Source organism: Nocardia sp. SYP-A9097 (assembly GCF_009649815.1).
In the GTDB taxonomy this organism is placed as follows: Bacteria; Actinomycetota; Actinomycetes; order Mycobacteriales; family Mycobacteriaceae; genus Nocardia.
Map to the genome: position 1 here is coordinate 1 of NZ_WJIC01000019.1, position 57,671 is coordinate 57,671.

Genomic DNA, 57,671 nt, shown 5'->3' on the forward strand with positions numbered 1-57,671 from the left:
CCTACCAGCCTCGCTGGCAGGCCGTGGTCCCGATCTCGAGCAAAGACAAAACCCCAAAGACCAAAACCCCCAAACCGCCCACCCCCGAGGCCATCACACCCCGTGTCTAACGAGCACACCCCTTGTAGAGCCTGTTGCCGAATCAGGGCTGTGCCGTTGACTTTGGTGGCCGGTCTCGAGGAGGCTGGGGTGGTGGCGAAGTCGTATCGGCCGGTGGTGCGTGATCAGCAGTTCCTGTTGGCTCCGGATATGCGGGAGTGGCTGGAGGCCGATCATCTGGTGTGGCAGTTGCTCGATATCGTGGCGGAGTTGGATACTTCGGAGTTCCATCGTCGTTCTTCCCGGCGGCGGACAGTGAATTCTGTTGCGGGGCAGCGTGGTTATGACCCTGACATGCTGGTGACGTTGTTGTTGTATGCCTACTGTGTCGGGTTGCGGTCCTCGCGGGCGATCGAGAAGGCCTGCCGCACCGATATCGCCTATCGGGTCGTGTGCGCCAACGATATTCCTGATCACACGGTGATCGCCCGGTTCCGCGCCGAGTATGAGGAGGCCTTCACTGCATTGTTTTCCCGGGTGCTGGGGTTGTGTGCGCGGGCGGGGATGGTGAAGGTCGGCGTGGTCGCCCTCGATGGCACGAAGATCGCGGCGAACGCGAGCATGGCCGCCAACCGGACCGAGGCCACGTTGCGAAGGATGGCTGAGCAGGCGGCGGGTGACATCGTCGCCGAGGCCAAAGCCACCGATGAAGCCGAAGACCGCGCCGCTGACGGTGACGGTGATCGGACTCCGGAGTCGATGCGTGGTGCGCGGCGGCGGGAAACGATCCGTGAGGCGCTGGCCTCGATCGAGGCCGAACGCGCCGAGAGGCCGTCGAAGGAGATGCGGTATTCGCAGCGGCGTCTGGATGCCGCGCAACGCGCCTACGACCAGCTCCATGAGAAGCTCACCACGGGGTGGAAGGCCGAGCAGGCCCTGCTGGCCGAGGGCGGCAAGCTGTCGGGCCGCCCGCGGTCGGCGCCGCGGGACAACAAGCAAATTCAGGTCTTCGCTACCAGATTGGAAACAGCGAAGGCGGCGATGGCAGCCAAGCTCGCCAAGGAACCGGTGAAGAAACGCAATCTCACCGATGTCGAATCGCGAATCATGAAGACCCGCAAGGGATTCATCCAGGGATACAACGCTCAGCTCTTCGTCTCCGAAGACCATGTGATTATCGCCTGTGAACTCACCGACGAACCCGCCGACACCCACCAGTTCGCCCCGATGATCAACGCCTGCACTACCGAACTCGACACCCTCGCTGCCGCCGGTCATCCACGCACGACCGGGATCGCCACCGCCGACAACGGCTACTGCTCGGCCGCCAACATCGACCCGGAAACTACCCCGGGACCAGACCGGTTGATCGCGGTGGTCAAGGACCGTCACCAACGCAGCGACAACCCCGGCAACGGCCCATGCACCTACACCAAACCAGTATTCACGACCATGGCAGAACGACTGAAAACACCTGCCGGACAAGCGATTTACCGCCGGAGAGGCGCGATCGTCGAACCCGTCAACGGCCATATCAAGGACCGTCGCGGATTGTCCCGATTCTCCCGCCGCGGCCTGAAGGCCTGCGCCGCCGAGCTCAAACTCGCCGCCACCGCAACCAACATCTTGCGTTACCTCACCCACAACAGCACCCAGACCGTCCCCGCCACAGCCTGACCCGCCCTCCGGGCGGAACCGGCCAGCCCAACACACACCCGAGCCCGACCACTCGACCTGAGCCCCCGGCAATTCGGCAACAGGCTCTACAAGGGGTGTGCGGGTACGAGACGGGGTGTGATGGCTCGATGAGGGTGTGCGCCGTGTCCTCGAGACCCTTCCCGGTGTCCCGATTGTCGGCTTCGGGTGGGTGTTTCTGCGGCGGGACAGCGCGCATGTGGTTCGAACAGCTCTTGTCAGGGTTGTTCAATCCCCAGACGTGCTGTCCGATGCCAACCGGGACGTGCGGTTCTGTGTCTTTTGGGCCTTAGGCCCTTCTTGTCCAGGCGTTCTTGTCTTTTCGGGTTCTTGTCTTTTCGGGTTTTGTTTTTGAACGTAACCACAACCAGGCCCCCCGTCAGGGAGTGTCAGCTCCCCCGCAGGGGGAGCGAAAGCCGGTACGGCAGGCGGGGTTCCCACACCTCTTCTTTTTCGCGTGCACGCGGGGATGAATACTCTCCCGCGACCGATGAGCGCTAAACACCCCACGCTTCTACAACGAAGCCAGCTGAGGTTGTAGTACTGCCACCGATATTCAGAGTCGCGATCCGGCGCGCACCTTCCACCTGGTACGCACCAGCCTGATCGGTGACTTGCTTATAGGCATCCAGAAGCATGCGGGTCCCGGTGGCACCAACTGGATGACCGATACCGATCAGGCCGCCTCCCGGGTTGACCGGCAGGCTTCCTGATCGACTGATCTCACCGGATTCGATCGCTTTCCAGCTCTCCCCTGGCGCAGTGATACCCAGGTGATCGATGGCCATGTACTCCGACATGGAGAAACAGTCATGCACCTCCACCGCGTCAACCTCGGTGATATCGGTCAGCCCTGCCCGTTTCAGCGCATCCTGCATTGTCCACCGCACATGCGGGAACACATACGGCTCGGCGGCCGACGCGACGAGCTTCTGCGCGAGGGGAAGCCCTGCTGTCCGGTGCCCCCACCCGGTGATGACCGCATGTCGGATGGCACGAGAGTCCCTGTGCTGCTCCAGGAATCGATCCGAAACCATGACCACGGCCGCCGCTCCGTCGGTCATTTGGCTGCAGTCCTGGCGGCGCAGTGGTCCTGCTACATGCGGGTTGGCGGTGTCGTCGGCGGTGAAACTCGCTGGGGTGTAGGACCATTCGCGGGTCTGCGCGAGAGGGTTCAGGCGGGCGTTGGTGATGTTAAGTTCGCTGATGGCGTGCAGGTGGGCGGGGTCGAGGCCGTAGCGGCGGTCGTATTCGTCGGCGATGGCAGCGAACATGGTGGGCCACACCAGGTCTGTGTCCTGGGCTTCGTGGCCTGCCCAGGCGGCGGCTCCCATGTAGGCGGCTGCTTGGTTGCCCGGGACGGTCTTCTCCAGTTCGGCGCCGATCACCAGTGCGCAGTCGTAGCGCCCGGATTCCAGGTCGGCCATGGCGGCCAGGATTGCCATACTGCCGGAGGCGCAGGCGGCTTCGTGGCGGCCGGCGGGGATGCCGCATAGCTCGGGGAGGACGGTGGCGGGCATGCCACCGAGATGGCCCTGGCCGGTGAAGAGTTGCCCGAAGGCGTTGCCTACGTGGATTACTCCGATATCGGCGGGATCGATACCCGCCGCCGCCAGGGTCTGTTCGGTTACCGATTGGATGAGCGCGTCGAAACCGAGGCCGGCGCGATGCCAGTTGACGGCGAAATCGGTTTGGCTGCCGCCGAGAATATGGACGGACACTGGGACTCCTGATTACGTTGTGGCGGTTCAGAGTTGGGCGCGGAGTTCCCGGCGCAGGAGTTTACCTACCGGGTTGCGGGGCAGGGATTCCACGATCTCCAGGCGCTCGGGCAGTTTGAAGGAGGCGACTTCACGGGCCCTCAGATGTTCGACCAGGTCGCCCAGGGTTACCGTCGCTCCCGGCGTGGGAACTATGAAGGCGCAACACTTTTCGCCGAGTATCTCGTCCGGGTAGCCGACGACCGCCACGTCGGCGACGGCCGGAAGATCCGAGAGCAGGCCCTCGATCTCGGCGGGCGCGATATTCATGCCGCCGCGAATGATGATCTCCTTCACGCGATCCACGAAACGCAGGTAACGCCCGTCCTCGCCACAGAGTTCGAAAACGTCTCCGCTGCACAGGTATCCCTCCTCGTCGAAGGGTTCGGTGGTGGCGGTGCCCGGGAGGTACCCGCCGAATACCGCCGGACCACGCAGGCGCAGTTCGCCTCTGCCACCGAGTTCTGTCACGGTCTTCCCGGTGACGACATCGACGAGCTTCACCGCGGTACATGCCGCCAGGCGGGTGGACCATTCCACGCCGGGTGCACCGTAATGCGGTAAATGTTGTGCTCGCACAGTCGGATCGGGGATGTCGGCGGGGGCGCCGAGCAGGCTCACCCCCTCATTGGAGCCGAAGAAGTTGAGTACGTGAATGCCCAACTCCTCCTGCCAGCGGCGCACGACGGGCGGCGGCAGGGGTGCCCCACCGGAACCGACGGTGCGCAGGGAGGACAGGTCCGCTTGTGCGCGCAGGGATTCGTTCTGCAGCAGCATGGTCAATAGTGCTGGCGGCATACTGGTGTGCGTCACACGGTGTTCGGCGATCTGACGGAAGAACACCGGCAGATCCAGCGGATGATGCTGGATGAGATGGCCGCCCGCGAGCAGCCAGGGCAGGAACGCGGCCGCGAATCCGGCCATGTTCACCATGGGAAATGGGTTGAGCACCACCGACTCCGGGGTGATTCCCAAGCCGTCCTGAACACCACGCGCTACAGCCAGCCAATCGCCGTGGCAACGCGGAATGCCCTTCGGCGCGGCTTCGGTACCACTGGTCCAGCAGACGGTGATGCGATCGTTGACGGTCACTCGCAAGGCAAGTTCGTAATCGCGCACGTGGCCGCGAGCCTGGGAATCGGCCGGATCACCCAGTGCGACAGCTTTATCCGGGATATCCGGGCCGAACGCGAAGACGGTAATATGGCCGTCCGCCACAGACAGGGCTTCCTGCGCGAGCGCACGCTCAGCAAGCATGCCGACGGTAATGATCGCGTCCGCCTTGGTGGCGGCGATGATTCCGGAGATCTCGTGCCGCCGATAGGAGGCGGGCATGGGTGTCGCGACCGCCCCCAACCGCCACAGCGCCAGATAGGTCGCGGTGAGCGCGATCGTGTTCGGCAGCAGCACCGCCACCGTGTCGCCCTGACGAATGCCCTGCGCAAAAAGCACTGCGGCGATATCGATTACGTGATCGTCGAGACTCTGCCAGGTGAGGGTGCGGGGTTTCGCGCCGGTCAGCACCGCCAGGTTCGCGGGATCGCTGAGAGCGGGCGCGTCGGGCGCCTCCACGACGCGGCGGCGAAAAAGGGCAGGGATGGTCTCGTTCTCCCACCAGCCGCGGTCGAGGTACTCGCGCACGGTGTCCTCGGGATGGCAGGGGCGCACCGGATGCCGTGTCGTGATGTCCCGGCGGGCACTGGAAAGTGGTGCGGGAGCGGGTGATTCGGCCATAAATATCCCTAGGACTCGTAGTTCTTGCGCATGACAGCGTTCTTGCTCATGACAGGCGGCGCAGCACGAGAGCGGACCCCAGGCCGAGCGCCGCGGGAATGGTCACCAGCGCATGCTCACCGTCGAACCGGGCCAGTGCATCGAGGGCCTGGGCGATGAGGATGCCGCCGGTGGCTCCCAGCGGATGTCCCACGGCAACCGCGCCGCCCGAGGGGTTGACGCGCGCCGGGTCCAACCCGAGTTCGCGGATCAGCAATAGCGGTGTGACAGCGAAGGATTCGTTCACCTCGACCACATCGAGGTCGGCAGCGGTGATTCCGGCGCGACGCAGGGCGGTACGGGCAGCCGTCACCGGAGCAGTGAGCAGCGGCGAACGAACGGCGGCCTGGGCAGTACCCACTATGGCGGCCAATGGTTTTCGCCCCAACGTGCGCGCCGCGCCCGTACCACCGAGGAGTATCGCCGACGCACCATCGGCGAGCTGCGGCGCGGTGGCGAGTGTGTGTAGCCCCTCCGCTGGACGTGGGGCCTCCGGTAGCCGCCGTGCCACCCGCTCCCACGACAGGTCTGCCCCGAAGAGCGCCGGAAGCTCGGCAAACGCTTCGAGGGAAGCATCCGGCCGAGCCCCTTCATCGGCCGCGAGCAGTACCGTGCCACCCTTGCGGGCCGGAATCACCGACCCCGAAACCTTTGCGGCAGCGGCCCTCCGATGCGATTGCACGGCGTAGGCATCCAACTCGGGTCGTGCGATCCCATGAGCGGCTGCGGTGAGATCCGCCGATACACCGATGGTGACGAACCCGGTCCGCTCCCCCAGATCATTGTCCAGAGCGATAGCAGGCCGATCCGAAAGCATCGGCACCCGTGACATCGACTCCACCCCACCGGCGACAATAATGTCGGCATAACCTGCGGCAATCCGCGCCGCCCCGCTCTCCACGGCGTCCAACCCCGAACAGCACAACCGCGAAACCACTCCCCCCGGAACGGAATCCGGCCACCCCGCCCACAATGCGGCGGCCCGGGCAATATCCCCGCCCTGCTCCCCCACGGCGGTACTCACCCCGACCAGCACATCGTCCACGGCCTCCGCCGGACACCCCCGCCCCGACAGCGCCGAAAGCAACTGCCCGAAAAGCTCATACGACGGCAACTCCGCCAAAGTGCCACCACTGCGCCGCACCCGTCCCCGAGGCAACCGCACGGCGTCGTACACAAGCGCGTCATCCACGACAGACCCTCGCAATCACTCGCGCCGTGGGCGCTGCGCAGCCGCATGTCTGCACGGCGTCGTCGATATTCATCTCACTCACGGCCTATCCTCGCGATCGTTTCGAGGGTTTGGAGCCCCGCGGGGTCCGCGGCTGCGGTCACCGGGACGATGACCACTTCGTCAGCCCCTGCCACGCGATAAGCGGCGAGCCGATCCGCCAAGGTGGCGGCGTCACCGAACATGCCAACCGCTGCGGGCAATTCGTCGGAGACAGCGGCCAGCACATCGCGAGGATGGGCACCGCTGTACGCCAACCGCACCGCATCGCCGAAGCCCGCCTCGGCGAACATGGCGTCGTATCCGGGTGCACGCAAATATCCGACCATCCCGCGCCGCAGGGTGAGCAGCATTTCAGGGGTAGGGTCGGCCGCCGCGGTCACCCAGACCGATACGGCGGGCGCGGGACGGTTCGCCGCGGCCGCATATCGGCGCACTGCGGTGACACATCGAGCCACCTGGGCAGGCGTCACCAGATTCAGCACCACCCGATCGGCCGTGCGCGCGGCTGCCGCCAATGCCCGCTCCCCGAAGGCTGCCACGACCAATTCGAAACCTGCAGCGGCCGTGTCGAATTCAAGCTGATCAGGGACAGCACGCGTATAACTAGGCGCTGCGACCTGTGCGGCGCCGGAAGACACTGTGGCCGCGCGGGGTTCGACAGGCGGCTCGGAGGAACCACCCGCAGTCCGCAGCGGCGCCCGCACGAGTCCGGAATTCACCATTACTGTTTCGCAATCGGCGCGGGCCGCCATGCGGGCCGAGTCACGAGGTCTGAAGGCGGGCTTGATCATCCTGCCGCCCACATCCCCTGAAGACTCAGTGCGCATTGGATGTTCGGTGGCTTCGAGGGTTGATCGGCTGGGCACGATCCGCTCGGAACTGCGCCCCGGCGCGGGAAGTCGCAATCGGTAGCCGGTGATGCGTTCGACTGTGCCATCGAATTCGGCCTTCTCGCCATCGAGGAGTTGCCGAACGATCCGGGCGGACTCCTCCAGATGAATTGCGGTGCTGCGCCTTTCGCGGCCGTGCCAATTGTTCACGACCACAGTGCTGGAGGTACCGAGGGCAACGCTCACCGGCCGGCCGGTGAGCGCGGCGACGCTGGCCACACCCATGGCGATATTCGCCGGGGTGCGCACCGCCACCGCCAGCGGGCCGATGCAGAGCGGAATCGTGCCCGGCGCTTGGCCGACCGCTGTGGCCAGGGCGAAGGCGTCGAAGGTCGCCATTTCGCCGAGCCAGAGGCGGTCATAGCCGAGCTTGTCGGCCGCTTCGGCGACCAGAAGGGCATCGAGCGGATCGCGATCCTGCCAGTAGGGCAGGCTCACGCTCAGGCGGGGATTAGACACGCGCGCAATCCCTTTCAGGCGACCGGCTGGGAAGCCGCACGCATGCGGTCACCACTGACCCAGGTGGCGTGAAAGCCGAGCGGAACGCGCGTGGGCAGGCCGAGCCGGCAGATCGGCCCCTTGGTGAGGTCGGCGGCGTGATAGATCCACACTTCGGCGAGCCCGGTGTGATTATTGTGGGCGAACATGGTCAGATAGGCGTCATCTTCGCCGGTCCCACCGGGCCGCGGGACCACGGTGAGTTCACTGCCGAACATGCCGTCACCGAAAGGCGCGGTTTCCTTTGTGCCGGTGAGCAAGTCGTATTTGATGACGGCGTCGAAGATCATGGTGCGATCCACCGACAGCCGCATCTGGTAGGAGTAGCGGCCGCGCTGACCGGTAATGCCCTGGTCGATCGCCGGGAATTCGGTGTTCACATCGTCCATGGGCGTCTCCATGGTGACCCCGGTACGCAGGTTGAATCGATACTTGTGCAGTTTCGCCTCGGGGCGCAGATAAGCGAGCAACTGCGCGAGCGGGTGGGCGCGGTCGGACACCGGACTGGGTTCGGTGACGCGGCAGACGATCAGCACGATCTCATCGCCTTCCTCCCACGAGTTGACGGTGTGGTAGATGTACCCCGGATCGGCCTCGAACCACTTCGCTTCCGCCCCAACGCCATAACGCGGCAGCACCGCGAATCGACTGGGCAGAGTGCGGTCGAAGAAGATCTTGAATCGGCCCGCCGCGGCCGCGCGGGGATCGTTGTAGAGCGGCAGATCCATGAGAATGGAGTAGTTATCGGTAATCGCCATATCGTGCGGCAGCCGCGGGCCGGGCAGCTCCAGCCCGGTGAAATGGGTGACCTTGCCGCTCGTGTCGGCGACCCCGTAACGCAGATAGGGCGCGTTGATGCCGTAGTCGAAGAAGAGCAGTTCCTCGGTGCGCTCATCGACCTTGGCATGCGCCGAAACCTCGCCCGGCAGTGTGCCATTGAAGTCGTCGACGCCACGGGTCTCGAGGCTCACCGGGTCGATACCGTACGGCTTCCCCGCCCGATACCAGAGGGCGAGCAGATTGCCATGGTGGTAGATGACATCGGTATTGGCGGAGTTGCGTTCGCGGCGATCACCGGCGGGATTACCGTCCCAGGGCTCGATAACGCCGCGCCACAGGGCGGTTCCGGCGGACCGCTCGGCCTCGAACTCGGCGGTGCGAATGTACCGATTGCGGTAGGTGGCCCGGCCGTTCTCGAAGTGCACCGCGTGCAGCATGCCGTCACCGTCGAACCAGTGGTACCGGCCCATCGGCGCGAACTGCGGATTGGGTCCATTGCGGACGTACACCCCGTCGAGGTCCGCGGGCAGTTCGCCGTACAGGACCGTGAGGTCGGTGGCGGTGATCTCGTCGGCCTGCGGCGCGTACGGACCCTCCAGATACGGATTGGTCAGGGCCTCAGCAGCGGGTGCGATGAGTTCTTCATTGAGCGGCATGGCTACGCCTCCAGCGACCGGACCACGAAAGCCCGACTTCGTTCACTACAGTTAATGAAGTGATACGCGTCTCATCGATAGCTGTCAAGACTCGAACCGCACGTCCGTCCGGCCCAGTTCGACCTCGCAACCCCGGCAGCGCAGGGCCGGAATCAATACCGCCCCACACTCCCGATGCTGAATCCGCAGACCGGGCTCCGGCGACTGCGGATGCGCGTGATCGGCCCAGGCGAGCAGAAAGGCGAAGACCCCGAACAGGGCTCGCCCACGCGGGGTCAGCCGATAATCGCGCGCATCGGCTTCGGGGCGGTGCAGTATGCCCGCCTCGACCAGCCGGGTCAGGCGCTCCGTGAGCGTGGTGGGCGACATATGCAGTGCCGCACGGAATTCCGAGAACCGGCGGACGCCCGCCAGCGCCAGCCCGGTGACCGCGGCACTCCAGCGATCGCCGATGGCCTCCATGATTTCGTCGAAGCGCGCATCGACCTCAGCGAGTGTGGCGGTTCGCCCCGAGCGCCGGCGGCCGGAGGTGATGTGCCACAGCGCATCCCGGTCCAACTCCACATCGGTCGCATGCGGTGTCACGGTGCGCCCGCACCCCCGGCACATCAGCACCGGCGGCCCGCGGTGCCCGCACTCGGCGTGCACGAACTCGGGCAGCAGGCGCGATTCCGCTGTCCACTCCCGTTGCCAGGACCAGACACACACCAGAATCTCCCAGGTGCCCAATCCCAGTGCGGTGAGCCGGTATTCACCCCGATCACGCTCGAGCACCCCGGCATCGACGAGCGCCGCCAGCCGTGCGGTGAGCACGGCGGGCGGCGCCCCGGTCTTCTCACTCCACTGATTGAACCGCCGGGCGTGCTCGACGAAGGCCAGACGCAGGATGGTTAGCGTCAGGCGGTCGCCGAGCAGGTCGAAGGTGGCGGCCACGGAGTTCGAATGCACTTCACTAACTGTACTAGGACAGTGCCGCCAACTCGCGTTCCACGGCCAGATCGTGCTCGGCCGCGGCCTCCGCTGCCTTCTTCGGGCTCCAGAACCCCGACATGAAGAAGACGAACGGCACGAACGCGATCTGCGCGACCAGGCAGATCCACCACCAGGTCCGCCACTGCTTGGGCGAATCGAGGGCGGCCTGCTGCGCCTCGGTGGCGTGATCGGCCAGGAATTTCTGATCATCGGTCGGGATATTGCCGACCGCCTTGAGATCTTTACTGGCCGCGGTCAATTGCGGACCCACCTGCGAGGCGACGGCCAGCTCGTTGACCGGAACCTGCTGCGCCGCTTGAATCCTGGCGATGGCCTGATCCGGCGGAATGCCGAACTTCTGCGCGACCTGACCCACCGCGGTAGCCGCGGACGCCTGATCGGCCGGATTCAACACCAACTTGGTCAGCACCGCGGTATCGATCGCCTGCAGTGTCGCCAACTCCTGCGGATACTTCGCATTGAGGGCCAGCGTGGTCCGCACATCCGCGGGCGAGGCGCCCGTGAGTTTCACCAGCGCCGTCACCTGGGCGGCCGTATCGTTCGGATTGGCTCCCAGCGTGCCCATGGTATCCGCGCCGACCTTCTGAATGGTGGCCAGCTCATTATGGTATTTGGCCGAGATCTCTTGCAGCCGTGGACCGTAATTCACCAGGGTCCCCGCCGCCGTCACCACGAAGAGCAGCCCGAGCAGTACGAAGGTGACCACGGTGCGCAGAATTCCACCCCAGACCGCGAGCCCCTCGACGGTGGCCGCCGGATTCCGGTTCTCCACGGTCTCGGTGTAGCAGGCCATCCAGGTGGCGTAGCAGATACCGCTGCCGACCGCGATCAGGCTCAGCACCAGGGCGAAGGTGTAGTAGTCGGTACCGGGTTTATCGGTGTAACCGAGGAATACGAATACGCCGACGATGCTGATGATCGCGCCGAAAAGCATGAACGGTTTTCGGACCTTCAGGTAGTCCGAGACTATCCCGGTCAGCACCAGCGATAGCGCATTGGCGATCCAATACCAGTTGCCCATGGCATTGGCCTGCTGTGCGGTGAATCCGAAGTTGGTCGCCATGTACACCGGCAGAAACGACACAATGGTGTAGAAGAAGGCCAGGAAGATCGAGATCGCGAAGGCGGAACCGATAATGTTGAAGCGCAGCATATCTTTCCACTGATTGCGCTCCACTTCCTCCACATCCATACCGCGGGCACGCGCCTCGATGAGCGCCTTGTCACGTATGGACACCATGATCTGGTCGCGCAGCGCCGGGCTGAGCTCACGCAGCCCGACGACACCGAGGATCGAGATGACCACGCAGATCGCACCGCAGAGCCGGTAATGGAACTGCCAGTCCGGATGCGCCGACAGCGTCTGAGTGGAGATCTCCGTGGTCACCAGAGCGCCGAGCACCGGCCCGAGCGTCCAGAAGCCCATGGCCGAGGCGCGCCCCAACTGCGGTGAGAAGTCGCGCACCAGTGCCGGGGTGGCCACCAGGACCGCGCCCTCCACGATGCCGATCACGCAGTAGACGATCAGGTACGCCTCTTTGGTGGTGGTGGCGGGTACCGCGACCAGGGTGAGCACCGAGCAGATGACGGTGCCATAGGCGACGATATTGGCTCGCCCCCAACGGTCCAACAGGCCGGCGACCACCGAGGCGGCCGCACCGAATGCCGCGCCCGCGATGAAGATTCCGACGAAATACCGGAACGACAGATGGAAGTAGGCGATGAGCTCATTGCCCACCGCTCCGGAGATGAACAGCTGGTAGTAGAGGGCGACCGAAACGATCACCACCAGGAAGAGATACCAGGCCCGCGACCGGTTGTCCGGATAGTGCGGAATCTTGCGTTGCCACAACCCGGTGAGCAGCGTCGGCGCTACCGGACCGGGTGCGGGCGGGATGGCGGTCGGAGTGGAACTCATGATCGAGATGCCTTTCTGACCACGGCATTTCGTGTGACCGGAGGACCCTTTGTGATGCGCCACGAGCTGCCGCAGTGATCACAGGGTAACGGTCGGAAGTGATCGGCATCACTGTTACCGATATAAGTTCTAATCGGCTCCGGCACCGAAGTAGAGAATGTTCGAACCGTGCTCGGCCAGTGGCCCCGCCTCGGCCGCCTGGCGGATACCACTACCGGGCAAACTCGTTAGTTTGGTGAACATTGTGGTGTTTCCGAAAGCCGACCGCACCTGCGTTTCCGAGGCATAGTCCGCGCCATATTCGGCGAGCGCTTTGAAATCCAATGGCGCGAGGGGTTTTTCGAGCGGGATTTGTCCCGCCGGGAGTCCGAGCGCGGCGTACTGGATGGCGGAACCGCCTTCATACCAGCACAATTCGTAGGACATGTTCTCGGTAGTGGCGACGCTGACCACCGGCCATTCCTGCGAAAGCCGCAGGGCGAGTGGATGTTTGCCGACCGGGGCGATTTCCCAGTTCAGGCTCTTCACCGAAACCCAATGCTCGGAGACCTTTTCGATGAGGACGACATCCTCGCCGAGGCGTTCGACCCGATTGGCCTCGGGCTCCGGTGTGCTCCAATGCTTTTCGGCGACGCCCTGGTAGGCGGTGCTGGGTACGACCTCCGCACCGTCGGCCACATAGGCGGCCATCAGGGCGGCCCGAACCAGGGTGACGGCATTGCGCGAAGAGCAGCGCACCCCGAGCGCACCGAAGGAGGTGCTGATCTCCATGGGCTTGGAAGGCTGATCCGGCATGGCTCCGGCGGCGAGCGGCTTCAAGCCGATCAGCGCGAGCTGCCAGTTCACTTCTTCGATGGTCGCCAAGTCACCGGAGGTCTGGTACAGGATCTGCTGCTGGGTCAGGTATCCGATGCGCTCGAGGGTGGCACATTCGAGTTTGCGCAGCGCGGTGACGGTCTTGCTGGTGAAGCCGATGTCCTCGACCTTGATCCCACGCAGTCGCTGCGCCATGGCCGGTGTGGTGACCGCGGCATAGCGTTCGCGGTACATGGCGATCGCCGGTTTGCGCTGCCGGCCGACCATGAGCGTGCGCAGCAGCGTATTCAGGCTGGAGAGATAGCGCGCGGCCTGATCCGGATCGGCGGCGAAGAGCCGGGCGCGAATGGTGACCGCGTCCAGGCTGGCCGCGACCGCGGCATTCGGGTCCAGGCGCAGCAGCCACACACCGCATTTGGCGAGCGCGTCCGCGCAGACGGCGGCGGCATTCGGATAGTTGTGCGCCACCTGGCGATAGGCGTTGCAAGCATTGCGAATGGTCGAGGTGGCCAGTTCGCGATGGCCGATGGTGCGCGCGGCCTCTTCGAACAGCCGCAGTGCGTCCTGCACCTCGCCCGCGAAGATCGCGTTCACATGCCCGGCGGTGAGCCAGCGCAGCCGCAGCAGTACCGCTTCCTGCGCGGGCTCGAGGGCCGAGGCCGACCGATCACGCTCTGCGGGATCGTTTTTGGTGGCGATCAGACCGCGGGCGAATTCACACAGGGTGGTGGCGAGGGCCAACTCGGCTTCGGGCGAACGGTCCCGGGCGGCCGCTCTATCCGTAGCCACCTGGCGCTCAATGGCGCTGAGATCCATTGCGACCTTCAAACTCCCGCATCACCGTGGCGCGCGCGATCTCCTTGCCGACCGCCCTGCGCGTTTGCGCCGAGTCTGCCATAGATTGCCCGCGCGGGTCACCCGAGTCCCGGTATGCCCGGATTCCCCGAGTGCGCTCCGCGCGGGTCGCGATCAATCCGCACGGGTGTAGCGGAGTTGTCGCGGTTTCTCCTGGTCGTAGCCGGTGCGACCCGAGAGGTGTTGTGGCACACCCACTTCCCACCAGGCACCGGATTCGGTCCAGGAGCAGGGCTGAGTGTGCACCACGATCACGGCTGGGCGCTGTTCGGCGACCGCGGTGGCGCGGGCGCGCGCATAGGTGTCACGGAATTCCGCGGGTTCGCCGGCGGTGAACACCGCACAGCCGAGCGAGCGGGCATGCGCGGCGAAATCGACGCGCGGCGGCATATCGTGATTGCTGCGACAATCGGCGTACAAGTTGTTGAAGGGCTGCGCACCCTGACCTTCCTGCAGACGCGCGATGACCGCGTAGCCGTCGTTATCGCAGACCACCGCGACCAGGGGGTGGCCCGCGAAGGCGGCGGAGAAGAGCTCGGAGTTGAGCATCAGATAGGAGCCGTCGCCGAGCAGGGTGGTGACCAAGCCACGGTGGGCAATGGCCGCGCCCCAGGCGCCGGAGAGCTCGTATCCCATACAGGAGAAGCCGTATTCGACATCCATGGTGGGTGCACCGCCGGTGGCGCGCCACCCGCCGATGAGTTCGCCGGGCAGGCCGCCGGAAGCGGTCATGACGTAGTCGTTCGGACCGCTGAGGTCATTGACCATGCCGACGATCTGGGCATAGGTGGGTACGCCGAGGCTCGGTGCGCGGAGTTTGTCGATGTGGGCGTCCCAGTCGCCACGGACCGTTGTCGCGCGACGGGTCCAGGCCGAATCCGCCTGCCACTCCCCTATTTCCGGGGCGAGGTCGGTCAGGGCCGCATCGGCGTCCCCGACCACCGCGAGCGCACCGTGTTTGACGGCATCGAAGCGGGCCGCATTGATGTGGATCAGGCGGACATCGTCGGCGAAGACGGTCCAAGAAGCGGTGGTGAAGTCCTGCAGGCGGGTGCCGACGGCGAGGACGACATCGGCCGCGGCGGCAAGGGTATTGGCGGAGGCCGCACCGGTGATGCCCAGGGGCCCGGCGTAGAGCGGGTGGTCGTGCGGGGCGAGGGTGCGTCCGGCGGTGGTCTCCGTCACCGGAATACCATGCCGCTCAGCGAATTTCAGAGCCGTCGCACCCGCTCCGGAGTAGCGGACGCCGCCGCCGAGAATCAGCAGTGGTCGTTGTGCGGTGCGCAGTCTGGCCGCTGCCTCGGCGACGCTGCGCCGATCCGGGCGCGGACGCGAAATACGGTGCACGACGGGCGCGAAGAGCGCGGCCGGAAAATCGTAGGTCTCGACCTGAATGTCCTGTGGCAGAGCGAGTGTCACCGGACCCACATCGGCTGGATCGGTGAGCACGCGAGCCACCTGCGGCAGCGTGGCGATCAACTGTTCGGGCCGGGTGATGCGGTCGAAGTAGCGGCTCACCGGGCGGAAGGCATCGTTCACGGTAATGGTCGGATCGCCGTAGTGTTCGACCTGCTGCAGTACCGGATCGGGTGCGCGACTGGTGAAAGTGTCACCGGGGAGTAGCAGCAGCGGCAGCCGATTGGCATGCGCCACACCGGCCGCGGTGACCATATTGAGTGCGCCGGGACCGATGGACGAGGTGGCGATACCGACCTGCCGCCGCTGCGTCGCCTTGGCCAGTCCTACGGCCGCCAGGGCCATGCCCTGTTCGGTATGCCCGCGCCAGACCGGGATCTCCTCGCGGCGCTCCTGAAGTGCGGTGCCCAGGCCCAGCACATTGCCGTGCCCGAAGATGGCGAAAACGCTTGGGAACAATGGCACTTCGGTGCCGTCGAGCAGTTCGGAGCGCTGGGCGACCAGCCAGGCCACCAGGGCTTGCGCGGTCGTGAGTCTCATGCGAGCCGTCCTTCGTGCGAGGTGACCGGGCAACGCGGGTCCAAAGGCTCATCGGCCCAATGCGATCGGACCCAGGCGTGGGCGGGGTCGTCACAGAAGGACATGGACCGTTCGGAGGCTGGACCGGCCAGGACATTGAGGTAGTACATGGGATAGCCCGGCGCGGCCATGCACGGACCGTGGTACCCGTGCGGTACCAGGAAGACGTCACCGTCGCGGACCGCGACATTCTCGTCGAGTGAGCCGTCTGCGGTGTAGGTGCGGTGCAGGCCGAAACCCGTTGAAGACGGGGTGATTCCGTCGCGGTCGGCAATGCGGAAGTAGTAGATCTCCTCGTTGATGACTTCGCAGTCGGTCGCCTCGTCGTGCTTGTGCGGCGGGTAGGAGGACCAATTGCCGTCGGGGGTGATGAGTTCGCAGGCATTGAGTTTGTCGGCGTGATCCCAGATACCGGGTACACCGAAGCTGTTCACCTGGCGGGTCGCCGGGCCCGCGCCGCGCACTTCCACCGGGACCTGTTCGGCCGGACCGTATTTCGGGGCGAGGCGGCGGGTGCAGCGGGCCATGGGGAGTGCGACTTCCAGGCCGTCGACCGTGGACAGCTCCACGACGGCATCGCGCGGGACGTAGGCGAAATCGGTGACGCGGGTGAAAACCGTTTCGCGGCCGGTGAGTTCGAAGGTGAGGCCGTCGACTCGGACGGTGCAGGAGCCGGACAGGGGTAGGACGAAGGCTTCGAAATCGCCGGTATGCACCGTACGGGATGCGCCTGCGGCCAGCCGGAGCACCCGCAGGCCAGTGTAGGTCCAGCCCGCGTCGTCGGGGGTGAGTAGCACCGGATCGTTTCCGGCACTGAGGGTTCCGGCCAGCCGGTGCAGTTTGCTCATGAGGCGGCCGCCAGCACTCGGGCGGCGGCGTCGACCGCGCCCGCGACATCACCATCGGGCGGATAGAGCAGGCTGCGGCCGACGACCAGGCCGCGCACCACATCGTGAGTCAGGGCCGCACCCCAGGAAGCGAGATCCGCCGCCGGGTCGCCCGAGGGTGCGCCACCCAGGACCAGCACGGGCAGTGTGGTGGCATCGAGAGCCGAGATCTCTTGCGGGGCAGGGATCTTCAACCAGGTGTAGGCCGAGGTGACGCCCAGACCGGAGGCGATCGTTATCGCCCGCTGCAGTGCGGCGGCATCACGATGCATGACCAGCGCACCGGAGTGATCGCGCCCGTACGGCAGCGGCTCCACCATGGCCATCAACCCGTGCTCGGCGAGTTCGGAGACCGCACGCGCGCACGCCTCCAGGGTAGGAATCGTGCCCGCATCCGAATCCACCATGCGCAGCAACATCTTTCCGCCGTCGAGGCGGTACTTCACCAGCGATTCGGCGTCGTATCCGGTGAAGCGGTCGTCGATCTCCCAATCGGCACCGGCGAGCCCACCGCGGTTCATGGAACCGATGACGATCTTGCCGTGCACGGCATCCAGGAGCAGAAGTTCCTCGACTATGTCCGGTGAGCCGAGCACACCGTCCACCGCGGGATTGTCCAGCGCAATGAGGAGCCGCTCCAGCAGGGTCCGCCGGTCTGCCATGGCGGTACTGTCCCTACCCACGCCCAGCGCACCGCGCGCCGGATGATCCGCGGCCACCAGGAACAGGGTTCCCTTGTCCGACAGCAGGTTCGGTCGCCGCACGCGGTCGGCGTACGCACGCTGGATGGCCTCGGGCTCAGTGGCTCGCGCCCGCAGCAGGCGGTACCAGCGGTCATCGGTCAGGTGCACAGTAGCTCCTCGATCTCGGCCTCGGTCGGCATGGCGTCGGCGCAGGCCAGGCGGGAGGCGACCAGCGCCCCGGCGGCATTGGCGAAGGTGCCCAGGCGGTGTGGACCCCAGCCCGAGAGCAGGCCGTGGATGAGCGCGCCGCCGAAGCCGTCACCCGCGCCGAGACCGCACACCACCTCGACGCGACAGGGTGGGACGGTCCAGCGTTCGGATTCGGTGGCCACGAGTACGCCCTCCGCGCCGCGTTTGATCACCGCGAGGCGCACGCCACGGGCGAGTAGACGGTCCGCGGCCCGGTCCGGATCGGCGGTGCCGACGGCCACTTCGACCTCGGTTCTATTGCCCACCACCACATTCACGTGATCGACCATCCAGCCGATCTCAGTACGGGCGGTCTCGACATCGGGCCAGAACATGGGGCGGTAGTCCAGATCCAGGACGGTGTGACCGCGCCGGTCGCGACGCTCCAGCAGGGTGCGCTGGGTGGTGCGGCCGGGTTCGGCGCTCACCCCGGTGCCGGTCACCCATAGCAGAGGGACGGAATCGACGACATCCCACGGGATTTCATCGTCGGTGAGGGTGAGATCCGGGGCGATCGGCGCGCGATAGAACAGCAGTGGTGGATCAGCGGGTGGATTGAGTTCGCAGAACACCACGGGTGTCTGCAGATTCGGCGCGGTGGCGACATAGCGGTTCTCGACCCCGAAGTCCGACAGCGCGTTTCGTACGAAGTCGCCGAAGCCGTCCGGTCCGACCTTGGTGAGCAGTGCCGTGCGGCGGCCCAGCCGGGCCGCCGCGACCGCGACATTGGTGGCGGTGCCGCCGAGGAACTTGGCGAAGGTCGACACCTGCGCCAGCGGCACCCCGCTCTGCTCCGGGTACAGGTCCACCCCGACCCGGCCGATGGTCAGCACCTCCAAGTCGGTCATGGCGTCACCACTCGCTGCAATTCATGTTGCAGGGCTTCGAGTTCCGCGCCGCCGGACATCTGCCTGGTGAGTTCGGCGAGGTCGATCTCGGACTTCTCGTAGGAGCCGAGCTGGCCGCCACGCTGGAGCAGCAGGAAGCGGTCGCCGACGGGGTACGCGTGATGCGGGTTGTGGGTGATGAGCACGACGCCCAGACCACGGTCACGCGCCTGGACGACATAGCGGAGCACAATGCCCGCCTGCTTCACACCCAGTGCGGCCGTGGGCTCGTCGAGAATCAGCACCTTCGCGCCGTAGTGCACGGCGCGGGCAATGGCCACGCATTGGCGCTGACCGCCCGAGAGCGTGCCGACCGGCTGTTCCAGGTCGCGGATCTCGATTCCCATGTCCTCCAAAGCTTTCCGGGTGACGTCCCACGCTTGGCGGCGGTCCAGCATTTCGAACGGGCCGAGTCGTTTCACCGGCTCGGAGCCGAGGACGAAATTGCGCCAGACGCTCATGAGCGGGACCACTGCAAGATCCTGGTAGACGGTGGCGATGCCGAGGTCCAAAGCCGCACGCGGAGAGGATAATCGGGTGTCATCGCCATCGACACGGAGTTCACCGGTGTCATGCTGATGCACGCCCGCCAGGATCTTGATGAGCGTGGATTTGCCCGCGCCATTGTCACCGAGCACGCAGGTGACCTCGCCGGGATTGACCACCATGGACACATCGTGCAGCGCCACCACGCCGCCGTAACTCTTTCCGATATCGACGGTTTCGATGAGGGGTGCCTGGGAAGTCATCGGCGTACCCTTTCCGCTCGCTTCTTGAACTCGTTATTGACCAGTACGGCCGAGAGCAGCAGGATGCCGAGGAAGAGCATGAACCAGTCGCTGTTCCAGCCGGCGAAGACAATGCCCTGACGAGCCATACCGAAGGTGAGTGCGCCCAGGGCCGCGCCGACCACCGAACCGAAGCCACCGGTGAGCAGGCAGCCACCGACCACCGCGGCGATGATGTACTGAAACTCCAGTCCCACACCCTGATTCGCCTGCACGCTGGAGAAGCGCAGCAGATTGCACGCGCCCACTACCCAACCGGCGAATGCAGTGGTCATGAAGAGGATGATCTTGGTGCGGGCGGCCGGCACACCGACCGCGCGGGCGCTGGGCAGGGACCCGCCCACCGCGAAGATCCAATTGCCGAACCTGGTGCGCATCAACACTATTGCGGCAATGGCGGTGAGAACGATCCACCAGACCACCGAGGCTTGAATGTGCGCATCGCCGATATCGGTGGTGGAGGCGAAGACCCAGCCGGCGGACTGATAGCCGTCCGCACCGCGAATCCCGGAAACCTGCACGGTACCGGTAACCCACCGTGTCACACCGAGATTCAAGCCCTGCAATGCCAGGAAAGTACCGAGGGTAACAATGAAGCTCGGCAGACCGGTACGCATGACGACCCAGCCATTGAGAAATCCGACGGCCAGGGCGAAAACCAGCGAAACCGCAAGCGCGAGCCACACATTCCAGCCCGCATTGACCGCGAGCAAGGCGGTGACCAGCGCCGTGGACGCGGTCATCACACCGGCGGACAGGTCGAATTCACCGCCGATCATCAGCAGTGCGACCGCCACCGCCATAATGCCCAGCGTCGAGGCGTCGTCCAGCCAGTTGGAGACGCCCAGCGCGCTGAAGAACTTGTCGGTAATGATCGAGAAGAACAGGAACACCACCAGCGCACCGATGAGCGCACCCAATTCGGGTCGCACCACCAGCCGCTGCAGGATGGAGCCGCGCAGCCCCTCGGATCGTGTGGTCGGCCCGGAAGCCGTTGTGGCAACACTCATGTCATTCACTCCCGACCGGTTACCGCGTGCCCTGGGCGACGAGCCCGGCGACGACATCGACATTGGCCTTGTCCACGAACGCCGGTCCGGTCTGCACCGGATGACCGCCGCCGACACTATTGAGATTGGACCGGTACAGCTTCAACATGACCACGGGCAGATAGCCCTGCTCGTACTGCTGCTGATCGACCGCGAAGAGCAGCGAACCGGCGCGAATCGCGGTCACCACATCATCATTGAGGTCGAAGGTGGCAATGGCGGCCTTGGACTTGGACTCGCGGACCGCGTCCACCGCGCGGGCGGCGATCTGCGAGTTCAGGGTCAGGACCGCGTCGATGGACGAATCCGCCTCCAGCGCACCACGAATGCGGGCCTGGGCGTCCGTCGGGTTGTTGATATCGACCTGCAGGGTGACGGCGGTGCCGAAGCCCTGGGTGGCACCGGCGCAGCGCTCATTCGCGCCGATATTGCCCGCCTCGTGAATCACACAGAGCATCTTGCGCTTTCCGGCATCGGAGAGGCGTTTACCGGCGGCCTCACCGGCCTGCCGCTCGCTCTGACCGACATGTCCGATGGCACCGAACGCGGCGCTCTTGTCCTCGCCGGAGTTGATGGTGACCACCGGAATGCCCGCTGACACAGCCTTTTCGATGGAGGTACGCAGTGCATCAGGGTTTGCCATCGAGACCACCAGACCATCCACGCCCTGTGCGACCGCATTGTCGATTAGCTTGGCCTGCTGCCCCGGATCGCCCGAGGAGTTGTACTCCACGCGTACGCCGAGCTGATCGCCCGCCGCCTCCGCGCCGTTCTTGACCACATTCCAGAAGGCGTCACCCGGTGAGCCGTGCGTGACCACCGCGACGCTGTTCAGCTTGCCGACGGCGGCGGGAGCCTGGGCCGGCGTGGTCTGATCGGTACCGGGGCCGCTGCATGCGGCGACTACGGCGGCAACCGCTATCCAGGGCGTCAGTCGACGCCAGCGTTTCCAGCCTGTTCGTGCCGCTGCGGCTCGAGGCGCTGCCGGAGTCTTCCCCGGGTGTGCCAGTCGGGACTTCATTGTCATCACTTACCAACTAAATCCGGGTGGAGGCCGGTTCGGCCCCGATTTCGGTCAGGTGTCGCAGACTTACTTCGGTATCTCGGTTCGGGCCGGCGGCGGTGTCGCCGGGATTCAGGGCGGTGTCCTGTTCGAGGACGTACCAGCCGGTGTATCCGGCGGCACGGACGGCGTGCACGAGGGCGGCGATATCAACATCGCCCTCCCCCAGTGGCACATAGAGTCCTCGGCGCACGGCTTGGCTGTATTCCATTCGGCCGCTTCGTACTTCGTCGGCCACGCTCAGGCGGACATCCTTGAGATGGATGTGCCCGATGCGAGTCGGGTACTGCCGAGCCAGCTCCACCGGGTCGGTGCCGCCGATGGCCAGGTGGCCGGTATCCAGGCATAAATCCAGGTTCGAGTCGGCCAAGAACCGGTGCACCTCGGCTTCGGTTTCGATATGCGTGCCCACGTGCGGGTGCACGGTCGCGCGCAGGCCGTGTTCGGCGGCGATATCGGCAATGCTCGCGGTGGTGTCGATGAGGGTGCGCCACTCGTAATCGGTGAGCGGGGTTCGGGTGTCGTAGCCGTCTTCGCCGGTGGCGGCGGCCAGGATGAGAACTTCCGCACCTGCCGCTGCGAAGAGGGCGGCGGTTTCGCGGGCTGTGGCCAGCGCGGCGCCCGATTCTCGATGCAGTGCGAGGGCGAGGAATCCACCGACCGGGGCCAGGCCGTGCGTCTCGAGTTCGGCGCGCAACTCGCCTGGGGCGCTGGGCAGATAGCCGGGCGGGCCGAATTCGGTGGCGGTGATTCCGAGGCCCACCATGGCGGACAACACGGTTTCCGCATCCAGGACATGGCCCCAGCCGGGGACTTCGCAGACGCCCCAGGAGATGGGCGCGGCGGCAATACGCAGTTCGGTCATCGGCACTTCCCAGAGCTGTCGTAGCCAACGTGTGAAACGCTCCCGCTATTGGAGCGCTCCAACAATGTAACCCCGATCACAAGCGTGTCAAGAGTTTGGCGGCCGTCGAAAAGTGGTGTGTGACCTTGCAATACAGCTTTCACCTGGGCCGTTGTGCATGAGTCCAAATGTCCGAATCTCGTCGTTAGAGCGCTCTATTGCCGATGACGAATCCGGCCGGTACCGTCAGGCACCATGACCCGACCGACCATGGAAGACGTCGCCGCGAGGGCGGGCGTTTCCCGCGCACTGGTCTCACTGGTCATGCGCAATTCCCCCAAAGTCAGCGACCATCGCCGGCGTGCGGTGCTGCAGGCCGCGGAGGATCTGGGGTATCAACCGCATCTCATGGCCCGCTCACTGGCCAGCCGGACTTCGAACATTGTCGGGGTCATGGTGTCCGACCTGCGCAATGCGTTCTTCGCCGATGTGGTGGAGGGTATGGACGAGGCGGCGCAGGAGGCGGGCCTCGAACTCATCCTGAATACCGGGCGGCGCAGCGCTGCTCGGGAACAATCGGCCCTGGCGAGCCTGCTCGCCTTCCGGCCCGGCGGAATCATCCTGCTCTCACCGGTGCTGCCCGCCGCCTCGATTCGTGATGCGGCAGACCGTTGTCCGGTGGTGCTGGTCTCGCGTGGCTCCACCATGCCGGAGGTCGACACCGTCAATGACGATGGCGAGCTCGGCGCCGGTCTTGCCGTGGATCATCTTGTCGCACTTGGACATCGGCGGATCGTGCACCTGGATGGCGGGGCGGCCTTCGCTGCCGGTCCCCGTCGCAAGGGTTACACCGCGGCCATGGTCCGCCACGGCCTCGAACCCATGGTGATCGCGAGCGAACACACCGACGAAGCCGGTGCCGCGGCGGTCCGCAGTCTGCTGAACCTGTTCTCCCCCAGCAACTTCCCCACCGCCTTGGTCTGCGGCAACGACTTCAACGCCGTCGGCGCGATGTCCGCACTGATCGAAGCGGGACTGCGTGTCCCCGAAGACGTTTCGGTAGTCGGCTACGACAACACCTCCCTGGCGGCCCTGCGCCACCTGGCCCTCACCACCATCGATCAACCGCGCACCAATATCGGCCGCCTGGCCGTCCAGGCCCTCACCGAACGCCTGCAGGACGGCCGCACCGACCCGGTCCGTAAACGCCTCGAACCCTCCCTGGTAGTCCGCTCCACCACCGCTGTCCCTCGCGATTGACCAGTCCCCCAACCATTTCCGAAGGAGCAACCATGTCCACGATCAGACTGGGCCTCGCAGGCACCGGCCGCATCGGCAGCTCCCACGCCGAAACCCTCACCACCCTCCCCGGCGTAGATTCGGTCATCGTCGCCGACGCCGACGCGCAGCGAGCCCGGACCACCGCCAACAAACTCGACATAGATTTCGCCCCCGATATCGACGCTCTACTCGCCGCCGACCTCACCGGCCTGATCATCACCACCGCCACCGATTCCCACCCCGAACTGATCACCGCCGCAGTAGACCGAGGCATCCCCGTCTTCTGCGAAAAGCCCATAGCCGCAGACATTCTCGGCACTCTCGCGGTGGTCGAACGCGTAGCGACCTCGACCGTTCCAGTTCAAATCGGCTTCCAACGCCGCTTCGACGCCGGCTACCGAGCGGCCCGCAAAGCGGTGACGTCCGGCGAACTCGGCTGGATCCACACCCTCCGAGCCACCACCCTCGACCCCGCACCCCCACCCGCGGACTACATCCCCCGCTCCGGCGGCATCTTCCGAGACTGCGGCGTCCACGACTTCGACATAATCCGCTGGGTAACCGGCCGCGAGGTCACCGAGGTCTACGCCACCGGAGCCAACCGTGGCGAACAATTCTTCGCCGATTCCGGAGACGTAGACACCGCCGCAGTAGTCCTGCACCTCGATGACGGCTCCCTCGCAACGGTTTCCCTGAGCCGCTACAACGGCGCAGGCTACGACGTCCGCCTCGAAGTCCTCGGCTCCCAAGCCAATGCCATTGTGGGCCTGGACGACCGAGCCCCCTTGCACTCGGTGGAACCCGGTTACCCCGCCTCCCACCTCCCCGCTTACCCCGGCTTCATGGACCGCTTCCACGCCGCCTACGTCGAAGAACTGGCCACCTTCATAGAGGTCGCCACCGGCACCCGCCCCAGCCCTTGCACCCCCGCCGAAGCCCTGGAAGCGTTCTACATCGCCGAAGCATGCGAACAATCCCGCCACGCAGCCCGCCCCGTCCGCATGTCCGAGGTACACCGCTAACCCAGCCGAGAGGTGATCCCGATGCAGTGGAACCTAGAGGTAGTCCCAGTCCCAGTCTCCGACCTGGACAACTCAAAAGCCTTCTACACCAACCAGATCGGCTTCACCCTGGACCTGGACATCCAAATCTCCCCAACCACCAGGATCGTCCAACTAACCCCACCCGGCTCAGCCTGCTCCATCCACCTCTCCACCGCCCCTATGACCCCCGGCTCCCTCCACGGCCTCCAACTGGTAGTCCCCGACATCAACACCGCCCACAAAGAACTAACCACCCGAGGCGTAACCGTAAGCCCCATAACCCATTTCGAAAACGGCGAACAAGTAGCAGGCCCCGGCGAGGATTGGAACTCTTTCATCTTCTTCGAAGACCCCGACGGCAACTCCTGGGTAATCCAAGAACGCCCCGCAACCTGATCCTCAAAACCTCCACCGCCCAAATAGATTCCATCGCACAGTCCGCAAGACGTAGATACGCCTGAGCCACATCGGCATACTGCGGAGTGGAATGAATGACAAGGCATCATCCACGGCAATCTCCGCAGCAGAATCCTTCCTGTGCCACCGAAGAATCTCCTCCGTCTCCGGTGTCATCCGCCCGAACAGCCGCACCGTATGCGCCAACGCCAGAAACCCCAACCGCCTGGTCTCAGTATCCCCCGACCCAACCGCACGAGGAATCAACCCCGAAATAGGCTCAATCTCTTCGAAACTCAGCGCCAACCCCACCAACGCAATCCCCGCATACTTCTCCCCCCGATCAAACCCCTCCGCCACGATCGCCGGATCATCAACCCCCATCAACCCCTCCCCGGTGCTCCAGGAATAGTCCTCGTACCGCACCGTCAAATCACCCCCATCCCGGCTCCTCGAAGATGATCCTCTTGCTGTTGGCCATCCTCGCGCCGAGCGACCTTTCCCCAGGTCGTTCTCCTGATTCTCGAGGATGAGTACTCATCCGCCATATCGACTCCCAACGAACGAGCCATCCGTTGGCCCCCAACTCATTTGAAGCAAGGCAGCTTCAGCCCGGGCAGACATTATGCGCTCATACGAATCCGGCATGCTGCGGAGATGATCCTCGCACATCGGGGCGCGATGGTCAGCTGATGACCAAACCGATTGCGAGGGAGGTCATTACGAGGGCAATGACCGAATCCAGAACCTGCCAGGCACGGGGTTTGGCGAAGACGGGGGCCAGTAGGCGCGCTCCGAAACCCAGGGAGATGAACCAGATGATGCTGCCGGTTATTGCGCCTGCGGTGAGGAACCAGCGGTCGGGGGCCGCGTAGGTGCTGGCGAAGGAGCCGAGCAGGACCACGGTGTCGAGGTAGGCGTGGGGGTTGAGCCAGGTGACCGCCAGGCAGGTGGCTATGGCCGCGCCCAGGGCGATCGGTGCGCCGCCGCCCGCGGTCAGTCCGGTGGCGGAGAAGGCCCGCTTCGCGGCCAGGAATGCGTAGCCGAGCAGGAATGCCACGCCTGCGTATTTGGCGATGGTCATGATTTCGGGGGCTTTGTTCATGACCGTGCCGAAGCCGGTTACGCCCGCGGTCATCATGACTACGTCGGAGAGCGCGCAGACGGCTACCACCGGCAGGACGTGTTCGCGTCGGATGCCCTGGCGCAGCACGAAGGCGTTTTGCGCGCCGATTGCCACGATGAGGGAGAGTCCGAAGCCGAGTCCTGAAAAGGCCGCCAGGGCCGCCGATGATGCGTTCACCCTATTTAAGCTAGGCGGGCGTCCAGGAGCAGGCCAGCTAATGTTTCTGATGGACGATTAGGATCTCTTAATATGGACCTGCAGCTCGATCAGCTTCGCGCACTGGATGCGGTGATTACCGAGGGGACGTTCGAGGCGGCCGCGCGGCGGCTCAGTGTCACGCCTTCGGCTATCAGCCAGCGCATCAAGGCCCTGGAGGACTCGGCGGGGCGGATTCTGGTGCAGCGCACAAAACCGGTTCAGCCCACCGAATCCGGGCTCACGGTGTGGCGGCTGGCCAAGCAGGTTCAGCTGCTCACCAGCGATACCGCACGCGAGCTCGGGGATGAGGATCAGCCGACCGCGAAGCCGGTGAATATCCCCATCGCGGTCAATGCCGATTCGCTGCAGAGCTGGGTCATGCCCGCGCTGGGCCGGGCCGCGCAGGGTGTGAATTTCGAGATCCATCGCGAGGATGAGGAGCACACCACGCGACTACTGCGCGATGGCACGGTCATGGCTGCCATCACCTCGACGGCCGCGCCGGTGCAGGGTTGCATTGTGCGGCGACTCGGAGCCATGCGCTATCGGCCGATGGCCAATCCTGACTTTGTAGGAACCTGGTTCCCGGACGGCCCCACCGCCAAGGCGTTCGCGGTCGCCCCGGTGATCCTGTTCGACCGTAAGGACGATTTACAGTTCCGGCTCATGCGGCGCTACACCCGCAAACCCGTGGATTCCCCGCGCCATTACATCCCCTCCTCGGCCGGTTTCGCCGACGCGCTGCGACTCGGCCTCGGCTGGGGCATGATGCCCGACCTGCAAACTCGCCAGGACGATAACCTGATCCCGCTGGACAGCACGGTGTTCATCGATGTCCCGCTGTACTGGCAGCAGTGGCGGCTCGACTCCCCCGCGCTCGGCATGGTCGCAGCTACCATTGCCGAAACCGCTGCCGCGGTACTGCTTTGATGACGTTGTGCGCCGATCCGGCTCGGATGCCATAGTCGGAAGAGATTGTGATCGATATAGAAAGGCATTACGTGTCCCAAGTTGTGCGCGGCGTGATCGCACGCTCGAAGAATGCTCCCGTCGAGGTCACCGAGATCGTCATCCCGGATCCCGGTCCGGGTGAAGCGGTCGTCAAGGTGCAAGCGTGCGGGGTGTGCCACACCGATCTGCACTATCGCCAGGGCGGCATCAATGACGAATTCCCATTCCTGCTCGGCCATGAGGCCGCGGGCATTGTGGAATCGGTGGGCGAGGGCGTCACCGATGTGGAGCCGGGCGATTTCGTCATCCTGAACTGGCGTGCGGTGTGCGGTAATTGCCGCGCCTGTCGTAAGGGCAAGCCATGGTACTGCTTCTCGACACATAATGCGGCGCAGCCGATGACGCTCACCGACGGCACTCCGCTGACCCCCGCACTGGGTATCGGCGCGTTCGCCGAGAAGACCCTCGTGCATGCCGGGCAGTGCACCAAGGTCGATCCGACCGCCTCGCCGGTCGCGGCGGGCCTGCTGGGCTGCGGTGTGATGGCCGGGCTGGGCGCTGCCATCAATACCGGCAATGTCAGCCGTGGCGACTCAGTGGCCGTAATCGGTTGCGGCGGTGTGGGTAATGCCGCCATCGCGGGTGCGAAGCTGGCGGGTGCGACCACCGTTATCGCCGTCGATATCGATGAGCGGAAGCTGGAGTGGGCCACCGGTTTCGGTGCCACGCACACCGTGAACGCGTCCAAAGAGGATGCGGTGGAACGGGTTCAGGAACTCACCGACGGTTTCGGCGCGGATGTGGTGATCGATGCGGTCGGCCGCCCGGAGACCTGGAAGCAGGCGTTCTACGCCCGCGATCTGGCCGGCACCGTGGTGCTGGTCGGTGTGCCGACCCCGGATATGAAGCTGGAGATGCCGCTCATCGACTTCTTCTCCCGCGGTGGGTCTTTGAAGTCGTCCTGGTACGGCGACTGCCTGCCCTCGCGCGACTTCCCGTACCTGATCGAGCTCTACAAGCAGGGCCGTTTCGATCTGGATGCCTTTGTCACCGAGACGATTTCGCTGACCGATATCGAGGCCGCCTTCACCAAGATGCACGACGGTGAGGTCCTGCGCTCGGTGGTGGTGTTCTGATGGCACATATCGATCACGCCACCACCTCGGGCACCTTCACCCTGGACGGCGAGACCTTCGAGGTCGAGAACAATGTCTGGGTCGTCGGCGACGACCTGGAGTGCGTCATTATCGATGCGCCACACAGTGTTCCAGCCATTCTGGATGTGGTGGGCACCCGTAAGGTGCGGGCGATTCTGGCCACCCACGCGCACGACGATCACATTCGCGTCGCACCGGAGCTGGCCAAGGCCACCGGCGCGCCGGTCCTGCTGCACCCCGCGGATCTGGTGCTGTGGCGGCTCACCCATCCCGATATCGATCCCGATGGCGAGCTGGCCGATGAGCAGATCATCGAGATCGGCGGCACGCAGCTGCATGTGCTGCACACCCCGGGACACGCGCCGGGTGCGGTCTGCTTCTACTCGTCCGATATGGGTGCGGTCTTCACCGGCGACACGCTCTTCCAGGGCGGTCCGGGCGCGACCGGCCGCTCGTATTCGGATTACGACACCATCGTGGCGTCGATCGCCGACCGGCTGCTGAGCCTGCCGCCCGAGACGCTGGTGCACACCGGGCACGGTGGGTCCACCACCATCGGCGCGGAGGCCCCGCAGCTCGAGGAGTGGCGTCAGCACGCCAGCTGACATCGGATACTTCAGACAAATGTGACGCGGCCCGAGATCGACTCGCCGAGCTTCGGGCCGCGATTTGCATTTTCAGACGCGAAACCGCCCTTAACGCCCATCGCGCGGTCGGATAATCCCGCCATGCGAAAATTAGCTGCGGTTATAGCCGTCGTCTCTGTCCCGATCCTGCTGGCCGGCTGCTCCTCGGGTCCCGGGTCGGTGAGCAAGAGCGATGTCGAGACCAAGATGAGCGGCCTGTTCCACGACCGCTCCCATGAGGACGCGAAATCGGTTGTCTGCGACGGCGATTTGAAGGCCGAGGTGGACGCCACGCAGAAGTGCACGGTCACCTCCGCGGACGGTCAGACCTGGATGACCACCGCCAAGGTCACCAAGGTCGACGGCGATACCGCCAGCTACGACATCGAGTTCAGCGACAAGTTCGTCAGCCCGGACGATATCGCCGGCAATGTCGCCAAGTTCTACACCGAGAAGGTCGGCACCGCACCCAAATCCACCAGCTGCAACGGCCTGCTGCGCGGCGCGACGGGGGCCACCGTACGCTGTGTGATCACCGAATCCGATTCCACCCGTTGGGGTGTCACGGTCACCACCACCAATGTCGAGGGCGATACGGTGAACTACGACATTCTCGTGGACGACCAGCCGATGGGGTAACGCGCGAGCACGGGCATGGTGTGTTTGAATACGGCGGTTTCCAGCTGCTCTCGGGGAGATCGCCACGCGTGTCCATGTCCGGCAACCACTTCGACAATCATGACCTGAGCACCGCGAATGGGGTCTACTGCCAGTACTGCGGCTCTACGCCGGCGGTACGGGTGGATTTCCGCGCGCATCGCGGACTTGTCTTCGCCATGCAATTCCGCAAACTACCCGGGCCCTTCTGCCGCTGCTGCGGGCTGGCGGTCTTCCGTCATATGACCGGAGATTCGCTGGTACAGGGCTGGTGGGGGCCGGTATCGCTGATCATCAATCCGATCACCGTGCTCCTCAATGTGGCGGTGCGCAGTCAGGTGGCCGCGCTGCCGCCGCCGCTGCCCGGGGGGCGCACCCGTCCCATGCCACCGGGCAGGCCGCTCACCCGGCGCTGGCAGATGGCGGGATTGGTTGTGCCGCTGGCGATTGCGAGCATGGTCGCGGCGGCGGCCGCGAATGGCGACTGGTCCACCGCGCACAAGAATCACACCACCTACACGCTCTATCCGTAGGCGTTCAGCGGCAGTTGAAGAGCGTGGCCTCCGCCAATTCGTCTATCACGTCCGTCAATTCGCCACGGGCGCGGAAGGCCTCGAGTTGCCGATGCGCGCCATTGCCGCGGGCCAGTAGCTCGGTGAACGTATCGGTGACGAAGGCGAGATCGCCGAGCTCGATCAGAGCGGGTTCGATCAGAGCGATGAATTCGGCCAGCAGATCCCGCACCGGAATGATGCGACCGTCCGCCGGATTTACGGCCGGACCGTCCATACCCCCGTGCGCGGCCCGCCAATAGGCCGCGTGCAGAGTGCCTTCCGCGACCTCCGGCGCCCCACCGCCGCGCTGGGCGATCATCACCGCCGCCCGCACCAGGGTGGCCAGCAGCGCGGCCTCGTCCGCGGTGGCGGGCACATCGCTGACGCGCACCTCGACGGTGGGGAACGTAACCGATGGCCGCACATCCCAATACACCATTTTGCGGTCCAGGATCACCCCCAGCGAGAGCATGGACTCGACCGCGGTGTCGAACTCGCAGACCGAGTCGAAGTGCGGTGGTGGGCCGGCGCTGGGCCAGCGCCGCCACAGGATGTTTCGCCAACTGGCATAACCGGTTTCGTCGCCGTGATAGATGGCGGAGTTGGCGGTGAGCGCCAAAAGCGAAGGGAGCCAAGGGCGCAGGAAGTTGCCCACCCGCAGCGCCGTGGCCCGGTCCGGAACCGCGACATGCACGTGGCAGCCGCAGAGCCCCTGCTCCTGTGCGAGCCTGCCGAAGTCCTCGGCGATCCGGCGATAGCGCGGGGTGCTGGTCACCGGGAGCAGCTCATCGGAGTGGGTGGGCGGAACGGCGACCGCGAGCAGGACCGCGTCGTTCTTCTCCGCGCAGGCCGCGGCCCCGCGCCGCAGTTCCCGCAATTCGCGCAGCAGATCGGTCGAATTCGTGTGTATGCGGGTGCTGGTCTCCACCTGGCACCGCATGATTTCCAATTGCATATCCATGCCGAGATCCGCCGCGGTCCGGGCGACGTCGACATTTTTGCCGACCGGCGCACCGGTGCGCGGATCCACGAGGAGAAACTCCTCTTCGACACCGACGGTCGGCAGGGTGTCCATCTACCCTGTGTACCTCATTGTCCGGAACATGACACGCACCGGAATGGTCTCTTTGTCCGGTTTTCCGCGCGGAATATGTCGGCGGCCTGCGCCACAATGCAGATATGGCATACGACGAGGAATTGGCCGATCGGATTCGGGACGCGCTGGGACCGCAGCTGCCGGAGATGGTCGAGAAGAAGATGTTCGGTGGCCTGGCATTTCTGATCGGCGGCAATATGGCGGTCGCCGCCAGCGGTCGGGGCGGGCTACTGGTGCGGGTCTCCCCGGACGATTACACCCAGCTGCTGGCGCCCGGCTCGGTGGAGGCCATGGTCATGGGCGGGCGCGAGACGCGCGGCTGGATTCGGGTCACCGCCGAGACGGTCGAGGATGACGATGTGCTCACCGAATGGGTGGAGCGCGGGGTCGGATACGCCGGATCGCTACCGGTGAAGACCGGCAAATAGTGTGCCCTGTGGCACATCGCACGAAACGGTGTGCCCGCGCTCACTGAATTCGCCGGTGCCACAACACTTTCGACGCTCGCTGTCACGACCTCTTTACACCGGGGCACAGTGCGGAAACCTCCGCACCGCACGCTGGTGAATATGAGGCAATCCGAGGTCCATGCGCTGGCATGCGAAGTATGCGGTCGTCTGCCCCATCCCCGTCGCACCCGGCTCACGCTCGCCAAACTGGCCGCGGTGTTTCCCGTCGAATTGGCGCTGCACGCACTCGTGCTGCATCTGGAGATCCCTTATTTGGCCGCCGTCGCGGTATTGACGCTCACCACCACCATTCTCGTCATCTGGGTGGTGGAGCCCGGGGCCATGCGTTATCTCGCCAGGTGGCTGCACGGACCCGAGCTCAGCCATCGCCAGCGCCTGGACAGCGCCGAGCTGCTGTGGCGAATCCGGGTGCGGCTGGACAACACGCCGGGTCGCCTGGAATTGCTGGCCAAGCAGCTCGCGGACCGGCACGCGAATATTCTCACCGTGCACGTGCACCACCTCGAGGACGGAGTACTCGATGAACTCGTGGTCTCGACCCCGGCCGATGTAGGTCCGCCACGACTGACCACTGCCATCCATCGCGCGGGTGGCATCGCCGTCGGCATCTGGCCCGCCTCCGCGCTCACCCTCGTGGACGGGCAGACCCGCGCCCTGGGTCTGGCCGCGCGGGTGGCCAGCGATCCTCAGGAACTTCCCCTGGTCATTGCCGAATTGCTGGGCGCGCAATATGTTTCGGAGGTGGAACCCGAATACTCCGCGGCCGGAACGGTTCTGGAGATCGATCCGATGACCTTCGTGCGCGCCGGAGACCCCTTCACCCCCGCCGAGATCGCCCGCGCCCACCGCCTCACAGATCTGGCGCGCCTGACCGCCCGACAGAGTTGAGGACCCAGCCGCGCACGTCTCAGTATTCGAGATCGAGGCAGACTATCCCGGCAATCCGGACCGCTCGGTTTCACACCGTGGCACACTGCTCCTGGCGCACGGAACGGTAGGCGCGAGGGGTTGATTTGATGAATGTTCGGCGCAGCGGGGGCGCGGACAAGGGCGGAAATCCGCCGGGGCGCAGGGCGGTTCGCAATGCCAAACTGGCGGCGCTGCCCATTGCCTTCGCAGGTCGACGGGCCGCGGGTGTCGGCAAGCGCGCACTGGGGCGACCCGCCGACGAGGTGAATCAGGAGATCCAGCGACGCACCGCACAGCATTTCTTCGAGGTGCTCGGTGAGTTGAAGGGGTTCGCCGCCAAGCTCGGGCAGATTCTGGCCCTGTACGAGATGGGACTGGCTCCCGAGCTGGCCGAGCCGTATCGAATCGCATTGAGCCGCTTGCAGGATGCCACGCCGCCGATGCTGCCGCGCACCGTACACGCGGTGCTCGCGGAGTCGCTCGGGCCGCGGTGGCGCGCGGAGTTCCGGTCTTTCGAGGATCGGCGAGCCGCCTCGGCCACCATCGGGCAGGTGCATCGCGCGGTATGGCACGACGGCCGGACCGTGGCGGTCAAGGTCATGTATCCGGGTGCGCGCGAGGCGATTCGCAGCGATATCGATCAACTTCGCCGAATGTCCGGCCTGGCGTCGATCTTCGCCCCGAATGCCGATATCGGGGCGATGACCGAACGGCTCGCCGAATGTGTCACCGCCGAACTGGATTTCGCGGCCGAGTCCCAGCAGCAGCGCGTCTTCGCCGACGCCTTCGCGGACGATCCGGATTTCCGGGTGCCCGCCGTGGTGGCGCAGCGCGGTGATGTGATTGTGAGCGAGTGGCTGGACGGTGTCCCACTCACCCGGCTCATTGCCGATGGCGCCCAATCCGAACGGGATCGGGTGGGCCTGCTGGCGCTGCGCTTCGTGCTGTCGGCCCCCGAACGCTCCGGGCTGCTGTACTGCGATCCACATCCGGGCAATTTCCGGGTATTGCCGGACGGCCGGCTGGGCGTGGTCGACTTCGGGGCGTGCGTGCCCTGGCCCCCGCCGGAGTTCCCGATGCTGGTGCGCGATGTCGCCGATGCCCTGTTCAACGGCAGTCCCGACGATCTCGAAACAGCCGTGCGGCGGCACGGATTCGCCGAATCGGACACGGATTTCGACGTGCCGGCGCTGACCGAACAGCTACTCCCCTATACGGATATGCTGCGGCACGACACCTTTCGGGTGGACCGCGCCTGGCTGCGGCGGCGGGTGCAGACGGGGTTGAGTCCGCTGCTGAGCAATGTGAACCGCCAGCTCACCATGCCCGCGTTCTACACCCCGTTCGCACGGTCGATTCTGTGCCTGATGGGCCTGATCTGCCAGCTCGGCACCACCGGGCCGCTGCGGGCCGAAATGCTGCGCTGGTCACCGGAGTTGGCGGAGGTGGTGGCGCGTCACCGCGACCGCACCGGCGGCTCGGTGGATCTCACAGCGGCCCGAATGCGCCGGTCGGCGAATCGAGATGTCGCGGGCGGGTAATCGGCTGTGCCCCAGCGCTTTCCGCGCATAGATCGTGCGACCCCAAGCGGCAGTCCTTGATCACTGTCCCAGACAGCTCTAGGCTGGAGTGGCAACGCACCGCTTTCGGAGGGCATGACATCGTGGTCACAGCATCGAACGGAAAGCCACCACCGCGGAATTCTATTCCGGACCATGAGGTCGCCGTCATCGGCGCGGGCCCGGGCGGTATTGCCGCCGGGGTCAAGCTGAAGCAGGCGGGCATAGCGGATTTCGTCATTCTGGAGCGGGCCGATGAGGTCGGCGGCAGCTGGCACGAAAACCACTATCCGGGACTGGAAGTCGATATTCCGTCGATCGCCTACCAGTACTCGTTCGCGCGAAATCCCAACTGGAGCAGGCTCTTCGCCCCCGGCGCGGAGGTCGAGCGATACCACATCGAGGTGGCGCGGCGCTTCGGGCTGTACCCACACGTCCGATTCGGCGTCAATGTGCTGAGCGAGGAGTGGGACGAGCGAAACCACCGGTGGAATCTGCACATCGAGGGCGGCAAGATCATTACCGCGCGCTTCGTGGTGAGTGCGGTGGGTGCGTTCATCACCCCTAAGCAGAACCCGGGCATTCCGGGTCTGGCCGAGTATCGGGGCAAGCTGCAGCGGCCCTCGGCGTGGGATCACGTCTACGACCTGACCGGTAAGCGGGTCGCGATAATCGGCACCGGGGCGAGTTCGGTGCAGATCACGCCGTCCATCGCGGGCGAGGTGGGCAGTCTGTCGGTGTTCCAGCGCACGCCGGTGTGGTGCGTTCCCAAGCCCAATCCCAGGATTCCCGAGGCGGTGCGGCTGGTGCTGCGTACGCCCGGGCTGCAGGCCGCCACGCACGGGGCGGTGCTGGTGGTTATCGATGTCCTGCTGCGGGCCATGTCGAACGCGCCCATGGCGGTGGTCGAGCCGACCATGCGCACGGTCGATGCCGCCGCCATCGCGGGCTATCGCGGCCTGTTGCGCATGATGGTGCGTGATCCGCAGACCCGCGCCGCGCTCACACCCGATTACGGGCCGATTGCCAAGCGGCCCACCGCCAATACCGGTTATCTGCTGAGCTTCAATCGCGAGAATGTGGAGCTGGTGACCACCGCCATCGAGCGGTTCACCGAGAACGGGATTCGCACCACCGACGGCACCGAACGCGAATTCGACATGATCGTGCTGGCCACTGGATATCACGTGTTCTCCGATCCGGAGACCTATACGCCCGGCATGGTGGTGGGCAGCGACGGTATGGATCTGGGCGAGTTCTATGCCGAGCACGGGCTGCAGGCGTACGAGAGCGTTTCGCTGCCGAGTCTGCCGAATCGGTGGACGCTGGTCGGCCCGTATTCCTGGTCGGGTAGCGGTTGGCACGCCTTCGTGGAGATGACGGCCGATCATGCGGTGCGGGCGATTTCGGAGGCGCGCAGGCGCGGGGCGACCTTCGTGGCCATCCGGCAGGACGCGCACGACGCCTATCACCGGGACATCTATCGGCACGGTGCGGCCATGCGCTTCTACCTGAACGAGCTCAATGCGCATGTGCCGACGTACTACCGGAATTCGCAGGGTGACAGCACCTATATCCGGCCGTCCGGCTTTTTTCGCGCGCGGCGCGGGCATCGGCGATTCCCGTTCTCGGACTATCGATTCGATGTGCTGCGGGAGCTGCCGGAGATTCTTGCGCAGCAGGAACTGAGGTACCAATCATGAACTCCACCAACGGTGGTCCGGGAGCCCCCGCCCATGAGGTCGTCGTCATCGGCGCGGGGCTGGGCGGGATCGGCGCGGGTGTCGCCCTGCGCAAGGCCGGGATCGAGAATTTCGTGATGGTCGACAAGTGGCCCCGGGTGGGTGGGACTTGGCTGGCCAATACCTATCCCGGTGTGGCCGTGGATGTTCCGTCGCCGGTGTACAACTTCTCCTTTCAGCAGCGCTCGACCTGGTCGCGATTCTTCGCGCCGGGCAAGGAATTACAGCGTTACGCCGAGGAGGTGGTGGACAAGCAGGGGCTGCGGGACAAACTGCGGCTCGGATCCGGCGCGGTCAACGGCGTTTTCGATGAGGCCGACGATCTGTGGCGGCTGACCCTGGAGGATGGCTCGGTATTGACCGCGCGCTTCGTCATCGGTGCGGTGGGTGGGCTGGAGCAGCCGCACAATCCCGAGATTCCCGGGCTGGAGACGTACACCGGCAAGATCATGCACAGCTCTCGCTGGGATCACGAGTACGACTACAGCGGTAAGCGGGTCGCTGTCATCGGCACCGGAGCCAGTGGGCTGCAGTTGATTCCCGAACTGGCCAAGGATATTTCGCGGCTGACTGTTTTCCAGCGGCGCGCCATCTGGATCGGTCCCAAACCTGACTTCGCCATGGGGACGGTACTCAATTCGGTGCTCAATTTCGCGCCGTTACAGCAGACGGTGCGCTTCGTCGGCAATGTCGGCGTGAATGCCGGCCTCGGTGCGGGTTTGGCGATATCGAACTATCCGAAGGTGACCTCTATCGGTTTGACCCTCGGTGAAACCGCGCTCAAGAGTTACCTTTTCACGCAGGTGCGCGACCCGGAGTTGCGGCGCAAGCTCACCCCGGATTATCGACTGGGCTGTAAGCGGCCGTCGGTGTCCAACAACTATTTCCGCACCTTCACCGAGCCGCATGTGGATCTGGTGACCGAGGGCATCGAAAGGTTCACTGCCACCGGCATAATCAGCACGGACGGGACCGAACGCGATTTCGACATGGTGGTGCTGGCGACCGGATTCAAGGTGATGGAGAAGGGCTACACCCCGCCGTATCCGATGTACGGTCGCGGCGGCCTGGAGCTGAGCGAGTTCTGGGATGCCAATAGATTCCAGGCGTACCAGGGTGTTTCGGTCCCGCGCTTCCCGAACGCCTTCCTGATCGTCGGCCCCTACGCCTACGCACCCGGCTCGTACATCCCACTCATCGAGGCCACCTCCGCCCACGCCGCCCGGGTGATCGGCGAGGCTCGCCGCCGCAATGCCACCCGCGTCGAAGTACGCCAGGAGCCGCACGACCGCTACTTCGCGCGAATGGACAAGCGCGCCAAGCGAACCCACCTGTTCTCGCAGGGCTGCGTCACCTCCAACACCTACTACATCAACTATCAAGGCGACGGCGCGGCATTTCGCCCCTCGACGCAACTGGAGATGTACTGGGAGAACCGCCACTTCCCACTGGAGGACTACCACTTCAGCACCCGACCGACCACCGCCGACCGCGCACAGGCGGCCCGCACCACCGCCGGGTTGTGACCCGAAAGGTTACCGATCCGCCGACTGTGGTCGGAATCGGCGACGCCACCCCCGACATCGCTTCGCCGAGTGTGCAGCTATGGCGGCGATCCGGACATAACACCGCCGTAGCTGCACACTCGGCGTGGGATGTCGGTGGGGAGTGGCACAGTCGCCGGCATGGGGGAGATTACGCGGGCATTCTGTGGGAGTCGGGCTCTCGAGGCGGGCAGTGTGAGCCGGTGGCGGTTGCGGAGCGACTACCGGCCGATCTATCCCGATACGTATCTGCCGCGCGGGAGTGATACCGATGCGCGGTCCAAGGCGCTGGCGGCGGGGTGCTGGGCCAAGGGGGCCGGGGTGCTGGTGGGGTATTCGGCCGCAGCGCTGCACAATACGCTCTGGCTCGCGGATCATCTGCCCGCCGAGATCGCCGGTATCGCCGCGACGCACGCACCGCCCGGGCTGATCATTCGCCGAGATGTGCTGGCGCAGGACGAGATTCAACTCGTCGAGGGCGTCTGCGTTGCTACCCCGGCACGCACCGGCCTCGATCTCGGGCGGCGGCTGCCCTTCCAGCGTGCGGTGGCGGTGCTGGACGCGCTCTGCCGAGCCACCGATATCACTCCGGACGATATCGCCACGCTCGCGGATCGACATCCCGGCCTCAGAGGCATTGTGTCCCTGCGCTCGGTGCTGCGGGTGGTGGACGGCGGGGCCGCGTCACCGCAGGAGACCCGCACCCGCCTGCTCCTGCTCCAGAGCGGCTTGCCGCGCCCGCAGACGCGGATCGAAGTCAGCACTCCTGATCAGGCGACGTACTACCTCGATATGGGCTGGCGGCAACACAAGGTCGCGGTCGAATACGACGGAGTCCAGCGCTGGGTGGATCGACAGCAACGCCATCACGATATCGACCGGCTGGAGGCATTGGACCGGCTGGGATGGAAGGTGATTCGGGTGAGCTCGGCCCACCTCGACGCCCCACGCGAATTGGTGGCGCGAGTGCGCGGCGCGCTGCGCCGAGCGTGCACCAATGGCGGCGATATGCCCGGATTCCCATGACCCCCAACGACGAGCGTGCACTCAGGGCGGTGAATACAACATTCTGCCGCCGTGGGTGCATACTCGCGCGCTGGATGTGCGAGTCGGCACTGTCGGATGCGCTCACCGCCTTCAGGATCAGTGGCCGGAGGCGGGGTCGTCGATGAGGCGGCGGTGCAATTCGGTGGTCATCTGGTGGATCGCCCGGGTCAGTTCGGTATTGGTTTTGAGTTCGAGCTCCTGCTGATTGAAATCGTGATCGGCCTTGAGCTGCTGGAACTCCGCCTGCCGGTTCTGGCCGATCATGACGAAGGTGGACAGGAAGATCGCCTCCAGCGACACCACCAGGGTGAGGGTGGGCCAGGGGCTGGTCTCGAAGAAGAGCATCCAGATGGCGAAGCCGGCGGCGTGGATGTAGACGAAGCGCATGGACCCGGCGAATTTGGTGATCCAGTCGGCCACGCGCAGTTGCATACTCGCCGCGCGCCGCTCGCGCAGGCTGACGACGGCGGGGTGCTGCACGGGGTTCGGCGGCTTGGTCACGGGCTGCGCTCCTGAAGGGTGTCGAGGATCATCGTGTAGGTGCGATAGTGCCCGACAGCCGCGGAGGGCGCTAAACCACTTCCGGTACCCGTGATTTCGAGCGCTGCGAGCGCGCCCGATACTCCTGCGGCGGGCAGCCCTTCCACCGCCGGAAAGCCCGGATGAACGAGGCCGCCTCCGCGTAGCCGAGTCGCCCGGCCACCTGTTCGGTGGTCATATCGGTGTGGTCGAGCAACTCCTCGGACAGTAGTTGGCGCACCTCGTCCAGCAGCGCCCGGAAGGAGGTGCCCTCCTCATTGAGCCGCCGTGACAGCGTGCGCGGGCTCATGAACAATTCGGCGGCCACCGCGGCCTGATCGGGTACCGCACCGGGATCGCGCACCAGCAGATCCCGAACCGTCCCGGCCACCCCGGTGCGGGTCTGGCGGCGGGCGAGCAGATCACGGCACAGCTGCTCACAGGTGATGCGCGCCCACTCATTCGCCTGTGGCAGTGGCGTATCCAGGTAGGCGCTGTCGAAGGCGACCACATTGGCCGGCGCGTCGAAGGTCGGCTCGATGCCGAAGACCTCGCGATACCGGCCGGTATCGGCGGGTCCGGAGTGCCGGAAGGCGATTCGATGCAGCGGCATCCCGGTCGAGAACAGTTCCCGGCCGATCATCTGGATACCGGTGACCACCCGCTCGGTGAGGAAGCCGCGCACATCCTCGGGCACCTCATGATCATCGAAGAGCAGTCGCGCCTCACCCCTCGACTCCTCGAAGGACAGTTGCCCGAATGCGCAGGCCGACTCCACATAGCGCAGCGCCACCTCCACGGCATCGCGCGGCGTGCGACTGCTCAGCAGCGCCAGCCCCCACGGCCCGTACAGCGAGAGGCGATGGCGGCGGCCCGCCTCCACGCCGAGCCCGGCCTCGGTTCCGAAGCGGGACAACAGATTCCGCACCACCACGACCTCCTGGCGCGCGGTCGCCACGGAGTTCGGGTCGCTCACCGCCTCGGCCGTCAGGCCCGTCCCAGCCAGACAGGCCGCCGGCGGCATTCCCCGCTCCGCCGCGAGCTGCGTCATAGTGTGCAGGCTGGAGGTATTACGCAAAAGATCCCAGTCGAACATGTACCCAAGTCCTCATCGACTCCACCGACAACTCCCCCGGGGGTGACCCGGACAGCCACACGATATGCCGAATCCGCCGTGTCTGAGTCAGTTTCCCGCAAGACCTGGACTTCTCCCTGCTGAGGGCACCCGTGCGCCCCGACCGGCGGCCGTATCGCTCGCCTGATTTCTCGAATGCAATTGCAGCGCAATACCTTACCGACGGTTCTGTTTCTCACGTAACAGAACAACCGCAGCCACGATGCAATACGCATCCAGTTTGCCGGATCGGTGACGACACAAGGAATCCGCATCATGAATTCACACACTCTCCTGGTTTTGCCTGTTCTGGCCGGTTCGGCCTTCGGAATCGGAGTGTGGCTCGGTGTTCGCTCCCGTGCCGGGGACGCGGATCGGCGCCGACGCCCGGGCGGCGCAGGCGCTAACGTTCTGATTCATGAGCACGCATTCGACGCGCACCGTGGTGGTCACCGGCGCATCCTCCGGTATCGGTAAGGCGACCGCCGCGGCGTTCGCAGCCCAGGGCGACAAGGTGATCGGCACCAGCCGCAATCCGGATTCGATCGCCGAACGCGTTCCCGGGGTCGACTATCGCGCACTCGATCTCACCGATGCCGACTCCATCGCGCACTTCGCCGCCGAACTCGGCGCCGTCGATGTGCTGATCAACAATGCCGGCGAGAGCCAGGCCGGTCCGCTGGCCGAGCTGCCCGGCGCTGCGATCGAGCGATTGTTCCAGCTCAATGTGTTCGGTGCGGTCGCACTGACCCAGGCAGTGCTGCCCGGCATGCGCGAGCGCGGCTACGGGCGGATCGTCATGGTGGGATCCATGCTGGGCAGCTTCCCCATGCCGTACCGCTCGTCGTATGTGGCAACCAAGGCGGCGCTGCGCGGCTTCGCGACGGCGGCGCGCTTCGAGGAGTCGCCATTCGGGGTGTGGATCACCACCGTCGAGCCGGGGCAGATCGATACCGGGTTACGCGAGCGGCGCACCAAGTACTTGAACGAAGGCTCCTCGCACACAGCGGATTTCACCAAGTTCATGGCGAAGCTGGATGAGCAGCAGGGTAAAGGCATTGCGCCGGAACGGGTTGCGCGCACCATTGTGGCGGCGGCTGCGGCCGATCGCCCGAAACCCCTTTACGCCGTGGGCAGTAACGCCCCGGTCATGTTCGCGGTGCGGCGCCTGGTTCCACGCGCGGTCATGGAACGACTCATCGCCGCTTCCTACGGCCTGAAGCGGTAATCCGGTCGTTCGCCTTACTATCGAAATTTTGGTTAGTATCTGGCGCATAACCCCCGTTCGGTCTCCCGCGACTCCCGACCCACTCGGGAGCGCACTTCACCATGGCCGGTTCGAATCACTCGAACGACCCGTAACGGTAGGGGCGACACCCGCGTTCGGCTCGTCGTGTGACGACAGCGTTCACGGCGCGGATTGTCGTCCGGCGACAATCCCGTCAGGAGAAGCCTTGGTGCTGAAGAAGATCGCGTACAAGTACATGCTCATGCCCTCCATCCGCATGCGGATATCACAGTTCGAGCGACTGCCCACACCCGCCGGCGGGGTCGTCTTCCTCGGCGACAGCCTCACCGAGGGCGGGCTGTGGCATGAATGGTTCCCCGAGGTCGGCACGGTCAATCGCGGTATCAACGGCGATACGATCGGCAATCTGCGCGCCCGCCTGGACAGCGCGATCGTCGATCCCACCGCGGTTTTCGTACTCATCGGAACGAATGACCTCGGTATGGGCGCGACAGCGGACGAGATCGGCGCGGAGATGCGCCTGCTGGTCCGAGCCATCCGCGACCGTGCGCCCGGAGTACCCCTGTACCTCCAAAGCGTGCCGCCCCGCCAGCCCAAGTTCGCCGACCGCGTCCGCGCCCTGAACCGCGCCTACCGCACCATCGCCGAGGAATCCGACGCCGTCTACATCGACCTGTGGCCCGCGCTGGCGGACGAAAACGGTGGCCTCCGTGCCGAATTCACCGGCGACGGCCTGCACCTCGGCGGCGCGGGCTACTCCGCCTGGGCCGAAGTTCTGCGCCCCCACCTCCGCCGGCGCTGACATCCCCGGTGAAACCCGGCCGCGCACCTACCCGTCCGCGGCCGGGCCCTGGGATCGGACCCGCTGAGCGGAGATTCGCGGCCATACCGGCGAGATCCGTTGCGGCCGTGGTGTTGCGCTCCCGGTTGCCAGAGCGATGATCTTGGTGAACAATCGGCGATCAATTCTGGGCCGCTCGGGGCGGGCGCAGCGATAAAGGTGAGAGCGGGAACCAATGGCGGCGCGTGTCAGTCTGTGTTTTCTGGTGGAGGAGCAGTACCGCCGGGACGGCATGCCACGCAGCGTGATTCACCAATTACGGGCCTGGGGACACCGGGTCGATGTGGTGCGGCCCGGCGGGGAACTGCTGGATCTGAATACGCTGGTCGAGCGCGGACACCATGATGCCTGGGTGCTCAAAACCGTCTCGGGCGGACCGGGATTGGGATTGCTGGAGGCCGCCGCGGCCGCCGGGATCACCACCGTCAATAACGCGCGGTCGATTCGCGGGGTACGCGATAAGGCCCGTGCCGCGGCGCTTGCGGCGGCACACGGCCTGCCCGTGCCGACCACCTGGGCGGCCGCCCGCCCGCGTGATCTGGCTCGCATTCCCGCGGGGCGATTCCCATTGGTGGTCAAACCCGCCGACGGCAGCTCCGGCCGCGATGTGCGGGTGGTCGAGCGACCCGAACACCTGGCCGCCATCGACCGCGCCGACCAGGGACTGCTCATTGCCCAGCCGTTCGTGCCGAATTCCGGTGTGGACCTGAAGGTTTACTGCGTGGGTGGGCGGATCTACGGTACCGAGCGCACCTCGCCACTGCACACGGGCGGCCGCAAGGCCCCCGATCGTCCGGTGCGGTTGGATCCCGAAATCACCGATATCGCAGCGCGTGTCGGCGAGGTCTTCGGCCTGGACCTCTACGGCCTCGATATCGTGCGCGGCCCGGACGGGCCCATCGTGGTGGACGTCAATGACTTTCCGAGTTTCGGACAGGTCCCGCAGGCGGTGCCCACGGTGGCCCGCGCCATAGTCGACCTGGCACGCGGCGGCTCGGCCTGGCCCCTGGTTCCGGAATCGCGACTACGCGACTCCCGCTTCCCCGAACCCCTCGCGGTGGGAACCCTGTGATGCGCATCGGATTGCTCACCGCCAACCCGGGCCATCCGCTGCTCGCGGCGACCACTTCCCTGCTCACAGCGGACGGTCACCGAATAGAGCATCTCGCACCGAACGCGGTTGCCCCGCCGTCGGATCCGGCCGATATCTATCTGCTCAAGGCGCGCACGCCCGCCGCATTGGCACTGGCGCGGGCCTTGGAGGACACCGGTGTGCCGGTGCTGAACTCGGCCGCCGCCACCGAGTTCTGCCAGGATCGCGCCTATATGGCGCAGCGCGCCGAGGAAGCCGGATTCCCCTTCGCCCGCACGACGGTGCTCCCGAATCCGGGGCAGCTCGATGATTTCGAGCGTCCGCTGGTCGTGAAGAGCCGGCACAGCCGCCGCGGCGATCTCGTCACCCGGATCGCCGATGCCGCCGAACTCGAGGTGGTGCGGCGGCGCTGGTTCGACGAGCCGATCGTGGTGCAGGATTTCACGCCCGGCACAGGTTGGGATCATAAACTCTGGGTGATCGGCGATCGGGTCTTCGCGGCATTGCGGCAATCGGAGTTCGCACCGGAACCCCGGCTGCCCGATCGGCATTCGTCCATTCCGCATCCCTGGGCGGATCTGGCGCTGGCCGTGGGCGAAGCCTTCGATTTGCAGGTCTACGGGGTGGATATTCTCGAAGTGGCGGGCTCACCACTGATTGTCGATGTGAACGCGTTTCCGGGAATGCGCGGGCAATCCAGGGCACCGCAGGCGCTGGCCGCGCGCGTGCTGGCGAAGCCGTCGGTCAATACCAACCGTTATGAATGTGTTGCGTCATGATTTGATTATTGCTGTACCACAAACCAATTGGTCCCATTGTTTGTGAATCTTCCTTTATATCAGCGTATTTCATTTCCGCTCCAGCCCATTTCATTCCGTGACACGCTGTTAACACCCACGGCGTGTCAACCACGGAAGGGATGGCGGTACGGATGCCACAGGAAGACTCGACAATAGGAATCACAACCGATCAGGTCACGCGAATCGCGACGGAAGGCGCCTGGGACGCGCAGGGGCAGGTACGTCCCGAGGCGGTCCTGCTGGCCACGAATCTGGTGGAGGCGCTGCGGACCCGCAGCGGCGCCGGGCTCTTGCCCGATGAGCTGAGCGAGTTGGTCACCCGGACCCTGAACATCGCCGTCCCCTCGTTCCCGAAGATCCGGACCGCGGAGGGGTACCGGCTGTCCGCGCATATGCTGCGCCAGCTCACGCCCGGACCGCACCCGCTGGTCGTGGTGCCCGCCGGGTGGACCCCGGTGGGCTGGCCGCTGTTCGAATACGCCTATCTGACACTGGCTCTCAAGGGCTATCACGTTGTGGCCTACACCCCGCGCGGGCTCGGCTGGACCACCATCCCGGAGACCGACCTGCCCTGGTTCGGCACCTCCGAGGGCAAGGTGAAGGTCGCCGGACAACCGGATTGGGAGGACGGCATCCGGGTACTCAACTTCGCCATCGACCAGCTCCAACCGAGCGGTGTCGGATTCCTGGGCGAATCCTACGGCTCCGGCATCAGCCAATTGGTGGCGGCGAACGATCCCCGCGTCGACGTGGTCATCGCCCTGAGCACCTGGGGAAACCTCGCAACCAGCCTGTACCACAATGAGACTCGTCATCTGCGGGCCGTCGCGGCACTGCTCGCACTGACCGGCGGCGACCAGGCCGACAAGTTCGACGACAAAGAGCTGGACATCCTGGCGAAGTTCGCCGAGAACCGGGAGATGCAGGACGTCGTGGACTGGGGCACCGAGCGCGCCCCGGAACGCCTGGCCGGAAACCGCGCGGTCCCGACCTTCTTCTCCAATACCTGGCACGAGAGTCTCTTCCCGGTCAATCAGGTGCTCACCACCTTCGACAAGCTGAGCGGACCCAAGCGCCTGAATATGTGGATCGGCGATCACGCCGTGCCCGAGGGTCCGGGGTTGATCGGACCGGGGCCGAATCTGCCTCTGCACGAGGCATATATGTGGCTCGACTACCACCTGAAGGGTGTCGAGAACGGCGTCGATGGCTGGCCGCAGGTCAGCAACCAGGTGATGTTCACCTACGGCCCGGATGTCACCACCCAGCCCGCACGGCGCGAAGAGCAGGCGGAATGGTCCGACGTCACCGTCGAAACCCGGATATTGCACTTGACCGATATGGGGCCGGACGGTGACGGCGCGCTCGGACCCGATAACGCGGTCGGCTGGGAGCGGAGCTTCACCGTCGGTAAGGAGCCCGAGGTCGTCTCGATGGATCTCCCGCTCATGTCGACCGGGCAGGAGGAGTGGAAGGGTAACCCCAAGCGCTACCTGACCAATGAGATCAACCGCGACCATGCCCTCATCTGGACAACCCGAGCGCTGGCGCCGACCGATAGCGGTGTGGCCCTGCGCATTCGCGGAATCCCACGACTGCGACTGACCGTCGACAGCGCCGAGGAGTACGCGACCCTGGTGGCGTATCTGCTGGATGTCGATCCGGGCGGCGAGGCGAGAATCATTACGCACGAGCCGAATACGATCCGATTGGGCGGACCGGTCACCGTCACCTGGGAGCTACAGGCGGCCGCCTACGATGTGGTCGACGGCCACCGGGTAATGCTGGTGATCGACGGTCTCGATCCGCTGTATTCCACTGCGAGCCAGACCGATTCGCGGATAACCATCACCGCACCCGCGGGGGATCCGGCACAGCTCGAATTGCCGCTGGGCTGACCTCGGCTCGAGTCGGGGCGGCCTCCGCGGACAGCGGGACCGCCCCGGCCACTCAGTTCCCGGGCGGGTTCTTCAGCAGGTAGTCCGCGGCGGCGCGGCCCACCGTGTACGCATTGCCCAGGCCGAGCAGGAATCCCGAGGTGGAGTGGTCGAGGTGGTCGACCACCGACTGCCCCGGATACGGCTGATCGAAATTGCTCACCGTGCGCAGGGAGACGTAACGGTCCAGGTAGCCATGGGCTTTCAGCGCCGTGGCGGTGGCACTGTCTTCCATCTGAGTCGTGCAGTAGGTGCCCTGCCCCTTGGTGCGCAGGTCCATGACGTAGCGGGCGGTGTCCGAGAGCGGTTTGCCGGAGTAGAAGTCGTCGCCGGTCATGGTGTCGCACTTCATGACCGACGGTTTGCGGCCATCCTGGCCGGGGTATTTCGCGCGATCGGCGGCGGCCTCCGGGCTGTCCGCGAGCGTCGCCTCGCGGGTGGCGTCGAAGACCCTGTCCACCAGGGCCGTATTGAGCTGATAGGCGGCTGTGTTGTAGTCCTCGACGGGGCGATAGCCGAAGGGAACTCCGGGCGCCTCGGCCGGATCGAGGTGATTGCCGAGGTCGAAATCGACCACCCAGCGCGCCCATACGGCCGAGCCGAGCGTGCCCTGATCGGGTGGGGCGCCCGCGACCCCGGCGGTGAGGAAGTACGCCTTGTCGAAGTTGAATTTGCCGCTGGCGAGAATGGACATCATGGTGGTGGCGGCATTGGCCTTGCCCTGACCGGTCTCGGCCACACACAGATGATCGTGGTTGCAGCGCACCGGTTTGTACGCGCCCGGGACCTCAACGGTGGTGGGCAGCTGTTCGCGCTTCGACCAAACCTCGTTCTCCGGATCGAACATGGTGATGACCAGGACGCCGACATCGATCTTGTCGGAATCGCTGTTCGAGCTCGCGGAGCAACCGGCCACGGCGAGCGCGGCCACTCCCAGGGCGACGGCAAACTTCTGGCGACGTGAAGTCATGGGGAGAGGATAGGCGACATTCCGCACCGATCGGGCGCACGCGACACTCGGTGGGAGTACGGGATTCTCGGCCCCGAGCAGTGGGCTCGGGGCCGAGATCCGGCCTATTCGTGCACGGCCAGCACCGTACCCGCGGCGACGGTCCGGCTACCCTCGCGAATCGCGAAGCCGAGACCGGGCTCGAACGGAACCGGACGTCCGAGAGTGATGGACATCTGCACCGTCTCCCCCGGCTGCGCCCGGCCTTCGGGCAGCAGTACATCGCCCACCACGTCACCGGTGCGCAGATAGAACTGCGGCCGGTACCCGCTCACAATCGCCGTGCGCCGTCCGCCCTGCGCCGCGCTGAGCAGATGCACCCGGGCGGTGAACCCGGTGTGCACGGCGATACTGCCCGGCGCCGCGACCACCTGACCACGGCTGACCTGACCGCGCTGCACACCGCGCAGCAGCAGCGCCACATTGTCGCCGGCCTCCGCCGATTCCATTGTGCGGCCGAAGGTTTCGACGCCGGTGACGACCGACTCCAGGCTGTCGCCGTAGCCCAGGACCGCCACCCGCTCACCCATGCGCACCCGGCCACGCTCGATGGCCCCGGTCACGACGGTGCCGCGCCCGGTAATGGTGAGCACGTTCTCCACCGGCATGAGGAACGGCGCGTCGGTGTAGCGGATGGGCATGGGAATGTACTCGTCCACCGCCGCCAGCAATCCCAGCAGCGCCCGAGACCACTCCGGATCACCTTGCAGCGCAAGCAATCCGGAGACCGGAACGACCGGCAGGCCGTCACCGTCGTACCCATTGGCGGACAACAGCTCCCGCACCTCGAGCTCGACCAGCTCCAACAGCTCAGCGTCGCCGGCGTCGGCCTTGTTGAGCGCGACCACGATGTGCTCCACACCGACCTGACGGGCGAGCAGGACGTGCTCGGCCGTCTGCGGCATGACGCCGTCGAGCGCCGAGACCACCAGGATGGCCCCGTCCAACTGGGCCGCACCGGTGATCATATTCTTGACGAAGTCGGCGTGCCCCGGCATATCGACGTGCGCGTAATGCCTTGTGGCGGTTTCGTATTCGACATGCGCGATATTGATGGTGATGCCGCGCGCTATCTCCTCCGGCGCCCGGTCGATGCGATCGAACGGTACATAGGATCCGCCGCCCTGCTCGGCCAGCACCTTGGTGATGGCGGCGGTCAGGGTGGTTTTGCCGTGGTCGACATGCCCCATGGTGCCGATGTTCAGATGCGGCTTGGTGCGCACGAAAGCCTGCTTGGCCATGATGAATTCTCCATCCGGGAGTCGTGATTCGAGGAACCTCAGACAGAAGCGACCTTCCCCGTCTGAGGTCCGGGACGTCCCGGAGAAGGTCAGCTTCGTGCGCCGTCGAATGCCGCGACCGCAGGCAGGTAGAGCGCGGCCATCGCACCCGCGGCTGCGGGTGTAGCGGTGATGGCGTACGCGAACATGAGCAATACGGTGCCCTATGAGCGGCGAAGTCCGCCACTGATTTTCGGGCGGAGCGCCGGCCTAGTGCGCTTGGAGTTGCTCCGGTGTCATGGCGATACCGTCCGCACCCAGCGGTGCTCCCGCCAGTGGGGAGCTGTCGAGGTAGCGGATCTCGTAGACGCGCTCGGTGAATTTCCAGCCGCCGGCGGTGCGGCGGTAGGTGTCGTGGTAGATCGCGTAGTTCACATGTGCGCCGCCGGTTTTCAAGCGGCCGAGTTCGCAGATGTGGGCGCGGCCGCTCGCGGTGTCACCGTCGATTTCGATGGTGCCGGGGTGGGTGTGCTGGATGAAGAACTCCCAGGCGTCCTGCATGGCGCGCATCTGGTTCCGGAATCCATTGTGGCCGTTGACCTCGATACCCGCGGCGGGGATGCGCAGGACAGCGTCCTCGGTGAAAAGTGAAGCCAGGCGGTCGAAGTCGCGAATCATCACCGCGTCGGTGAATTCGCCCGGTAGCGCTTCGATCTCGACGCGATCGGCGAGGGCGCGAAAGTCGTGGATGGTCGGCATGATCGGCTCCTGAGAAGTTGACGAGAGTGGTTTCGTGTACGGCTTGTCCGACGACGCAGCGGTCCGGAATGTCAGGCCCTGACATTCAGGGTCGGTATTTCGTCGATTCGGTAAGGGCCGCCGCGACCGAAGGAGGCACCATGACCGATCCGCACCTGCGCGCGGTGATCAGTGAGCGGCGTCAGCTGATCAATCTCGCGTACCGCCTGCTCGGGTCACTGGCCGAGGCCGAGGATGTGGTGCAGGAGACCTACGCGCGCTGGTATGCGCTCTCGGACCACCAGCGTGCGGAGGTGGCCAAACCCGGAGCCTGGTTGACCACGGTCGCCAGCCGCATCTGCCTCGATCTGCTCGGCTCCGCGCGCGCCCGGCGGGAACGCTATGTGGGCGAATGGATTCCGGAACCGGTACCCGACCGCGACTGGTTCGGCGGCCCCGCCCCCGCCGATCCCGCCGACCGGGTCACCCTCGACGAATCGATCGGCATGGCATTCCTGGTCGTGCTGGATTCCATGACCCCGGCCGAACGCGTGGCCTTCGTCCTGCACGATGTCTTCCGCTACTCCTTCGCCGAGGTGGCCGACATGGTCGACCGTACTCCCGCGGCCTGCCGCCAACTCGCCTCCTCCGCCCGCGCCCGCATCCGCACGTCCCGGCCGCCGTCGGGTCCCGACCGCGCCGAAGTGGTCAAGAACTTCAAAAAAGCCTGGGAGACAAGCGATATCGAGGCCCTCATCATGCTCCTCGACCCCGAGGCGATCGCCACCGCCGACGGCGGCGGCAATGCCCTGGCCTTCCGCCACCCCATCACCGGTGGCGACGAAATCGCCCGCGCCTGGGTAGAGATCATGTCCCGCACCTCCAACGTCGAACTCCTCGAACGCACCGTGAACGGCCAGCCCGGCCTGATAGCCCAACTCCACGGTGCGATCGTCTCCGTCTACGCCTTCGACATAGCCGACGGCCGAATCACCCGAATCTGGGCAATTCGCAATCCCGAAAAGCTGCGCCGCTGGACCGCCGACTGATCGTTCAGCCGGACGGGACCGCGGCAAGGGTGGGCCGAGAGCTGGGGTCAGCGCGGTCCAGGCGATGTCCGCGCGGCACTCTAGACTGCCGTCGGGGAGGTCGGTTTGTTGAGGTTCGCACTCTTGGGCGAGGTCCGCGCTTGGCGCGGGGACACACCCCTGGACCTGGGTCCGCCACAGCGGCGGGCCGTACTGGTGGCATTGCTGCTGCGCGAGGGCAAGGCGGTGACGGCCGCCGAACTCGTGGAAGGCATTTGGGGCCAGGCGCCGGTGCCGCGCGCGGTGTCGGCGCTGCGCACGCATGTGGCCAAGCTGCGCCGCGAGCTGGAACCGGACCGGCTCAGCCGCGCACCCGCCGGCCTGCTGGTCTCCATCGGGGACGGGTACGCGCTGCGAATTCCCGACCTGCGCACCGATATCGGCGAGGTCGAGCAGCGGGTGAATACGGCCGCGCTGATTCGCGATGACGATCCGTCCGCCGCCCGCGAAACCCTGCTCACCGCGCTCGCGCACTGGCAGGGCGCGGCGCTGGGCGCACTGCCCGGCCCCTTCGCCGAACGGCAGCGTGCCCGGCTCGAACAGTGGCGGCTCAGCATTCTCGAGGACCGGCTCGCCCTCGATATCGAGACCGGGTACAGCGCCGAGGCAGTCACCGAAACCGGTCCGCTCATCGAGGAACATCCACTGCGCGAACGCTTTCGCACCCTGCGCATGACCGCGCTCTACCACTGCGGCCGGCAGGCCGAGGCGCTCGAGGAGTACGCCCGCGCCCGGCACGCGCTGGTCGAGGGCATCGGCGTGGAACCCGGACCCGAGCTCAGCGCCGTGCACGCCCGTATCCTGCGCGCCGAACTACCCCCGGTGCACCGCCCGGGCCGCGATCGCACCCCGGCCCAATTACCGCCCGACATAGCGGATTTCACCGGCCGCTCACGGCTGGCCGAGGAGATCGCCAACCAGCTCACCGGCGACGACAGCGCGGTCGCGATTTCCGCCGTCGGGGGTATGGGTGGCGTCGGAAAGACCACGCTCGCACTGCATATCGCGCATCGGGTGCGCGACCGCTTCCCGGGCGGGCAACTGTATGTGAACCTGCGCGGCGTGGACGCCGAGCCCATGTCGCCTTGTGACGCACTGGGCGGCTTCCTGCGCGCCCTCGGCGTCGCGGAGAGCGAAATCCCCCGCACCGTCGACGATCGGGCAGCGCATTTGCGAACCCTGGTGTCCGACAGGCGAATTCTGATGATCCTCGACAATGCGAAGGACAGCGCGCAGGTGCGGCAGCTGATGCCAGGCACCCCCGGCACCGCTGTCCTGATTACCAGCCGGTCCGCGCTCACCGAACTGCCGGCCGTGCGCCGCACCCGCCTCGACGTGCTCGAACCCGGCGAGGCAATGACCCTGCTCACCCGCATTCTCGGCACGGAAAGGGTTGCGGCCGAACAGGATGCGGCGCAGCGGGTAATCGCACTCTGCGCCCGCCTCCCATTGGCCGTGCGCATTGTGGGCGCGCGCCTGGCCGTGCGCCCGCAGTGGACCATCACCGCGATGGCGACCCGGCTGGCCGACGAGAGCAGGCGACTCGATGTCCTGCGCACCGGCGAACTCACCGTCGAGGCGGTATTCCACCTCGGTTACGGACAGCTGAATCCCGAGCAGGCCAGGGCCTTTCGCACGCTGGCCCGCGCCGAGGTGCCGGATCTGCCGGCCGATGCCGCCGCCGCGATCCTGAATGTGCCTGTCGCACAGGCCGAATACCTGTGCGAGGCGCTGGTCGATCTGAGCCTGTTGGAAACCACCGCGCCCGGCCGCTACCACTTCCATGATCTGCTGCGCCTTTTCGCGCGGCGCCAGCCCGGCGACGACGAGGCGCAGGTGCTCGCCCGCCTGCTCGACTACTACCTGGCCAGCGGTAAGAACATGCTCAGCGCCATCGACTATAGCAACACCACTCGGCTGCTGGTGCCCACCACGGTGCCCGGCCACGCCTTCACCAGCGGCGCGGATGGTCAGCGCTGGCACGATATCGAGCGTCCGGTGGTCATTGCCATGCACCGGCAAGCCGCTCGAATCGGCGGGCCGACAGTGGCTTTGGCCGCGGATCTGGCCTGGGTGCTGGCCGAGGTCATGGACGGCGGCAATGGCGCAGGCGAACTCGCCGATGCCCTGAAGGCATTGCTACATACCGCGATTCAGGAGCAGGACAGCGACAGTGTGCGCAGACTGCGGACCGCCCTGGGCGCGATCATGCAGGTCGGTCTGGGCGAGGTCGAGGCGAGTCTGGAGTTCCTGCAAGCCATTTCACCGCCGGTCGACGACGCGAGCCGCCGGCTCCAGGTCTTGGCCGAACTGCTGCTCGGTATCGCGGACCGCCGACTCGGCAATACCAAGGATTCGCATCGGCACTACGCGAACGCGGTCGCCCTCACCCGCGCGCTGGGCGATCGATCCATGGAGGCTTGGATTCTCGCCCTCGCCACCCGCACGCTCTGCGAATCGGGGCAGTACGAGGAGGCGATCGCGGTAGCCGAACGCGCCATCGAGATGGCCCGCGAATGCTCCAACTCGGTCGCCCTCGGCTGGGCCCACCACGAATTGGCCGCCACCCATTCGCTGCTCGGCGACCACGAGCGGGCACTGCGACTCGGTGAGGAGGCCGTCGGCATTGCTCGGCGGAACGGCGTCCGGCTCTGGGAGGGCTGGGCCTGCACCCGGCTGGCCCAAATCCATTTGCGCGCTGGCCGTGCCCGCGCCGCCGAAGACGAATCGGCGCGCGCCCTGGACCTGCTCAGCATGGCCGCCGACCCGATCGATCGAGCCCGCGCCCTGGCCCTGCACGCCGCCGCCATCGCCGCCCGCGGCGATACCGCAACGGCCGCACGCGAACTCGCCGACGCCACCGAAACCTTCCACCGCGCCGGCCTACCCGCACCCACCCTCACCAGCCTCTTCTCCCCCGGCCCGACAATTTAGCGAAAACATGCATGTCCGCGGGACCACCGCGATCGTGTCGCCTAGTATTGCCCGCAGTTTCGCCGAGAGTTTGCTCCGTCATCTCTGACCGCTCTGCCATCTGCACTGCGTTTGTGAGCATCGAAGTTTCTGAGCACCGAACCTGTTGTCCGTGATCGGCGATGAAGGCGGGCCCGTGGGCATTCAGCAACATAAGACGCTGGTATCGAATATCGCGCTGGTGAGCTGTTTGCTCGCTGGCGGGAGCTATCTGCTGATCGATGTGGCGCGGGTGCGGCCCGGAGGCAGCTATTCGGTCACCGTACAGCTGGACAAATCCGGCGGGGTGCAGCCCGGGAATGATGTCACCTGGCGCGGGTATCGGGTCGGCAAGGTGAAGTCGGTATCGATCATCGACAGCGGGACGCAGGTGGCGGCGGTCGCGGAAATCGAGGACAAGTACCGGATTCCGGCCGATACCGGTATCGCCGTGGCGGCGCTGTCGGGGGTGGGTGAGCAGTACATCGACTTCCGGCCGAACTCCGAGGGCGCGCCGTATCTGAAGGACGGGCAGGTAATCCTGTTCGACACCGAGCGAATCAGCACGCCGCTGCCGGTGTGGGAGGCATTGACCGACACCCATGACCTACTCGCCCAGATCGATCCGGACAAGATGAATACCATTCTGTCCGAGCTCGATACCGCGCTCAGCGGCGGACCCGATCAGCTGCGGCATCTGGTCGAGGGCTTCAGCCTGGCCACCAATGGGCTCGACAATCTGCTGCCGCAGACCACGAGCCTCATCGAGAATCTGCAGGCCATCGCGGGTACCTCCGCGCACGCGCAACCGGATCTGGGCACGCTGACCCGCAATTCGGGTCTGCTCATCGACCAGGTGAATGCCGCCAATACCGAACTGCGCAAGGTGCTGGACCGCGCGCCGGAGCAGCTGGCGGTCATGGACGCGCTCCTGGATCGCAATCAGGATCCGATCCAGAGTCTGTTGACCAATATGTCCGCTATGGTGCGGGCCGCGTTGCTGCGTACTCCCGCACTGCGCGCTCTGTTTCCGGCGCTGGTGGTCGGCACGGCGGCCATGGGTGTGCCCGCGCATGACGGCGAGTTCTACACAATTGTCGATGTCTGGCCGCGCCCGTGGTGCCTGTACAAGACGAAATCGACACCGCAATACGTGGTGCAGGACGACACCGTGTTTCGCTGGACCTACTGCGAGAATCCGCCACCGGAACAGCAGATTCGCGGCTCCTCGAATGCCCCGAGACCGGACATTCCGAACAATGGTGCGCAAATGCCCACGTGGGCCGACCCGAATGAGCGCACGCTGCCACCCGTTCGATGAATTCCCCCAGCGTGTCGGCACGCCCGGCCGGGGTTTATCCCGCGAATCTCGGTGCGCACCGCGCAGAATGATCATTTGCACGAAACGAATAGAGATGTCCCTTCGCCCTGCAGGCGAGAACACCGGGTGGCGGGCAAGGCTAGAGAGGTCAGTGACTCGATGATGAGCAAGTGTTCCCTCGGCTCGGCAATGCGGTCCCTCGTCTTCGCGGGCGTGGCCGTCGGCATGGCAGCCGCTCCGGCGCAGGCCGAACCACTGTGGCCCGGCGGACCCGATGTGCCGGGCGTTCCGTCGATCATCCCGGCCCAGCCGGTCACCGCCCCCTGCTCCGATCAGGCGCGTGCCTGCCTGCGGCTGGGGACCAATGAAGCATGGTTGATGGACAATGGCAAGGTCGTCTTCGGCCCCACGCCGATATCGCACGGCATGCCCGGATTCGAGACGCCGCCGGGATTCTTCCACGTGGCCTTCAAACGGCCGTTCCACTGGAGCACCATGCATCAGGCGCCGATGGAGTACGCCATCTTCTTCAATGGGGATATTGCATTCCATATCGGACCGGTGGACAAGAAGTCGCACGGCTGTATTCGCATGACGCCCGATGGGGCCAAGGCGTTCTTCAATTATCTCAATACCGGTGATGCTGTCGAGGTCGTCCCCTAGTTTCGACCGGGCATCGAATTGGACCGGCCCCCTTCCGGATTGGCGGAAGGGGGCCTCGTTTTGTCCCGCGGTCACTCCTCGCAGTTGTGGTAGGACGCGATGGCCCAGCCCGTGACGCCGCGGGTCAGCACCCAGGTGGCCAGGACCCAGCGGTTCGGCTCGGTCTGGCCCGCGAGCAGCACGCCGCTACGGCTCACCACGATCGCGGTGTCCGGGGACGGAAAGCGCACGGTCAGTGGCTCATCCAGGACGGACGAACCCTTCAGCGGGCCGGCGAAACCGGCGGCGAAGCGGGCGCGCACGGCCTCCCGGCCATCGCTCAGTGAGCCCGGAAGGATCGAGGTCGACTCCTCGATATAGCTCGCGACCAGGGCATCGGCGTCATTGTCGGCCCAGGCGCGGTAGACGTCATTGAGCACATCCAGCACGGCGGTGCGTTCGGTGGCCTGTACGGCGGTGTCGTTCATGATGATCCCTCCTGGAAATTCTCGCCGCCGGATCAGCGGCTCACGAGTACCTACCGGCGGTGACCCGGATCGTCATCGGTATGGCGTAGAAAAGATGAGTGGCCGACGAATTCACCGCTCGCACCGACCCGCACCGGCGGGAATTACTGGCGCACTGCTACCGCATGCTCGGGTCTGTACACGATGCCGAGGACCTGGTGCAGGAGACACTGTTGCGGGCCTGGCGGGCCCGGGACAGTTATGACGAGAGCCGCGCGTCCATGCGCACATGGCTGTATCGAATCGCCACCAACGCCTGCCTGACCGCTCTGGAACAGCGGACGCGGCGGCCACTGCCCGCCGGGCTCGGCGGTCCGCCCGGGGACGATCCGCGTGAGGCGCTGGTGCACGGCGGCGAAGTGCCCTGGCTGCAACCGATTCCGGACGCGCTCATCGGCGATCCGGCGGAAGTGGCCGCGGCACAGGGCAGTCTGCGACTGGCGCTGGTCGCGGCCATGCAGCAGCTACCCGCGCGGCAGCGGGCGGTGCTGGTGCTGCGCGAGGCCCTGGACTGGCCGCCCGGGCAGATCGCACAGGCCCTGGAGATGACGCCGGCGGCGGTCAACAGCGCGCTGCAGCGGGCACGGAAGACGCTGTCCACGAACGGTATTCATGAGGACGATGTCACCGAACCGGCCGAGCAGCGCGCCGTGGTCGACCGGTATCTCGACGCCTTCCGGGATGCGGATCTGGCGGCCCTGGAGAAGTTGCTCGCCGATGACGTGATCATGGAGATGCCGCCGTTCCTCAATTGGTTCCGGGGGCGCGCCGACTACATCGGCTTCATGGCCAGGGTCTTCGACACGCGCGGCACCGATTGGCGCACCATTCCCGTCGCGGCGAACGGCCAGCCCGCGGCCGCCGCGTACGCCCGCGACGAAGCGGGCAACTACGTTCTGCACACACTCCAAATATTCACTCTCACAGGCAATTTGATCACCCGCCTGACCGTCGTCCAAGATGCGGAGGTATTCGAACTCTTCAAGCTGCCGGCCGTCCTACCCGAGTAACCCGTGCTCATGGGCGAAGGCGGCCGCCTCCGTGCGGCTCGCCACCCCGAGCTTGGTAAGAATGCGCGAGACATGCACCCCCGCGGTATTCGCACTGATGAACAACTCCCCCGCCAACCCCCGATTACTCAACCCCTCGGCCACCAACCGCAACACCTCAACCTCTCGCGCCGTCAGCCCGAAACTCCCGGAAGCACTACCACCCCGCGCTTTCAGCTCCGCACCGCCGGAAGTACTACCGCCACGTGCCTTGTGCTCCACACCGCCTGACCCATCCAGCGAAATACGCGCCCGCTCGGCCAGCCTCGCGGCGGAACCGACGAGCGGCTCCGCGCCCAGCCCGGCGGCCAACTCCGCGCCCTCCCGCAAGGCGATACCGCAGGCTTCCCGATCCCCTTCCCCCGCATGGCATTCCGCCGCGGCCACCAGACTCTCCGCCAACTCATAAGGCTGCTCGAGCGCCCGCCACGCCGTCGCCGCCACCTCCCAATCCGCCGCACCACCCGACCGCCAGGCCGAGAACACCGCCCGGTACGCGAGATCCACCGGCGACGTATACGACAGCGAATCCGCCAGGGCGACTATCTCTTCCACTTCAGGATCCTGCCCAATTCGTGCGGCCAGCACCACCACCGGCCACGAGTCATGCGGGTGCGCGGTGAGCATTGCCGCCTGACCCAGCGACCACACCTCAGCCGGCGCGCGGACGGCACTCGCCCGATCACCCAGCGCCAATGCGATCTCGCCGTGCAGTACATGACACTGCAGCCGATACGCGAGCGCCCATGTTCCATGACCGAGCAGCTCTTCCGCACGCGCCGCCTGTGCCCGCGCCGAATCCGTATCCCCTTGCGCCAGTGCGATTCTCCCGTAACTCAGCAGCAGGGCTGCCCGACTCAGCTG

Annotated in this window: 50 protein-coding genes (1 of these 50 running past the window's edge); 25 read left to right on the forward strand and 25 right to left on the reverse strand. The window is 65.6% G+C overall.

What is annotated here, in order from left to right; genetic code table 11:
* Positions 1-150: 150 nt before the first annotated feature.
* Positions 151-1,716, forward strand: a complete 1,566-nt coding sequence (locus GFY24_RS29165; RefSeq protein ID WP_153808328.1) for a transposase — start codon at positions 151-153, stop codon at positions 1,714-1,716.
* Between the two features lie 515 nt (positions 1,717-2,231).
* On the opposite strand, the gene GFY24_RS29170 is transcribed toward GFY24_RS29165, so the two are convergent.
* From GFY24_RS29170 to GFY24_RS29250, 16 genes are all read right to left on the reverse strand, one after another.
* Positions 2,232-3,455 (reverse strand): acetyl-CoA acetyltransferase, encoded by a 1,224-nt coding sequence (locus tag GFY24_RS29170; protein WP_309231478.1) that lies wholly within the window; start codon positions 3,453-3,455, stop codon positions 2,232-2,234.
* Between the two features lie 27 nt (positions 3,456-3,482).
* Positions 3,483-5,228, reverse strand: coding sequence for a class I adenylate-forming enzyme family protein (locus GFY24_RS29175; protein ID WP_153808329.1), 1,746 nt, complete (start codon positions 5,226-5,228; stop codon positions 3,483-3,485).
* 46 nt (positions 5,229-5,274) lie between these two features.
* Positions 5,275-6,459 carry an acetyl-CoA C-acyltransferase gene (locus tag GFY24_RS29180; protein ID WP_309231479.1) on the reverse strand — a complete coding sequence of 395 codons (1,185 nt, stop codon included), beginning with the start codon at positions 6,457-6,459 and terminating at the stop codon, positions 5,275-5,277.
* Between the two features lie 74 nt (positions 6,460-6,533).
* On the reverse strand, positions 6,534-7,850 hold the full coding sequence (locus tag GFY24_RS42340; protein ID WP_309231480.1) for an LLM class flavin-dependent oxidoreductase: 1,317 nt from the start codon (positions 7,848-7,850) through the stop codon (positions 6,534-6,536).
* Positions 7,851-7,864: 14 nt separating this feature from the next.
* On the reverse strand, positions 7,865-9,325 hold the full coding sequence (locus GFY24_RS29195; protein ID WP_153808331.1) for a carotenoid oxygenase family protein: 1,461 nt from the start codon (positions 9,323-9,325) through the stop codon (positions 7,865-7,867).
* An 84-nt stretch (positions 9,326-9,409) separates the two neighbouring features.
* The gene (locus GFY24_RS29200) at positions 9,410-10,273 is read right to left on the reverse strand and encodes a winged helix-turn-helix transcriptional regulator (RefSeq protein ID WP_309231481.1); all 864 of its coding nucleotides are present in this window, start codon (positions 10,271-10,273) and stop codon (positions 9,410-9,412) included.
* A gap of 13 nt (positions 10,274-10,286) precedes the next feature.
* Positions 10,287-12,236, reverse strand: a complete 1,950-nt coding sequence (locus GFY24_RS29205; RefSeq protein WP_153808332.1) for an MFS transporter — start codon at positions 12,234-12,236, stop codon at positions 10,287-10,289.
* 129 nt (positions 12,237-12,365) lie between these two features.
* On the reverse strand, positions 12,366-13,841 hold the full coding sequence (locus GFY24_RS29210; RefSeq protein ID WP_309231482.1) for a hypothetical protein: 1,476 nt from the start codon (positions 13,839-13,841) through the stop codon (positions 12,366-12,368).
* Positions 13,842-14,021: 180 nt separating this feature from the next.
* The gene (iolD, locus tag GFY24_RS29215; RefSeq protein WP_153808333.1) at positions 14,022-15,863 is read right to left on the reverse strand and encodes a 3D-(3,5/4)-trihydroxycyclohexane-1,2-dione acylhydrolase (decyclizing); all 1,842 of its coding nucleotides are present in this window, start codon (positions 15,861-15,863) and stop codon (positions 14,022-14,024) included.
* Positions 15,860-16,750 carry a 5-deoxy-glucuronate isomerase gene (gene iolB, locus GFY24_RS29220; RefSeq protein WP_153808334.1) on the reverse strand — a complete coding sequence of 297 codons (891 nt, stop codon included), beginning with the start codon at positions 16,748-16,750 and terminating at the stop codon, positions 15,860-15,862. Before iolB ends, iolD begins: the two co-directional genes overlap by 4 nt.
* Complete coding sequence (locus GFY24_RS29225) at positions 16,747-17,640, reverse strand: aldolase (protein ID WP_309231483.1); 894 nt, start codon at positions 17,638-17,640, stop codon at positions 16,747-16,749. Before GFY24_RS29225 ends, iolB begins: the two co-directional genes overlap by 4 nt.
* A complete protein-coding gene (gene iolC / locus GFY24_RS29230; RefSeq protein ID WP_153808335.1) occupies positions 17,631-18,569 on the reverse strand; it encodes a 5-dehydro-2-deoxygluconokinase in 939 nt (312 codons plus the stop codon). The genes GFY24_RS29225 and iolC overlap by 10 nt, the downstream gene beginning before the upstream one ends.
* A complete protein-coding gene (locus tag GFY24_RS29235) occupies positions 18,566-19,357 on the reverse strand; it encodes an ATP-binding cassette domain-containing protein (protein ID WP_153808336.1) in 792 nt (263 codons plus the stop codon). The genes iolC and GFY24_RS29235 overlap by 4 nt, the downstream gene beginning before the upstream one ends.
* Positions 19,354-20,406 (reverse strand): ABC transporter permease, encoded by a 1,053-nt coding sequence (locus tag GFY24_RS29240; RefSeq protein ID WP_153808337.1) that lies wholly within the window; start codon positions 20,404-20,406, stop codon positions 19,354-19,356. The genes GFY24_RS29235 and GFY24_RS29240 overlap by 4 nt, the downstream gene beginning before the upstream one ends.
* Before the next feature lie 19 nt (positions 20,407-20,425).
* Positions 20,426-21,466 (reverse strand): sugar ABC transporter substrate-binding protein, encoded by a 1,041-nt coding sequence (locus GFY24_RS29245; protein ID WP_153808428.1) that lies wholly within the window; start codon positions 21,464-21,466, stop codon positions 20,426-20,428.
* A gap of 16 nt (positions 21,467-21,482) precedes the next feature.
* Complete coding sequence (locus GFY24_RS29250; RefSeq protein ID WP_153808338.1) at positions 21,483-22,373, reverse strand: TIM barrel protein; 891 nt, start codon at positions 22,371-22,373, stop codon at positions 21,483-21,485.
* A gap of 234 nt (positions 22,374-22,607) precedes the next feature.
* Between GFY24_RS29250 and GFY24_RS29255 the strand changes: the two genes are divergently transcribed.
* Genes GFY24_RS29255 through GFY24_RS29265 form a run of 3 tightly spaced genes read left to right on the forward strand, consistent with a single transcriptional unit; the run spans position 22,608 to position 25,072 of the window.
* Positions 22,608-23,612, forward strand: coding sequence for a LacI family DNA-binding transcriptional regulator (locus GFY24_RS29255; RefSeq protein WP_153808339.1), 1,005 nt, complete (start codon positions 22,608-22,610; stop codon positions 23,610-23,612).
* Between the two features lie 32 nt (positions 23,613-23,644).
* The gene (locus GFY24_RS29260; protein ID WP_153808340.1) at positions 23,645-24,655 is read left to right on the forward strand and encodes a Gfo/Idh/MocA family oxidoreductase; all 1,011 of its coding nucleotides are present in this window, start codon (positions 23,645-23,647) and stop codon (positions 24,653-24,655) included.
* A gap of 21 nt (positions 24,656-24,676) precedes the next feature.
* Positions 24,677-25,072: a VOC family protein gene (locus GFY24_RS29265; RefSeq protein WP_153808341.1), complete on the forward strand. Its 396-nt coding sequence runs from the start codon at positions 24,677-24,679 to the stop codon at positions 25,070-25,072.
* A gap of 685 nt (positions 25,073-25,757) precedes the next feature.
* On the opposite strand, the gene GFY24_RS29270 is transcribed toward GFY24_RS29265, so the two are convergent.
* On the reverse strand, positions 25,758-26,375 hold the full coding sequence (locus GFY24_RS29270; protein ID WP_309231484.1) for a LysE/ArgO family amino acid transporter: 618 nt from the start codon (positions 26,373-26,375) through the stop codon (positions 25,758-25,760).
* A 72-nt stretch (positions 26,376-26,447) separates the two neighbouring features.
* Between GFY24_RS29270 and GFY24_RS29275 the strand changes: the two genes are divergently transcribed.
* From GFY24_RS29275 to GFY24_RS29295, 5 genes are all read left to right on the forward strand, one after another.
* Positions 26,448-27,326 carry a LysR family transcriptional regulator ArgP gene (locus GFY24_RS29275; RefSeq protein ID WP_153808342.1) on the forward strand — a complete coding sequence of 293 codons (879 nt, stop codon included), beginning with the start codon at positions 26,448-26,450 and terminating at the stop codon, positions 27,324-27,326.
* A gap of 71 nt (positions 27,327-27,397) precedes the next feature.
* Positions 27,398-28,483 (forward strand): S-(hydroxymethyl)mycothiol dehydrogenase, encoded by a 1,086-nt coding sequence (locus GFY24_RS29280; RefSeq protein WP_309231485.1) that lies wholly within the window; start codon positions 27,398-27,400, stop codon positions 28,481-28,483.
* On the forward strand, positions 28,483-29,109 hold the full coding sequence (locus GFY24_RS29285; protein ID WP_228566748.1) for an MBL fold metallo-hydrolase: 627 nt from the start codon (positions 28,483-28,485) through the stop codon (positions 29,107-29,109). The genes GFY24_RS29280 and GFY24_RS29285 overlap by 1 nt, the downstream gene beginning before the upstream one ends.
* A gap of 123 nt (positions 29,110-29,232) precedes the next feature.
* The gene (locus GFY24_RS29290; RefSeq protein ID WP_153808344.1) at positions 29,233-29,769 is read left to right on the forward strand and encodes a DUF4333 domain-containing protein; all 537 of its coding nucleotides are present in this window, start codon (positions 29,233-29,235) and stop codon (positions 29,767-29,769) included.
* 68 nt (positions 29,770-29,837) lie between these two features.
* Positions 29,838-30,320 (forward strand): hypothetical protein, encoded by a 483-nt coding sequence (locus GFY24_RS29295; RefSeq protein ID WP_153808345.1) that lies wholly within the window; start codon positions 29,838-29,840, stop codon positions 30,318-30,320.
* Positions 30,321-30,324: 4 nt separating this feature from the next.
* Here the strand turns inward: GFY24_RS29295 and GFY24_RS29300 are convergent, their stop codons facing one another.
* Positions 30,325-31,416 carry a glutamate--cysteine ligase gene (locus tag GFY24_RS29300; protein ID WP_153808346.1) on the reverse strand — a complete coding sequence of 364 codons (1,092 nt, stop codon included), beginning with the start codon at positions 31,414-31,416 and terminating at the stop codon, positions 30,325-30,327.
* A 104-nt stretch (positions 31,417-31,520) separates the two neighbouring features.
* On the opposite strand from GFY24_RS29300, the gene GFY24_RS29305 reads away from it, so the two are divergent.
* The 6 genes from GFY24_RS29305 (at position 31,521) to GFY24_RS43085 (ending at position 38,687) form a co-directional block, all read left to right on the forward strand.
* Complete coding sequence (locus tag GFY24_RS29305; protein ID WP_153808347.1) at positions 31,521-31,865, forward strand: TfoX/Sxy family protein; 345 nt, start codon at positions 31,521-31,523, stop codon at positions 31,863-31,865.
* Positions 31,866-32,006: 141 nt separating this feature from the next.
* Positions 32,007-32,795, forward strand: a complete 789-nt coding sequence (locus tag GFY24_RS29310; protein WP_153808348.1) for an amino acid-binding protein — start codon at positions 32,007-32,009, stop codon at positions 32,793-32,795.
* 128 nt (positions 32,796-32,923) lie between these two features.
* Entirely contained in the window at positions 32,924-34,357 is a 1,434-nt protein-coding gene (locus GFY24_RS29315; protein WP_153808349.1) for an AarF/ABC1/UbiB kinase family protein, read from the forward strand.
* A gap of 122 nt (positions 34,358-34,479) precedes the next feature.
* Positions 34,480-36,078 (forward strand): flavin-containing monooxygenase, encoded by a 1,599-nt coding sequence (locus GFY24_RS29320; protein ID WP_375336120.1) that lies wholly within the window; start codon positions 34,480-34,482, stop codon positions 36,076-36,078.
* Positions 36,075-37,643, forward strand: a complete 1,569-nt coding sequence (locus GFY24_RS29325; protein WP_153808350.1) for an NAD(P)/FAD-dependent oxidoreductase — start codon at positions 36,075-36,077, stop codon at positions 37,641-37,643. The genes GFY24_RS29320 and GFY24_RS29325 overlap by 4 nt, the downstream gene beginning before the upstream one ends.
* Positions 37,644-37,856: 213 nt before the next feature.
* Positions 37,857-38,687, forward strand: coding sequence for a DUF559 domain-containing protein (locus GFY24_RS43085; RefSeq protein ID WP_309231486.1), 831 nt, complete (start codon positions 37,857-37,859; stop codon positions 38,685-38,687).
* 117 nt (positions 38,688-38,804) lie between these two features.
* Here GFY24_RS43085 and GFY24_RS29335 read toward each other — a convergent pair whose 3' ends face one another.
* Both GFY24_RS29335 and GFY24_RS29340 read right to left on the reverse strand, forming a co-directional pair.
* A complete protein-coding gene (locus tag GFY24_RS29335) occupies positions 38,805-39,209 on the reverse strand; it encodes a DUF1003 domain-containing protein (protein WP_309231487.1) in 405 nt (134 codons plus the stop codon).
* Between the two features lie 70 nt (positions 39,210-39,279).
* Positions 39,280-40,323 carry an AraC family transcriptional regulator gene (locus GFY24_RS29340; protein WP_153808352.1) on the reverse strand — a complete coding sequence of 348 codons (1,044 nt, stop codon included), beginning with the start codon at positions 40,321-40,323 and terminating at the stop codon, positions 39,280-39,282.
* A 436-nt stretch (positions 40,324-40,759) separates the two neighbouring features.
* Here GFY24_RS29340 and GFY24_RS29345 point away from each other — a divergent pair, with 436 nt between their 5' ends.
* The 5 genes from GFY24_RS29345 to GFY24_RS29365 all read left to right on the forward strand — a co-directional run bounded on the left by GFY24_RS29345 (position 40,760) and on the right by GFY24_RS29365 (position 46,222).
* Entirely contained in the window at positions 40,760-41,569 is an 810-nt protein-coding gene (locus tag GFY24_RS29345) for an SDR family oxidoreductase (RefSeq protein WP_153808353.1), read from the forward strand.
* Between the two features lie 229 nt (positions 41,570-41,798).
* Positions 41,799-42,392, forward strand: coding sequence for a GDSL-type esterase/lipase family protein (locus GFY24_RS29350; protein WP_153808354.1), 594 nt, complete (start codon positions 41,799-41,801; stop codon positions 42,390-42,392).
* Between the two features lie 214 nt (positions 42,393-42,606).
* Positions 42,607-43,503 (forward strand): RimK family alpha-L-glutamate ligase, encoded by an 897-nt coding sequence (locus GFY24_RS29355; protein WP_153808355.1) that lies wholly within the window; start codon positions 42,607-42,609, stop codon positions 43,501-43,503.
* A complete protein-coding gene (locus GFY24_RS29360) occupies positions 43,503-44,303 on the forward strand; it encodes a RimK family alpha-L-glutamate ligase (RefSeq protein ID WP_153808356.1) in 801 nt (266 codons plus the stop codon). The genes GFY24_RS29355 and GFY24_RS29360 overlap by 1 nt, the downstream gene beginning before the upstream one ends.
* A 152-nt stretch (positions 44,304-44,455) precedes the next feature.
* A complete protein-coding gene (locus GFY24_RS29365; RefSeq protein ID WP_228566749.1) occupies positions 44,456-46,222 on the forward strand; it encodes a CocE/NonD family hydrolase C-terminal non-catalytic domain-containing protein in 1,767 nt (588 codons plus the stop codon).
* Positions 46,223-46,274: 52 nt separating this feature from the next.
* Here the strand turns inward: GFY24_RS29365 and GFY24_RS29370 are convergent, their stop codons facing one another.
* From GFY24_RS29370 to GFY24_RS29380, 3 genes are all read right to left on the reverse strand, one after another.
* Positions 46,275-47,231, reverse strand: a complete 957-nt coding sequence (locus GFY24_RS29370) for a purine nucleoside permease (protein ID WP_153808357.1) — start codon at positions 47,229-47,231, stop codon at positions 46,275-46,277.
* 104 nt (positions 47,232-47,335) lie between these two features.
* The gene (gene tuf, locus GFY24_RS29375) at positions 47,336-48,511 is read right to left on the reverse strand and encodes an elongation factor Tu (protein ID WP_153808358.1); all 1,176 of its coding nucleotides are present in this window, start codon (positions 48,509-48,511) and stop codon (positions 47,336-47,338) included.
* A 249-nt stretch (positions 48,512-48,760) separates the two neighbouring features.
* On the reverse strand, positions 48,761-49,249 hold the full coding sequence (locus GFY24_RS29380; RefSeq protein ID WP_153808359.1) for a nuclear transport factor 2 family protein: 489 nt from the start codon (positions 49,247-49,249) through the stop codon (positions 48,761-48,763).
* A 140-nt stretch (positions 49,250-49,389) separates the two neighbouring features.
* Between GFY24_RS29380 and sigJ the strand changes: the two genes are divergently transcribed.
* From sigJ to GFY24_RS29400, 4 genes are all read left to right on the forward strand, one after another.
* Positions 49,390-50,277, forward strand: coding sequence for an RNA polymerase sigma factor SigJ (sigJ, locus tag GFY24_RS29385; RefSeq protein WP_153808360.1), 888 nt, complete (start codon positions 49,390-49,392; stop codon positions 50,275-50,277).
* 108 nt (positions 50,278-50,385) lie between these two features.
* Positions 50,386-53,250 (forward strand): BTAD domain-containing putative transcriptional regulator, encoded by a 2,865-nt coding sequence (locus GFY24_RS29390; protein ID WP_194853064.1) that lies wholly within the window; start codon positions 50,386-50,388, stop codon positions 53,248-53,250.
* A 175-nt stretch (positions 53,251-53,425) separates the two neighbouring features.
* Positions 53,426-54,589, forward strand: coding sequence for an MlaD family protein (locus GFY24_RS29395; RefSeq protein ID WP_309231488.1), 1,164 nt, complete (start codon positions 53,426-53,428; stop codon positions 54,587-54,589).
* Between the two features lie 159 nt (positions 54,590-54,748).
* A complete protein-coding gene (locus GFY24_RS29400) occupies positions 54,749-55,252 on the forward strand; it encodes a L,D-transpeptidase (RefSeq protein WP_228566750.1) in 504 nt (167 codons plus the stop codon).
* A 71-nt stretch (positions 55,253-55,323) separates the two neighbouring features.
* Here the strand turns inward: GFY24_RS29400 and GFY24_RS29405 are convergent, their stop codons facing one another.
* The gene (locus GFY24_RS29405) at positions 55,324-55,719 is read right to left on the reverse strand and encodes an SgcJ/EcaC family oxidoreductase (RefSeq protein WP_153808363.1); all 396 of its coding nucleotides are present in this window, start codon (positions 55,717-55,719) and stop codon (positions 55,324-55,326) included.
* A gap of 98 nt (positions 55,720-55,817) precedes the next feature.
* Between GFY24_RS29405 and GFY24_RS29410 the strand changes: the two genes are divergently transcribed.
* Positions 55,818-56,768 (forward strand): RNA polymerase subunit sigma-70, encoded by a 951-nt coding sequence (locus GFY24_RS29410; RefSeq protein ID WP_309231489.1) that lies wholly within the window; start codon positions 55,818-55,820, stop codon positions 56,766-56,768.
* On the opposite strand, the gene GFY24_RS29415 is transcribed toward GFY24_RS29410, so the two are convergent.
* Positions 56,757-57,671 carry the final stretch of a helix-turn-helix transcriptional regulator gene (locus GFY24_RS29415; RefSeq protein ID WP_194853065.1) on the reverse strand. It continues 2,028 nt past the right edge of the window, so only the last 915 of its 2,943 coding nucleotides appear in the window; its start codon lies off the right edge, out of view; the stop codon is at positions 56,757-56,759. The two genes, GFY24_RS29410 and GFY24_RS29415, sit on opposite strands and share 12 nt — an antisense overlap.

What these genes read in the sequence shown, in the direction of transcription:
- GFY24_RS29175 (WP_153808329.1), bottom strand. Translation starts at nt 5,228, where the DNA reads ATGGCCGAATCACCCGCTCCCGCACCACTTTCCAGTGCCCGCCGGGAC.
- GFY24_RS29195 (WP_153808331.1), bottom strand. Translation starts at nt 9,325, where the DNA reads ATGCCGCTCAATGAAGAACTCATCGCACCCGCTGCTGAGGCCCTGACC.
- GFY24_RS29205 (WP_153808332.1), bottom strand. Translation starts at nt 12,236, where the DNA reads ATGAGTTCCACTCCGACCGCCATCCCGCCCGCACCCGGTCCGGTAGCG.
- iolD (WP_153808333.1), bottom strand. Translation starts at nt 15,863, where the DNA reads ATGAGACTCACGACCGCGCAAGCCCTGGTGGCCTGGCTGGTCGCCCAG.
- iolB (WP_153808334.1), bottom strand. Translation starts at nt 16,750, where the DNA reads ATGAGCAAACTGCACCGGCTGGCCGGAACCCTCAGTGCCGGAAACGAT.
- iolC (WP_153808335.1), bottom strand. Translation starts at nt 18,569, where the DNA reads ATGACCGACTTGGAGGTGCTGACCATCGGCCGGGTCGGGGTGGACCTG.
- GFY24_RS29235 (WP_153808336.1), bottom strand. Translation starts at nt 19,357, where the DNA reads ATGACTTCCCAGGCACCCCTCATCGAAACCGTCGATATCGGAAAGAGT.
- GFY24_RS29240 (WP_153808337.1), bottom strand. Translation starts at nt 20,406, where the DNA reads ATGAGTGTTGCCACAACGGCTTCCGGGCCGACCACACGATCCGAGGGG.
- GFY24_RS29245 (WP_153808428.1), bottom strand. Translation starts at nt 21,466, where the DNA reads ATGAAGTCCCGACTGGCACACCCGGGGAAGACTCCGGCAGCGCCTCGA.
- GFY24_RS29250 (WP_153808338.1), bottom strand. Translation starts at nt 22,373, where the DNA reads ATGACCGAACTGCGTATTGCCGCCGCGCCCATCTCCTGGGGCGTCTGC.
- GFY24_RS29255 (WP_153808339.1), top strand. Translation starts at nt 22,608, where the DNA reads ATGACCCGACCGACCATGGAAGACGTCGCCGCGAGGGCGGGCGTTTCC.
- GFY24_RS29260 (WP_153808340.1), top strand. Translation starts at nt 23,645, where the DNA reads ATGTCCACGATCAGACTGGGCCTCGCAGGCACCGGCCGCATCGGCAGC.
- GFY24_RS29265 (WP_153808341.1), top strand. Translation starts at nt 24,677, where the DNA reads ATGCAGTGGAACCTAGAGGTAGTCCCAGTCCCAGTCTCCGACCTGGAC.
- GFY24_RS29275 (WP_153808342.1), top strand. Translation starts at nt 26,448, where the DNA reads ATGGACCTGCAGCTCGATCAGCTTCGCGCACTGGATGCGGTGATTACC.
- GFY24_RS29285 (WP_228566748.1), top strand. Translation starts at nt 28,483, where the DNA reads ATGGCACATATCGATCACGCCACCACCTCGGGCACCTTCACCCTGGAC.
- GFY24_RS29290 (WP_153808344.1), top strand. Translation starts at nt 29,233, where the DNA reads ATGCGAAAATTAGCTGCGGTTATAGCCGTCGTCTCTGTCCCGATCCTG.
- GFY24_RS29300 (WP_153808346.1), bottom strand. Translation starts at nt 31,416, where the DNA reads ATGGACACCCTGCCGACCGTCGGTGTCGAAGAGGAGTTTCTCCTCGTG.
- GFY24_RS29305 (WP_153808347.1), top strand. Translation starts at nt 31,521, where the DNA reads ATGGCATACGACGAGGAATTGGCCGATCGGATTCGGGACGCGCTGGGA.
- GFY24_RS29310 (WP_153808348.1), top strand. Translation starts at nt 32,007, where the DNA reads ATGAGGCAATCCGAGGTCCATGCGCTGGCATGCGAAGTATGCGGTCGT.
- GFY24_RS29315 (WP_153808349.1), top strand. Translation starts at nt 32,924, where the DNA reads ATGAATGTTCGGCGCAGCGGGGGCGCGGACAAGGGCGGAAATCCGCCG.
- GFY24_RS29325 (WP_153808350.1), top strand. Translation starts at nt 36,075, where the DNA reads ATGAACTCCACCAACGGTGGTCCGGGAGCCCCCGCCCATGAGGTCGTC.
- GFY24_RS29340 (WP_153808352.1), bottom strand. Translation starts at nt 40,323, where the DNA reads ATGTTCGACTGGGATCTTTTGCGTAATACCTCCAGCCTGCACACTATG.
- GFY24_RS29345 (WP_153808353.1), top strand. Translation starts at nt 40,760, where the DNA reads ATGAGCACGCATTCGACGCGCACCGTGGTGGTCACCGGCGCATCCTCC.
- GFY24_RS29355 (WP_153808355.1), top strand. Translation starts at nt 42,607, where the DNA reads ATGGCGGCGCGTGTCAGTCTGTGTTTTCTGGTGGAGGAGCAGTACCGC.
- GFY24_RS29360 (WP_153808356.1), top strand. Translation starts at nt 43,503, where the DNA reads ATGCGCATCGGATTGCTCACCGCCAACCCGGGCCATCCGCTGCTCGCG.
- GFY24_RS29365 (WP_228566749.1), top strand. Translation starts at nt 44,456, where the DNA reads ATGCCACAGGAAGACTCGACAATAGGAATCACAACCGATCAGGTCACG.
- GFY24_RS29370 (WP_153808357.1), bottom strand. Translation starts at nt 47,231, where the DNA reads ATGACTTCACGTCGCCAGAAGTTTGCCGTCGCCCTGGGAGTGGCCGCG.
- tuf (WP_153808358.1), bottom strand. Translation starts at nt 48,511, where the DNA reads ATGGCCAAGCAGGCTTTCGTGCGCACCAAGCCGCATCTGAACATCGGC.
- GFY24_RS29380 (WP_153808359.1), bottom strand. Translation starts at nt 49,249, where the DNA reads ATGCCGACCATCCACGACTTTCGCGCCCTCGCCGATCGCGTCGAGATC.
- sigJ (WP_153808360.1), top strand. Translation starts at nt 49,390, where the DNA reads ATGACCGATCCGCACCTGCGCGCGGTGATCAGTGAGCGGCGTCAGCTG.
- GFY24_RS29400 (WP_228566750.1), top strand. Translation starts at nt 54,749, where the DNA reads ATGATGAGCAAGTGTTCCCTCGGCTCGGCAATGCGGTCCCTCGTCTTC.
- GFY24_RS29405 (WP_153808363.1), bottom strand. Translation starts at nt 55,719, where the DNA reads ATGAACGACACCGCCGTACAGGCCACCGAACGCACCGCCGTGCTGGAT.